Source organism: Marinobacter daepoensis DSM 16072 (assembly GCF_000421165.1).
GTDB lineage: Bacteria > Pseudomonadota > Gammaproteobacteria > Pseudomonadales > Oleiphilaceae > Marinobacter > Marinobacter daepoensis.
In genome coordinates, this window is the sequence record NZ_ATWI01000008.1 from 861,143 (window position 1) to 918,813 (window position 57,671).

Sequence of the window (57,671 nt, forward strand, 5' to 3'; positions counted from 1 at the left end):
GGTCAGGGACTTCAGGCCAAACCCCACGTTGTCAGCAATGCTCAGGTGCGGGAACAGGGCGTAGTCCTGAAACACCATCCCGATTCGTCGCTTTTCCGGTGGCAACGCACGCCCAGGCAGACTGATCGCCTGAGACTGTAGGCGGATTTCACCCTGGCTGATGGGCAAAAAACCGGCCAGTGCCCGGAGAATGGTACTTTTGCCACAGCCGCTGGGCCCCAGCAGGCATCCGATATCGCCGTGGCTCAGGGCAAAGCTTACGTTCTTGACTACGGAATCGCCGCCGTAACCACAAGACAGGTTGTTCACTTCCAGCAGCCAGTCTGCCGGGGACACCAGAGCATCGGGCATGGATCAGTCCAGGCGGTTGAGGATCAGGAATTCCAGAAGTGCTTTCTGAGCATGCAAACGATTTTCTGCCTCATGCCAGACTGCCGAGCTGGAGTGTTCCATCATCTCGGCGGAAATCTCTTCACCCCGGTGGGCCGGCAGGCAGTGCATGAACAAGGCCTCTTTATCGGCCACGTTCATTAGAGCAGGGTTGATCTGATAGTCGCGGAAAGCGCTTTCCCGGGCTTTCTGTTCATCTTCCTGACCCATGGACGCCCAGACATCGGTGACCAGCAGCTGTGCACCGCGAGCGGCTTCCTCCGGAGAGTGGGTAACAGTGACCCGGGACTCGTGTTGCCGGAGCAGTTCCGGGTCAGGCTCATAGCCTTCCGGGCAGGCAACGTTCAGGTGAAAGCCAAAGCGCTCTGCCGCGTTGATATACGAGTGGCACATGTTATTGCCGTCGCCTATCCAGGCCACGGTGGCGCCGCGAATGCTACCGCGCAGTTCCCGGAAGGTCTGCATGTCTGCCAGGAGCTGGCAGGGGTGAAACTCATCGGTGAGAGCGTTGATCACCGGTTTGCTGGAAGCAGAGGCAAAACGCTCAACGGTTTCATGAGCAAAGGTGCGGATCATGACCGCGTCGACCATGCTGGAAATGACGATGGCCGAGTCCTCAATGGGCTCGCCGCGGCCAAGCTGGGTGTCACGCGGAGACAAAAACATGGCGGTGCCGCCAAGCTGCGTCATTCCTGCTTCAAACGAAACCCTTGTGCGCGTTGAGGATTTCTCGAAGACCATGGCCAGTACCCGGTTTTTCAGGGTGTCCCGGGTCTGGCCTGCCCGCCATTCCTTGCGCAGTCTGGATGCGTGGTCCAGAAGACCTTCCAGCTCCGCAGTGGTCATGTCGTTCAGTGTCAGAAAGTGTCTTGCTGCCATGAAAGGCCCCTGTTTCAAGCAAACTGCCCGTTTGGAAAAGCCAACAAGTCTAGCCCGTCGCCCCCTCGAAAACAACGTCGTGGCAGCCAGGGTTGTTCTGTGTCAAAGCGCATGGTTTGTGGCTGGCTGAGACACCTGTGTACAATAGGCTGCAATAGCCGTTTGACGGCAAAGCTGACTCCTTTAACAGAGGTATGAGTTCATGGACATCAATGCAACCATCAAGAGCCAACTCGAAGAGAACCCGGTCATTCTGTACATGAAGGGAACGCCGCAGGCGCCGCAGTGTGGCTTTTCGTCACGCACTGTGCAGGCTCTGATGGCGTGTGGTGAGCGGTTCGCGTTTGTGAACATTCTGGACAACCAGGAGCTGCGTGAAGCGCTGAAAGTCTATTCCAGCTGGCCTACTTATCCTCAGCTCTACATCAATGGCGAGCTGGTTGGCGGTTGCGATATTGTTCTTGAAATGTCTGAAAGCGGCGAACTGGCCAAGATGGTTAAGGACGCTGCAGGTCAGGCGGAAGCCTGAGGTTCGGCTTGTTCAGGGCTGCTTTGGGGTGAATACGAGTTTCACTCCGAAGCGGTCTGAATCCTCTCCCTCCGGACTGGGGTAGGGGCTGGCAGCCAGGGCCATCCGGTACGCTGCTTCATCTATGACGTGTATCCCCGTTGATTCTGTAATCCTTGCCCGGGTCAGTGCCCCATTGGGCATGAGCCGCAGTTCTATCTCCATTGTGACCGTATTCTTAAGTTTCGATATCGCTGGTACTCGACGATGCTCAAGCTTTTCCGCCAGGTGGGTGGCGAGTTTGATCAGATAGGGGTCTTGTTCCGTTGGCGAGTTGCTGATTCGCTGAATGGGGTCCGGTGCGTTGCCTGGTGTTGAGGTGGCGAGAGAGCTGGACTGAGAAGCCTGAGCCGCCGGTGACGTCACCTTTGGGGTTTGGGGGCGGTCGCTCGCTTGTTGTCGGGGTGTTGGTGATGGTGTGTCCTGTTTAGGGGGTGCCCGATGAAGTGGGGGCCGGGTAGTCACAACAGGTTCGGTTGCTGGGGCGGTGTGCTCCGGGAGTCCTGAGCGGGGGTGGTGGCTGGCTTCAGAGCCCTCTGGGGAGGGTTCTGTTGCCGGGCTGGAGAGGGTGAAGACCAGTCGGTGAGGCAGTGGCAGGGCTTCCTCCCTCGTTGGGGAAGGGAGCCCTGCCAGTATCAGTGTGTGGGCCAGAACGGCGATTGATACGGCGAGCGCCAGCCTGTAGGTGGCTGGCATAGCAGGAGCTTGTGTTCCTGTGCCGGTCATCAATCTCAGGCAGTTTTAGTGCGCAGGTTGCCCACGACTGCGTTGAGGGCCCGGTCTATCAGCGCACCTTGCTCCAGTAAAGTCAGGCGGCCCCGGCGCATTTCATGGGCCAGCTCAACGCGCGTTTTCTCAATCACCTTGAGTCCCATCCGGTTGACGAACACAAAGCAATCCGCCTCTTCGATGATCGCGGACAGTTTGCACCGGAAGCTGGTGCCGTTAACCAGCCGGAATTCCACCCAGTTGCCGATCTCAATATTATCAAGCTTGGCAATGTACTCGGCGATGGTGGCGTCTTCCAGTTCCTGTTGCCGCTCGATCGCCGTTGGGTGGGCCGCCGGGCTGTCTTCCGCCGTGTCCGACTTCGGTTCCTGACGGGCTTCAATGGCTGCGTTGGTGCGGAAGGCTTCTGCCAGTTCGTGCTTGAGTTGCCCCATCATCTGGTCAAGGCGGGTAGCGTTGTACGACACCTCCTCAAGGCCTGCGCGCAGCGATTTCAGGAGCCCGGGCACAACCCGTACCCATTGATCGCGCTCCTCGTCTTCCTCGTGCGGGTGCAGACACCAGATCAGGTCATCAACGACTCGTGCAGTCTCGTGCCAGCGGTGCTCGGTATCGTCTTTGAGGTACGCCAGGAACATCACCCGGCTCCAGCCGTTCATCAGGATGTCGGTGATCGGTTCGGGCAGGTGGTAGCGGGCAACTTTCGCTTTCAGCAGACGGTCGACTTCTTCCTGTGCTTTCTGGGATTTGATACGGCCACGTTCTGATTCGCGGGTTCGCTGCTCGACCAGAGAGGCTTTTCGGTTTTCCCGTTCCAGAAATTGTTCGAATTCTTCGTTGAGCGTCTCAAACAGTTGGATGTCTCCGTCAAACTCGTTCAGTATCCGCTGCACCACATTGTGAATCTGGCCATACAGCTTATCCCGGGTTTTTTCATCACTGCTGCTCCAGCCAATGCCCGCACGGGCCAGCGAGTTCAGGAGCTTTCGGGCCGGGTGCGTGGCCTTGCTGAAAAAGCCCTTGTCTTTGATGACCACTTTCAGAATCGGGATCTGAAGACGGCTAATCAGCACCTGAACCGGTGCTGACAGGTTGTAGTCGTCAAGAATGAACTCAAACAGCATCGAGACCAGGTTGATCAGGTCTTCGTCTACTTCATTGAGTGCGGGTTTCCGGCCATCCTGAGCGTCGGCTTGAGCCAGCAGTTGCTGTACCACCTGACGAAGATCGACCGTAAGGGGTTCTCCGGTGCTCAGGTCGTCGGTTTCAGACCAGTTCTGCTGAATGGGGATAGCGCTGAGCATATCGGCCAATTCCCGGCCGCCGATCACCCTGAGCGACGGATCGGCGCTGCGCGGTGCCATGCCGGCGTTGGAACGCTGCATGGCCAGCATCTGCCGGATCTGGTCAAACAATGCCGTGTCTTCCGGGCGTTGATCAGATGATTGGGCCGGATCTGCTGATTCGCCACTGTCTGTTCCGGCATGAGAGGTCGGAGATGGGCTCTTCTTGCCGTGATATCGGAAATTGGGAATAACGCCAGCCTGAATCAGAATCCGGTTGGCTTCATCCAGCAACATGCCCAGGTTGGAGATGACGTAGCGATCAAACTGCTTGAGTAGAATCAGTCGCTCGCGAATCTGGATATCCAGAGCCTGAATCGCTTCGGTGAAGGCGCTGCACAGATGTTCGGGGGCGATCGGGTTAATGGGGTTTTCTTCGCTGGCGTCCGGGTAAATTTCGGTAAACCGTGCCTGTAACTGCAGCAGGGGCCCCTGAAAATGTGCCTTTGCCTTGGTTGTCATGGCATTGAACGCGACCTGCTCTTCCAGGTCGTCGTTTCCAACGAGCGAGAGAGTGTCGGCGCTGGTCGGCGGACTGGTTTCGGCGGCCTGAAGCTGGCCGGCATGGGGGGGGTGGGCAAAAAACTGAGCGACGGTATTCTGGAAATGGCGCTCTACGCCCTTGCGCTTGATTCTGATCTCGCGCATGGCTTCAAAATAACGATTCTGCTCATTATTGCTGCGGGCATTGTTTGCCAGCTCAAATAGGGAGTCGTCGACAGCGTCGAAGGCTCCCTGCAGCAAATCACCTAAACCCGCAACGACGGTGTCGCGGATGCGGGTCACCTCCGCAGGAACCGGTCGAGTGCTTGCCGCTTCCCTGTGCTCGCGGAGGTAATGTATGCCGGACTGCTTATTCATGGCCGACTCCTGTTTACGCCTCAACCGGATACATGACCGAGCTCGATTCTTGTGTCTTCTGATTATTCGGTAAATTTAGCGCATTTTGCGCCACATTAACATGAATAAACGCCAACCGGAGTGCAGAATTATAAACTTCTGGAGCGCTTTTTCCTGGTTTTAGGGTGAACGATCGCGGCTTTGACAACGTTATCCTTGATTTGCAGGACTTCGATGCGATAGCCGTTCACCTTGAGGCAGACGTTGGTGTCTGGAATATTTTCCAGGGTTTCGGTGATCAGGCCGTTCAGTGTTTTCGGTCCATCTGTTGGCAGATCCCACTCCAGCGTCTTGTTTATGGCCCGTACCGCCGCGCTGCCATCGATGATGTGCGTGCCATCCTCCTGAGGAATGATGTCGGGAGAGGTTGCAGCGTAATCCGTTGTAAACTCACCAACGATCTCTTCGAGGATATCTTCAAGGGTGGCCAGCCCCAGGACGTCGCCGTATTCATCGACCACCATGCCGAACCGGCGTTTGGCTTTCTGGAAGTTCAGCAGTTGGGTGTTCAGTGCTGTGCTTTCGGGGATGAAATAGGGTTCCTGGCACAATTGCATGATCATGGCTTTATTGATCTCGGGCTCTTGCAGCAATCGGGCCGCGCTTCGCAGGTGCAGTATTCCCTGGATGTTGTTGATGTCGCCTTTGAAAACAGGGAGGCGAGTGTGTTGGCTGTTTCGCAGTTGGCGCAGGATAGTGTCGGTGTCATCGTCCAGATCGATGCCCACAACTTCGTTCCTGGGCACCATGATGTCGGTTACGGTCACGTTCTCCAGGTCCAGAATGCTGACCAGCATGTCCTTGTGTCGGGCGGGTATCAGGGCGCCGGCTTCATTCACGACGGTTCGAAGCTCCTCGCGACTGAGGTGGTCCTCGGAAGCCTGTGCCGAAGAAATTCCCAGCAGTCGGAGGATGCCGGTTGTGAACAGATTGACGGTCCAGACCAGCGGGTAGAGCAGCTTCAGCAGAGGGCCAAGGATGTGGCTGGCGGGGAAGGCGATTTTTTCAGGAAACAACGCTGCAAGCGTTTTTGGGGTGACCTCTGCGAAAATCAGAATGACGATGGTCAGCAGCACCGTGGCGATGGCGATGCCGGCATCTCCCCAGAGTCGGATGGCGATCACGGTGGCAATGGAGGAGGCGAAAATGTTGACGAAGTTGTTGCCAATCAGGATGACGCCGATCAGTTGATCGGTGCGGTTGAGCAATCCCTGTGCCCGGCGTGCGCCCTTGTGCCCGGTTTTCGCCATGTGTTTCAGGCGGTAGCGGTTAAGGGACATCATTCCCGTTTCGGAGCTGGAGAAAAACGCAGAAAGGATGATCAGTCCGACAAGAAGGATAAACAGCGCAGCAAGCGATGTTTCGTTCAAGAGAGGGATCCTTGTGTTGATGACAAGCTGCGAAAATAGGGTTTCACTGTAATCAGTGTCAAGCCGGATTGGTCAGAAGGTGTCTGGTTCCGGCGTCAGAGACCTCGGTGGAACACGAGTTCGAGGACAAATTTGCTGCCATAAAAGGCCAGCATGAGGAGTGCGCAGCCCGCCAGGGTCCAGCGGCTGGCTGTGATGCCTCGCCAGCCTTTGGTGTATCGGCCAACCAGCAGGCCGACAAAGACCAGCAGGGACAGCAACGAGAAAATGGTTTTGTGAGCCAGATCCTGAGCAAACAGGTCCTCAATAAACAAGGCGCCGGTCACGATGGCCAGGACCAGCAGGACGACGCCAGCCCAGACCATTTCAAACAGCAGGGATTCCATGGTTTGCAGTGGCGGAAGATTTCTCACCAGCAAGCTGTTGTAGTTGCGTTTTAGCTGGCGGTTCTGCACGTACAGTAAAACAGCTTGCAGGGCGGCCAGGGAGAACAGGCTGTAGGCTGTGACTGACAGGGCGATGTGGGACAGCATACCGTAGCTTTCTTCCGGCACCAGGCGGGAAGGGGTGTGAGTGACCAGCGCCATGACGATCGTCAGAGCGGCAATCGGGTAGGCGGCAATAAACAGGCTTTGAACCGGTTTGTTCAGGTTCAGCCCCAGAAGCAGGAAAACGATCAGCCAGGAAATCAGGACGGAGCTTTTGAAAAAGCTGAAGTCAAATCCGCCATCCAGATGAACCGTCTGGGCAATCAGCAGGCCGTGCCCAATCAGGGCCAGTACGCCAATAAGCGTTGTTACGGCGAGGTTGCTCTGCACTTTGCCTCGGAAATGAAGGGCCTGAAGCGCGGTCCCAACGCTGTAGAGGAAGAGTGCGGTAACCGCGAGAATCAGCGTTCCCATGACATCCTTAATCGTGTTGCCTGATGAAGTGAAATCGGCGCGGAGTTGTTCAGAGGCTCCGTAGTCTGGGTATAATGTCGCGATTATGCAACAGGAATCAAGCAGGCGTGGCTGCCTTCTTGATCTGTGTGAACAAATTCTCCGGGGTACGGAAGAGCAACATGTTTGAGAATCTCCAGGATCGACTATCCGGTAGCTTGCGCAAGATCTCGGGTCAGGCGCGCCTGACGGACGACAATATCAAGGATACGCTCCGTGAAGTGCGTATGGCGCTGCTTGAGGCGGACGTCGCCTTGCCGGTGGTAAAGGCCTTTATTGAAGGTGTTCGTCAGCGGGCGATTGGACAGGAGGTTCAGCGCAGCCTGACTCCGGGCCAGGTGTTTGTAAAAGTGGTCCAGCAGGAGCTGGAGCGGGTGATGGGTGCGGGCAACGAGTCGTTGAACCTGGCCACTCGCCCACCTGCGGTGATCATGATGGCGGGTCTTCAGGGCGCGGGTAAGACCACAACGGTGGCCAAGCTGTCCCGTTTTCTGAAAGAGCGGGAGAAAAAGTCGGTGCTGGTGGTGAGTGCTGATATTTATCGTCCCGCAGCGATCAAGCAGCTGGAAACCCTGGCCAGCGAAGTGGGTGTCGAGTTCTTCCCGAGCACAATCGAGCAGGACCCTGTTGATATTGCGAATGGCGCGATTGAAGCGGCCCGACGCAAGCATGTAGATGTTGTCATTCTGGATACCGCCGGTCGTTTGCATGTTGATGAGCAGATGATGGGGGAGATTGGTCGCCTGCATAAGGCGGTGAACCCGGTGGAAACCCTTTTTGTGGTGGATTCCATGACGGGCCAGGACGCGGCGAATACGGCCAAGGCCTTTAATGATGCCCTGCCGCTGACCGGTGTCGTGCTGACGAAGACGGATGGTGATGCGCGCGGTGGTGCAGCGTTGTCAGTGCGCCATATTACGGGTAAGCCGATCAAGTTCCTTGGGGTTGGTGAAAAGACCGATGCTCTGGAGCCGTTCCACCCGGACCGTGTGGCCTCCCGGATTCTCGGCATGGGGGATGTGCTGTCCCTGATTGAGGAAGCTGAGCGTAAGCTGGACAAGAAGAAAGCCGAGAAGCTCACCAAAAAGATCAAAAAGGGTAAGGGGTTTGATCTGGAGGATTTCCGTGATCAGCTCCAGCAGATGAAAAATATGGGTGGGATCGGTGGTTTGCTGGACAAGCTGCCGGGCATGGGGCAGATGGCCCAGATGGCGCAGGCTCAGGTGAATGACAAGTCGGTGGGCCAGATGGAGGCGATTATCTGCTCTATGACGCCCAAAGAGCGTCGCTATCCGGATGTTATCAATAATGCCCGGAAGCGTCGCATTGCGGCAGGCTCCGGCACTCAGATCCAGGATGTGAATCGTCTGTTGAAGCAGCACAAGCAGATGCAGAAGATGATGAAGAAGTTTGGCAAAAAGGGTGGGGTGGCTAACCTGATGCGTGGCATGGGTGGTATGATGCCCCCCGGCGGTGGTGGAGGCATGCCTCCATTTGGCCGTATGTGAAAAGCCTTACACATAAAATGGGGAAACCGATGGTTTCCCTGTTTTCATTGGCGCTTTTTTGGCATAGAATAGCGCCCCTTTCGAGTATGGGTCTTCCCGTCAGATGCTAATTAGCGCGGCGGGAATCGTACAAAGTTCGTACAACAGAACAGGATATTGGTCGAAATGGTAACAATCCGTTTGGCTCGTGGCGGCTCCAAGAAGCGCCCGTTCTACCATCTGACAGTCACTGACAGCCGTAAATCCCGTGACGGTCGCTTCATTGAGCGTGTTGGTTTCTTTAACCCGATCGCCCGTGGTCAGGAAGAGCGCCTGCGCGTTAACCGTGAGCGCGTTGAGTTCTGGCTGGGCCAGGGTGCACAGACCAGCGAGCGAGTTGCCCAGCTGCTGAAGGTCGCTGAGTAATAGCATTATCTGTACCGGGGTTGTAAAGGCATGACGCAGCATTCGCAGGAAACTGTGATCGGCCGGATCACCTCGGTGTTCGGAGTTAAGGGGTGGCTTAAGGTCTTCTCTTATACGGACCCGAAAGAAGGGATACTGAACTACCGTGACTGGACGTTGCTTCTGGACGGTAAGCGTATCCCTGTAAAGCTTGAGGAGGGTCGCCGCCAAGGGCAGGGGATCGTCGTCAGGCTTAAAGGTGTTGATGATCGTGAAGTGGCTCGCACCTATGGTGGAGCAGAGATCCGGGTCCCAACCGAGCAGTTGCCTGAGCTTCCCGACGGGGAGTTTTACTGGCATCAGCTGGAAGGGCTGGATGTCTTCACGGTTGAAGATGAGTGCCTGGGCAAGGTGCATCATCTGCTGGAAACAGGCTCCAATGATGTCCTGGTGGTGCGCGCTACAGCGAGCTCCATCGATCAGCGCGAGCGGTTGGTTCCTTATCTGCCGGACCAGGTTGTCCAAAAGGTAGATCTGGACGGCGGCCGCATGGTGGTTGACTGGGATCCGGAGTTCTGACGGGTGTGGATTGGCGCAGTCAGTCTGTTCCCGGATATGTTTTCTGCGGTGACGGATTACGGGGTTACCGGTCGGGCTGTTCGTGAGGGTCTGCTGACTTTCAGGTACTGGAACCCGCGGGACTATACCCACGACCGGCATCGCACCGTTGATGACCGGCCGTACGGTGGCGGTCCTGGAATGCTGATGAAAATTCAGCCTCTCAGGGATGCTATTCAGGCGGCCAGGGCATCGGCACCCGGCAAGGCCTGCGTGGTCTATCTGTCGCCTCAGGGCGAAAGGCTGGACCAGTCGGTGGTGGAGTCCCTCGCTGCAGAAGAGCAGCTGATTCTCGTTGCCGGTCGTTATGAGGGTGTGGATGAGCGCCTGATAGCGGCGGAAGTCGACCGGGAGGTCTCCCTTGGGGATTTTGTTCTCTCGGGCGGTGAGCTGGCGGCGATGGCTGTAATTGATGCGGTAACACGCCTCATCCCCGGAGCGCTGGGTCATGCGCAGTCGGCAGAGCAGGACTCCTTTGCCGATGGGTTGCTGGATTGTCCGCACTATACCCGGCCCGAGGTTTACGAAGGTCAGGCGGTGCCGGAAGTTCTTTTGGGCGGTCACCATGAACAGATCCGGCGTTGGCGATTGAAAGAATCGTTGAGGCGAACCAGTGAGCGACGCCCCGACCTGCTTGAAAAGCGGGTGTTTACGGATGAAGAGCGTCAGTTGCTGGACGAAATTTTGAACGAACCGGGTGCCTCTGAGTGATCAGGGCATTGAAAGATTGGGTATCAGGAGCATTACGATGAGCGGCAAGAACAACATCATCAGTCAACTTGAAACAGAACAGATGACCAAGGAAATCCCTGCTTTTGCGCCGGGTGATACTGTGGTTATTCAGGTTCGCGTAACTGAAGGCAACCGTGAGCGTCTGCAGGCGTTCGAAGGCGTGGTTATTGGTAAGCGCAACCGTGGCATGAACTCTTCCTTCACCGTTCGTAAGATTTCTTACGGCGTGGGTGTGGAGCGTACCTTCCAGACTTACTCCAAGCTGATCGACAGCGTTAGCGTGAAGCGTCGTGGTGATGTGCGCCAGGCCAAGCTTTACTACCTGCGCGACCTGTCTGGTAAGGCGGCTCGTATCAAGGAAAAGCTTAACTGAGTCAGCATTTGCGTCAGTTGAAAAAAAGCAGCCTCTCGGGGCTGCTTTTTTTATGGTTTAATGCCTGCCTGAGTAGGTTGGGCAAAGAGGCGGGTGTGGGGCCGGAAGATAATCAGCTAATCGAGCGTTTCAGTGAAACTGTCTGGCTGGAGGATGGGCTGGGGGAGAAAACCCGAGAGGCCTACGCCAACGATCTCCGTCGACTGGCGGAGTGGTTGTGTCAGCAGCCGGGCTCGCCGACCCTTGCTCAGGCTCAGCGGCTGAATCTGCTTGCCTGGATGTCTCAGGGCTTATCGGATGGGTTGAAGGCCACTACGGCGGCGCGGCGATTGTCCGGGATCCGTCGTTTTTACCGTTTCCTTTTGCGGGAAGGTTTGATTGGGGCGGATCCAACCTTAAGGATTGATGGTCCTAAATTGCCCCGGCGCTTGCCGGATACGCTGACGGAGGCTGACGTTGAATCTTTATTGGCGGAGCCCGATCCGGAGGTGCCGGTGGAGCAGCGGGACCGTGCCATGCTCGAGATTCTTTATGGTTGTGGGCTGCGGGTCTCTGAGCTGACCGGGTTGATGGTTGATCAGGTGAATCTGCGTCAGGGGGTGATCCGGGTTTTTGGTAAGGGCGACAAGGAGCGCCTGGTGCCTCTGGGTGAAGAGGCCGTTGACTGGCTTTTACGGTACTTGCGCGAAGCCCGGCCTGAACTGCTGCGTGGCAGGGTTAGTGATGCGTTGTTTCCGGGAAATCGGGGCACCTGTATGACTCGGCAGGCTTTTTGGTATCGGATCAAACATTATGCTGCCCGAAGCGGCGTTACCCGGCCTTTGTCCCCGCATACCCTCCGCCATGCGTTCGCAACGCACCTCTTGAATCATGGCGCCGATTTGCGAGTTGTTCAGATGTTGCTGGGGCATTCCGATTTGTCCACAACCCAGATCTACACGCACGTTGCCCGTCAGAGATTGCAGGATCTTCATCGGGCTCATCACCCCAGAGGTTGACTCCGGGGTCGGCGGTGGCTGAACTAAATAAACATTCCGGTGTCGCAGACACTACCTAAACTGACAGGAGTAATTTTCGCTCATGAACATGAAATCCGTAGCTGTGTCCCTCGGAGTTTTGCTGTCGTTGTCCTGGGGGGCGGTGTCTCAGGCGGGCGAGGTCGAAGATCGCATTGCCAAGCGTCTGACTGATGCTGTGCCTGGCCTGAAGGTCGGTGCGGTCCGGGCGTCGGAAGCCAAAGGGCTGTACGAAGTTCAGAGCAATAATGGTGACACGATCTATACCACAGAGGATGGTACCTATCTGCTGACTGGCGACCTCCTGAAAATCACCGAGAGTGGCATTGCGAATGTCACCGAAGAATCACGGGCAGGTGGGCGCAAGGTACAGATGGATGAATTTGGAGGTAGAGGTATTATCTCCTACCCGGCGAAAGGTGAGGAAAAAGCCGTGATTGACGTGTTTACGGATATTGACTGCCCTTACTGCCGAAAGCTGCACGATGAAGTGCCTCAGTTGAATGATTACGGCATTACGGTTAACTACTATGCCTTCCCCCGTTCTGGTCCGAATACTGCGTCGTTTAACAAATATGTTTCGGTCTGGTGTGCCGAAGATCAGCAGAAAGCCATGGATGCTGCCAAGGGTGGCCGGGCGGTTGACCAGGCAAGCTGTGAGAACCCGGTAGCTGAGCAGTATCGTCTTGGGGGTATGGTGGGTGTTACCGGAACACCTGCGATCCTGCTGGAAGATGGCAACATGATCCGGGGGTATGTGCCGGCCCGCAACCTTGCTGAGGGTCTGGGGCTGCTTTAATCGCGTCTGCTTCCTTTTTCTTTGTTGGAAACCTGGTCGGTTCAGGGCTTATTCAGCGAGCCCTGAACCGGTATACTATGCCCCCTTATTGCAACCCATCAGCACCCCATCGGGATCAGAGGTGAGAGCTTGAAAGACGTCAGTGTCGGAATTTGCGGACTGGGAACCGTCGGCGGCGGTACATTCAATGTCCTGACTCGCAACGCGGCGATTATTGCGGGTCGTGCAGGCTGCAATATCCGAATTACCCGGGTGGCGAGCCGCCGCAGCCGAGATGATCTTGATCTGGGTGATGTTCCTTTCAGTACTGATGTCTACGATGTGGTGAACGATCCTGAGATTGATATCGTGGTGGAGTTGATCGGTGGCTACGATGCCGCCAAAGAGCTTGTGCTCGCCGCCATCGCGAATGGCAAGCATGTTGTAACTGCCAACAAAGCGCTGATCGCGGTGCACGGCAACGAAATATTCAGTGCTGCTGAAAAAGCCGGTGTCGTGGTTGCCTATGAGGCCGGCGTGGCTGGCGGAATTCCGGTGATCAAATCCGTTCGGGAGGGGTTGGCTGCCAACCGTATCGACACCATTGCCGGCATCATCAATGGCACCGGTAACTACATCCTGACCGAAATGCGTGCGGGGCGGGAGTTCGGAGAGGTGCTCAGGGAAGCTCAGGCTCTGGGCTACGCTGAGGCCGACCCGACGTTCGACGTGGAAGGTATTGATGCGGCTCACAAGCTGACCATTCTTGCGGCCTCCGGCTTTGGTGTTCCCCTGCAATTTGAAAAAGGCTACACCGAAGGTATCTCTGGCATTACGCCCTACGACATTACCCATGCTGAGTTGCTAGGGTATCGCGTCAAGCACCTGGGGATTGCCCGTCGCCGGGAAGAGGGTATCGAGCTTCGGGTGCATCCAACGCTGGTGCCTCAGAGTCATCTGATCGCCCAGGTTGATGGTGTGCTCAACGCGGTTCTGGTTGATGGAGATGCCGTTGGGCAGACAATGTATTACGGCCCCGGGGCTGGTGATGAAGCCACCGCCTCGGCGGTGATTGCCGATGTGGTCGATGTGGCCCGCGCGGTTGCCAGCGACAACCGCCAGCGGGTGCCTTACCTGGGCTTTACTCCGGACGCCCTTGAGGATCTTCCGGTGTTGCCGATGGAAGATGTGCAGTCCGCTTATTATCTGCGTATTCAGGCTTTTGATCATCCTGGTGTGTTGGCGAAAATTGCGGCAATTCTCAGTGAGCATGGCATCAATATTGAGTCGATCATGCAGAAAGAGTCCGAATTCAAGGATGGTCGGATTCCGGTGATCATCCTGACTCACACCGTCCAGGAGCGTCAGATGAATCTGGCCATCGAGGAGATGGAATCCCTGGCGGATGTTGATGGCAAGGTTATTCGCATTCGCGCTGAAAACTTTAACTGACAGGTGGCACACGTGAGATACATCAGTACACGGGGTGAAGCTCCCGCTCTTGGTTTCGAAGACGTTCTTTTAACCGGGCTGGCTACAGATGGCGGCCTGTATGTACCTGAATCGTTGCCACATTTCAGTCTGGAAGAGATTCGCAGTTGGCGCGGCATTTCCTATGCCGAGTTGGCCTACAAGATCATGTACCCCTTTGTTGAGGGGGCGATCCCTGCCGATGACTTCCGTAAAATGCTGGAAGAAACCTACAGCGTGTTCAGTCATCAGGCAGTGGCACCGCTGGTTCAGCTCGACACCAATGAGTGGGTCATGGAGCTGTTCCGGGGGCCGACCCTGGCGTTCAAGGATTTTGCCCTTCAGTTGCTAGGGCGCCTGCTGGACTATGTGCTGGCGAAGCGCAAACAGCATGTCGTGATCATGGGTGCGACCTCCGGTGATACCGGGTCTGCTGCGATTGAAGGTTGTCGGCGCTGCGAACACGTCGATATCTTTATCCTGCACCCGCACCAGCGGGTCTCGGAAGTTCAGCGCCGACAGATGACCACGGTTCAGGGCGACAACATCCATAACATCGCAGTCAAAGGTAACTTTGACGACTGCCAGCGCATGGTGAAGGAAAGCTTCGGTAACCAGTCCTTCCTGGGTGGCAAAACCCAACTGGCGGCGGTGAATTCCATCAACTGGGCCCGGATCATGGCTCAGATCGTCTACTACTTCCAGGCCTCGCTGGCGCTGGGTGGTCCGGATCGCAGCATGGCGTTCTCAGTACCTACCGGCAACTTCGGTGATATTTTTGCGGGTTACCTCGCGAAGAAAATGGGATTGCCGATCAGTCAGTTGGTCATAGCGACCAACCGAAACGATATCCTGCATCGTTTCATGAGTGGCAACAAATATGAGCAGCATCAGCTTGAGCACACCTTGTCGCCTAGTATGGACATTATGGTCTCAAGCAACTTCGAGCGCCTGTTGTTTGATCTGCATGGTCGTGACGGAGTCGCGGTCAGGACGCTGCTGGAAAATGCGGCCAAAGGCCCGGTGAGCATTGAGGAGTACCGCTGGAAGCACGCCCGGAAGCTGTTTGATAGCGATGCTGTGGATGATCAGACCACGTGCGACACCATTCGCGAAGTCTACGAACGGAACGAATACCTGCTCGACCCGCACACCGCCATTGGCGTTCGGGCTGCGCGTAACTGTCGCCGCGATTCCGCTGTGCCCATGATTACTCTGGGGACTGCGCACCCGGCCAAATTCCCGGATGCCATTGCAGAGTCCGGCCTGAGTGTGAAACCGGATTTGCCGGCTCACATGGCCGACCTGTTTGAGCGGGACGAGCGTTATACCGTTCTCGACAATAGCGTGTCCGACGTTCAGAACTTTATTGCCAGTCATTGGAAAAATGCCTGATCCGGCATGATTCCTAAAAAGATCCTGCGTCGTCCCCAGCCGCCTGAATTGGCGGGCTGGGGACAGAACCTGCCTCCTATCCTCCGGCGTCTGTACGCTGCCCGTGGTGTCGAATCCGACGAGCAGCTTCAGTACACGCTGAGCTGTCTGGCGTCGCCAATGCAGTTGCGCGGCATTGATCGCGCCGTTGAGTTGCTGACGGATGCCGTTGTCCGGAAACAGCGGGTGATGGTGCTCGGAGACTTCGATGCCGATGGGGCGACCAGTACCGCCGTTGCGATGCTTGGGCTATCTATGCTGGGTGTCTCTGACCTTGACTTCAGGGTGCCCAGTCGGTTCTCGGATGGTTATGGGCTCACCCCCGGCATTATTCACCGTTTGCAGGAGGAGGGTGATGTTCCCGATCTGCTGATCACGGTGGATAACGGTATTTCGGCCGTAGAGGGTGTGCGGGCTGCTCAGGCGCTGGGAATCCGGGTGGTTATAACCGACCACCACTTGGCCGGGGAGGTGTTGCCGGAGGCTGATGCCATCGTTAATCCGAACCAGCCCGGCTGCCCGTTTCTGAGTAAAAATGCGGCCGGTGTTGGTGTGATGTTCTACGTGCTTACGGCGCTGCGCAAGCATTTGCGGGATCAGCATCTGTTGCCGGGCCCGCAGCCCAATCTGGGGACGCTGCTGGACCTGGTGGCCCTGGGGACTGTCGCTGACGTTGTGCCGCTGGACCACAATAATCGGATTTTTGTCGAGCAGGGTATCCGCAGGATTCGTAAGGGCGAAGCACGCCCGGGCATTCTCGCGTTGCTTGAAGTGGCGGGCCGGGATTACACCGAGATCAGCGCCACCGATCTTGGCTTTGTGGTTGGTCCGCGCCTGAATGCAGCAGGGCGCCTGGATGATATGAGTATCGGCATTGCCTGCCTGCTGGCCGACAGCCGGGATGAGGCGCTCAGGCTGGCCCGGGATCTGGATAACTTCAACCGCGAGCGCCGCAGTATTGAAAAGGATATGAAGGCCCAGGCTCAGGACTTGCTGGCGTCCATGTCCCTGGATATTGAGGGGCTGCCCTGGGGCCTGGCTCTGTTTGATCAGGACTGGCACCAGGGGGTTATCGGCATCCTGGCTGCGAGGGTTCGTGAGCAAACTCACCGGCCCACCATTGCCTTCGCGCCCGATGATGATGGCGAGCACCTCAAGGGGTCGGCCCGTTCCATCCCGGGTTTGCACATCCGCGATGCTTTGGCGGTGGTGGATGCCAGGCATCCGGGCCTGATAAAGAAATACGGTGGTCACGCCATGGCGGCGGGTATGACCATTGCCCGGGGTGATCTGGATGTCTTCAGCAATGCCTTTGATCAGGCTGTACGCGACACGTTGAAAGCGGAAGATCTCGAAGCCGCCATCGTCACCGATGGCCCGCTCGCCCCGGCCGAACTCAATCTGGACACCGCTTATCTGCTGAAGCGCGCAGGCCCCTGGGGGCAGCACTTCCCTGAGCCGGTGTTTGATGGCGAGTTCCGGGTGGTGAGTCAGCGCATTGTGGGAGAGAACCATCTGAAACTGGTGCTGCAGCCGGTAGAGGGGGGTGGCATCATTGATGGAATTGCTTTCAATACCGGGCCTGAGGTGCCTGATTTTACCCGGAGTGGGGCGCGGGTGGTTTATAAGCCCGATGCCAATACCTTTCGGGGGCGTACGAACCTTCAGTTGTTGGTAGATTATCTGGAGCCGCTGGGCTGAGGTTTTGGCACTCAGGTGGATTTCAGGGTGTGTGCTCTACGCAAGGAACAGCTGATTTAGCGCGTAAATTCCGGTAGAATCCGCCCTCTGTTTTTATCGCATCATTTTACAACGCGAGACAAGGTTTCATGGAAATTAATCCCATAGTGACGAAGATCAAAGAGCTTCGCGAGCGCACTGAAGCGCTGAGGGGGTATCTTTGACTACGATCACCGTAGTGAGCGACTGGTTGAAGTAGAGCGGGAGCTGGAACTTCCTACCGTCTGGGACGATCCCGAGCGAGCCCAGAGTCTGGGTAAAGAACGCTCTGATCTTGAGCTGATTGTTAAGACCATCGACAACCTCACCAACGGTCTGAGCGACGCCGAGAGTCTGCTCGACATGGCCGTGGAAGAGGACGACGAGGGCACCGTCCGGGAAATTGAAACGGACCTCGAAGGTCTTGACGGTGAACTCGAAAAGCTTGAATTCCGTCGCATGTTCTCTGGAGAAATGGACGCCAACAATGCCTACCTGGATATCCAGGCCGGTTCCGGCGGTACCGAAGCTCAGGACTGGGGCAACATGCTGCTGCGGATGTATCTGCGGTGGGCCGAGCGCCGGGGCTTCAAGGCTGAAATTGTTGAGCTGCAGGAAGGGGAAGTGGCGGGCATCAAGAGTGCCACGGTCCACATTCAGGGCGACTACGCCTACGGTTGGCTGCGCACCGAGACTGGCGTTCACCGTCTGGTTCGGAAGTCGCCGTTTGATTCGGGCAATCGCCGTCATACCTCGTTTTCCTCGGTGTTTGTGTCGCCGGAAGTGGACGACAGCTTTGACATTGAAATCAACCCGGCCGATTTGCGGGTGGATGTCTATCGTGCCTCCGGTGCTGGTGGTCAGCACGTTAACCGAACGGAATCTGCCGTTCGTTTGACCCACAATCCCACCGGGATTGTGGTGGCCTGTCAGGCGGGTCGGAGTCAGCACCAGAACAAAGACCAGGCCATGAAACAACTCAAGGCCAAGCTCTTCGAGCATGAAATGCAGAAGCGCAACGAAGAGAAGCAGAAAGCCGAAGACGCCAAGTCTGATATCGGCTGGGGCAGCCAGATCCGCTCTTACGTGCTGGATGACAGCCGGATCAAAGATCTGCGCACCAAGGTGGAAACCAGCAATACCCAGTCGGTATTGGATGGTGACATCGACAAGTTTATTGAAGCCAGTCTGAAGATGGCGCTGTAAGCAGCGCCACCCAAACCACACCGGATCATTCCGACTTCTTTAGTGAGCCAAGATGACTGAACAGACTCAGAACGCCGCACAGCATGAGGACAACAAGCTGATTGCCGAGCGCCGCGCCAAACTGGCTGCGTTGCGTGAGCAGGGCAATCCGTTTCCTAACGACTTCCGCCGGGATGCCACCGCTGCCGAATTGCAGGCAGAATACGGGAATAAAACCAAGGAAGAGCTGGAGGGTCTGGGGATCAAAGTGGCCATCGCCGGCCGGATGATGCTTGACCGCAAGGCGTTCAAGGTGGTTCAGGATATGACTGGCCGCATCCAGATATACGCCTCCAAAGACGTCCAGAAAGACACCCGGCACTGGGATCTGGGTGATATCGTGGGAGTGCGAGGAACCTTGTCCAAGTCTGGCAAGGGGGATCTCTATGTGACCATGGATGAGTATGTCCTGCTCACCAAATCCCTGCGCCCACTGCCCGAGAAACACAAGGGCCTCACCGATACCGAAGCGCGCTATCGTCACCGCTATGTCGACCTGATGGTGAACGAGGACAGCCGGCGGATATTTTATGCCCGTTCCAAGATCATCAATGTGATGCGACAGTACTTCGCTGAGCGGGACTTCATGGAAGTGGAAACGCCCATGCTGCAGGTGATTCCGGGCGGGGCTACCGCACGGCCATTTGTGACCCATCACAATGCGCTGGGCATTGATATGTACCTGCGTATTGCGCCCGAGCTGTTCCTGAAGCGTTTGGTGGTAGGCGGATTTGAGCGGGTATTTGAGATCAACCGCAACTTCCGCAATGAAGGCCTGTCGACGCGTCACAACCCTGAATTCACGATGGTCGAGTTCTACCAGGCGTATGCCGATTACAATGACCTGATGGATCTGACCGAAGACATGCTGCGCACCATTACTGAAAAGGTGCTGGGCTCGACGCTGGTCACCAATACCCGCACGCTGAAGGACGGCACCGAGGAAACAGTCGAATACGATTTCGGCAAGCCCTTTGAGCGTCTGACAGTGGTGGACGCGATCCTCCGCTACAACGCGGACATCACGCGGGAGCAGCTGTTGGACGATGCGCAGGCACGGGTTGTGGCCAAAGACCTCGGGATTCAGGTAAAGGACATCTGGGGCCTGGGTAAGGTTCAGATTGAAATCTTTGAAGCGACGGCAGAGCACCGCCTGATGCAGCCTACTTTCATTACCGAGTACCCGAAAGAAGTTTCGCCTCTGGCCCGCAGTAAAGACAGCGATCCGTTTGTCACCGAGCGCTTCGAGTTCTTCGTTGGTGGTCGGGAAATTGCGAACGGGTTCTCTGAGCTCAACGATGCCGAGGATCAGGCTGAGCGCTTCCAGGCCCAGGTTGCCGAGAAGGATGCGGGTGATGACGAGGCCATGTTCTACGATGACGACTACGTCATGGCCCTGGAATACGGTCTGCCGCCGACCGCAGGGGAAGGCATTGGTATCGATCGCCTGGCCATGCTGTTGACTGACTCGCCATCTATCCGTGACGTCATTCTGTTCCCGGCCATGCGGCCTGAGCACAAAGCCGAAACAAAGCCGGACAGCGAGTAACCTTATGCACCCTGCCGAGGCACTGGCTCAACAACTGAAGCCCGGTCAAGGCTGGGGCGAGCGGCTGGCGGATGAGTTCCGCCAGCCCTATATGCAGAAGCTGGCTGAATTCCTGGCAGCTGAGGAGCAGGCTGGCAAGGTTCTTTACCCACCGAGTAGCCACTGCTTTAACGCCCTGAACAGTACTCCACTGGATCAGGTAAGCGTAGTGATCCTTGGCCAGGACCCCTATCATGGCCCGGGGCAGGCCCACGGTCTGTGTTTCTCTGTTCGGCCTCAGGTCCCCCCGCCACCGTCGCTGGTGAATATCTTCAAGGAAATCGAAACGGACCTGAATATTGCGCCGCCAGACCATGGTTGCCTGCAGCCATGGGCCGAACAAGGTGTGCTGCTGCTTAACAGCGTACTCACGGTTGAGCAATCCAGTGCGGGGGCTCATCAGGGTAAGGGTTGGGAAACGTTTACCGACAAAGTGATCGAAGTGATCAACCGGGAGCGTCACAACGTTGTGTTTCTGTTGTGGGGCAGCTACGCCAGGAAGAAGGGGCAGCGCATTGACCGGAACCGTCATCTGGTTCTTGAGGGACCTCACCCCTCGCCACTGAGTGCGTACCGTGGATTCTTCGGTTGCCGGCACTTTTCAAAGGCTAACGAGTGGTTGCAGCAGCAGGGGAGGGCTCCCGTCAATTGGGCGCTCCCTGATAAGGCTGAGTTGCTCGCCAGATACCAGAAGTGACGTCCTGATGGTCCAGGCGCTTCCTCGTGGGCGCCTGGCGGGCATGCCTGGGGAGTTCAGGGGTTACTGTAGTAACGCCATTGCCGCTTCCATCTGGGCGTTCAGGTCTTCTTCCTCGCTCATGTCGATGTTCGGGTCGAGCCCCAGTCGGTCGAACGCTGAAATCTTTGTCCAGTCGATCTCATTCCAGGGATGATCGGTACCCGCGATCAGTTGCAGGTTTGCCACCATGACCAGATCGGCGTAATCGGCTGATGGCACGTGGCGCTGGAAGTTGGCGTATTCCAGAGGTACGTTCTGCAATTCTTTCGGGAAGTCCCATTTTCTGAGGATCAGTGAGCCAATCCCCGGGTGCAGTTCGTCAATCACGTTGTCGAGCATAATGCTGCTGATCTGAATATCCTGATCTTCGACATAGCGCAGAATGGGTAGGACTCCGATCAGGTGGACCAGCCCGGCGAGGGTGGCCTGATCGGCCTTGAGTCGCGTGTAGTGTTGCGCCAGTACGTGACAGATGCCGGCCACTTCCGTGCTGGTTTGCCAGGTGGTTCGCAAGCGCTTGTCGACCATGTCAGAGGTAGCCTGAAACATCTGTTCCATGGCCAGCCCCATGGCAAGATTGCTGGTGTATGCCATGCCAAGCCGGCTAACAGCCATGTTCAGGTTTTCTATTGCGCGACTGCCCCGGAACAGGGGGCTGTTGCACACTCTGATAATCCGGGCCGACAGGGCGGTGTCGTTGCTGATGACTTTGACCAGATCGGCAATGGCTGAATCTTCGGACTCCGCGATGTCCCGAACCTGAAGCGCGACTTCCGGCAGGGTCGGAAGCACCAGCTTGTCGTTCTCGATGGCTGCTTTCAGGTCGGTTTTGATGGTTTCAACAATATTGGCCATGGTCAGTTAGGTTCCGCTTGTCTGGAGGCCCCAAGCACGGGGTAAATACCGGTATCTGTTTTAATTTATAGCAAATTTTTCCGGTATTTCCTGTCAACTTATGTATCCGCACCGGTTGGCTTTTCCCGTTCCGGTACCGGGTAGGGCAAGTCAAGTACGGTGAGCTTCAGGTTGTCGGCGCCTTCAAGCGTCAGTGGCTGGCTGGCTGAGTCGTGGCGAATGACTGCCAGCATCTCGCCCCCTTGCGGGGTGGTCAGCACCGCGTTCACTACCTCACCAACGGCTTTGTCGCCAACGATCAGCCGGGTTCCGGCGTCGGGGGCAGTACCAATGCCCGAGAAGGCGAGTCGGAACAGGCTTTTTTTGAGCTGGCCGAGAAAATGCATTCGTGCGATCACTTCCTGCCCGGTATAGCAGCCTTTTTTGTAGTGGATCCCCCGCAGGTGCTGGAGGTTGAGCATTTGCGGTACGTAGCTTTCGCGTGTCGCGGGGGTCAGGTGGGGAACCCCTGCTCGGATTTCGGAGGCCTGCCAGTCTGGCAGCGACGCCTCGGTGGCGGGCAGGCCGGTGCCGTCTGCGGTGATTTGCCAGAGTTCGTAGCGGGCTTGCTGATGAATGTCGTCCTCAAGGCGTATCAGGTAGCCAAGAGGCGTTTCTGCCTGTTGTCCTGGCTGTGTCAGATCGCGGGCTGCGGTGCCTGCGATGGCTTCGGCGGTTTCTGAACCCATCAGGCCAATGACTCTGCCCGACTCGAGGCGCTCAAGGCTGGTGCCCCGGAACAGCATCAGGTATTTGTTCAGGTGCGTAATTGTCTCCTCGGCCATCTCCTGTTCCAGAGCGATCAGAAGGTCCTCACCGTCCCGCACCAGCCGGGTAAGGCAATAGGCTCTGCCTTTCGGGGTGCTGGCAGCAGCTCGCAGAGACTGGGCGCTGGTCACTTCATCGACGTTCTGGCTGAACTGGCCCTGAACAAACTTATCTGCGCCTGGCCCACTGATTCTGGCCAGAACCCGGTCTGTCAGGTTCGCCCAGCCGTGCGGGTTGGCGTGACGTGGCGTCTCGGTGTTGGTCATCGAAAGCTCCGGATGAAATGTTGGTTCAGCGGGTGATGGCGGCAGGCCCCACCAGGAGCCACATTCTCAGCCTTCGGAAGGCCTGTTTGCAAACATTGGCTCGAAGTGGCCCGGAAGGGGCGAGCAGAATGGCTGTCATGGCAGCGGATCTGGAGCCGGTTGGCCGTATTTTCAAGGCCAGGAAGGTTGCGCCCAGGGTGCTGCAGCCATGAATGCTCGCTGGCAGCTCACGGCCGTCGGCCAGAGCGCAGTGAAGGCGGTCACCCTCGACGGTCAGGCCCGTAACGGCACCGGGGCCTGTCAGCAGGCCGCAGCGGCGGAAGTCCTGCCACCCGAGATACAAAGTGACTGGCAGAAGCGCGCAGGCCGCCGGTGTCGTTGTCAGGCCTGCTGTCAGAACAGCCGCTGACAGCCCGCCCCAGGGCAGGCAGGCCAGCAGGCCAGCTGACCAGGAGGGTGACAGGGTCAGTTCAATCCGGCTGGACACGGTTGAGGATCATGTCAACGATGTGCCGAAGATCCGGATCGTCCGGTTTGCTGCGTTGCATGAACCATTCAAACATGTCGGTGTCTTCGCAGCTCAGCAGCTTGCGGTAGCGGGCCTGGTCTTCCGGCGCGAGATCCCGGTATACCTCTTCGAGGAACGGAAGCAGAAGAACGTCCAGTTCCAGCATGCCGCGGCGGCTGTGCCACCACAGGCGGTGAAAGTCGGTGTGGTCCTGAGAAGTGTTGGATTCGGACATAGTCATTCTGCCTTTTGAATCGGAAAGATGCCCTGACTCAGGGCGTCGGGGTTCGGTAGTTGGTTGGCACCAGAAGGGTATCCTGGGCATCGTTCAGCAGCCCCGGGTAGTCCAGAGTGTAATGCAGACCCCGGCTTTCCCTGCGCTGCAGAGCCGAGCAGATGATCAGATCGGACACGGTGACCAGGTTGCGCAGTTCGATCAGGTCGTTGGAAACCCGGTAGTTGCTGTAAAACTCGCTGATTTCCCGGGACAGAAGATCCACCCGGTGTTTTGCCCGCTGGAGACGCTTGGTGGTTCTGACGATGCCGACGTAATCCCACATGAAGTGCCGTAACTCGTCCCAGTTATGGGAGATGATGACGTCTTCGTCGGAATCCCGGACCTGGCTTTCATCCCAGTCGGGCGCGGACGGTGGAGGCGGAATGTCGGCCTCCCGGCGGGCGATGTCCTGAGCGGCAGCCCGGCCATACACCAGGCACTCGAGCAAGGAGTTGCTGGCCATGCGGTTGGCGCCATGCAAGCCGGTAAAGGCCGCTTCACCAACCACGTATAACTGGTTGACGTCGGTTCGTGCCCGTTCGTCACTGACCACGCCGCCACAGGTATAGTGCGCTGCCGGGACCACAGGAATGGATTCCCGGGTGATGTCGATGCCAAACCCGAGGCATTTCTCATAAATGGTTGGGAAATGCTGTTTAATGAAATCGGCCGGTTTGTGACTGATGTCGAGGTACAGATGATCGGCGCCGAGGCGTTTCATTTCATGGTCAATCGCTCGTGCGACGATGTCTCTGGGGGCCAGTTCAGCCCGGTCATCAAACCGGTCCATAAAGCGACTGCCATCCGGTAACCGGAGTACACCGCCTTCACCCCGGACCGCTTCGGTAATAAGAAACGACTTGGCATGGGGGTGGTAGAGGCAGGTGGGGTGGAACTGGTTGAATTCCATGTTTGAGACCCGGCATCCGGCCCGCCAGGCCATTGCGATGCCATCACCAGAAGCGCCGTCGGGGTTGGTGGTGTAACGATAGGCCTTGGACGCGCCGCCGGTGGCGATGACGGTGAATCTGGCCCGGAACAGCTCCACGTGGTTGTCTTCAAGGTTCAGAATGTAGGCCCCGACACAGCGATTGCCGGGGAGGGCCAGTTTCCGGTTTGTGATGAGGTCAACGGCCACCCGGCCGGCTTTGAGGTCGATGTTGGGCCGCGCCCGTGCCTGGTCGGCCAGGGTGGTGGAGACCGCATGGCCGGTGGCGTCGGCCGCGTGGATGATCCGGCGATGGCTGTGCCCGCCTTCCCGGGTGAGATGGTAATCTTCGCCGTCGTCCTGGCGGGTAAACTTCACGCCGGAGTCAATCAACCATCGGATGCTCTCTTTACTGTGTTCAACGGTAAAGCGGACGGCGTCCTCGTGGCACAGTCCTCCGCCGGCATTCAGGGTGTCCTGGATGTGGTTCTCGACCGAGTCGGTATCGTCCAGAACGGCGGCAATGCCTCCCTGAGCCCAGAGCGTTGCTCCCGAACTGATTTCGGCTTTGCTGATGACGCAAACGCGCAGATGCTCCGGAAGGTTCAGGGCAACGGTAAGGCCGGCAGCGCCGCTGCCGATAATCAGGACATCGTATTCGTAGGACTGTGGCATTGAGTGGTAGTCGCGGGCCATAATGTGGACGTGTATTGAACTAAACTTTACGCTTGCTGTCTATTTGGGCTAACGGATAACCCTGTTCTTCCGGGCACAACGGGTATACGGGGTAGTGAACGAACGCTGGAACAGCCCAATGACACAAGCCACTCGTATCGAGGTCAGGCCACTGGCCCCAAAATCAGGACTTTCTGTTGCTTCGTCCATGACGCCTGAGAATGACTGGAAACCCGGTGAGCAGTCCGATAGCCAGACGGATCTGCAATTGGTTCGCAAGGTCCGGAACGGAGACCGTGCGGCTTTCGACCTGCTGGTAGTGAAGTATCAGTCCCGTGTTGCGTCGATTATCAGTCGCTACGTCTACGACAGTCAGGAAGTCATGGACCTGACCCAGGAAACGTTTGTCAAAGCGTTCCGGGCCGTTGATCGTTTTCGGGGAGACAGCGCCTTTTATACGTGGCTGTACCGGATAGCCGTGAATACGGCCAAGAATTATCTGGAAGCCCGGGGCCGCCGGCCTCAAGGGTCGGCCGATGTTGCCGAAGCCGAAAACTACGACGATGGCGGCAGGCTGAGGGACCCGGCATCCCCCGAGCGGTTGTTGCAGCGGGAGCAATTACAGAAAGCACTTGCGGAAGCCATTGCCGGTTTGCCGGAAGAGTTGCGTTCGGCCTTCCTGCTCAGGGAGTACGATGGCCTGAGTTATGAAGATATCGCCCGAATACTGGAGTGTCCCATCGGGACTGTCCGTTCCAGAATTTTCCGGGCGCGGGACTCGGTGGACCGCCACCTTGGGCCGTTACTTGATTAGTCAGTCACGTGAATGAGGTTGCATCCGATGGATGATCGTCTCAGAGAAACTCTGTCTTCGATGATGGATGATGAAGCTGATGAGCTGTCTGTCCGCCGGCTGTTGTCCCATGACAGCCAGAGCGACGTCAGAGCCCAGTGGCAACGATGGCAGCAGGTCAGGGATCTGATGCACGAGCAGCATGGTCCGGCCGACGGCATCGACGTCGCCAGCGCTGTCCGGGACGCACTTGACGGTCAGGCGCGATCTGAGCAGGCCTCTGCGCCGGTTGCCGCACCGAGGATCTCCGTATGGCGCTGGCCGGTGGCGGCGATGGTGTTTATGGCCTTGATTGTGGGTTTCGGGGCTGGCGCAGGCTGGGATACCCGTTCCGGTGGTCCGGTGCCCGGGCTTGCAGGCGGTGAGCCATCTGCGGCCTGGTCGGCGGCGGTCGAAGAAGTGGCGCTTCAGAGGCTGGATGAAGAGCAGTTGCGCCAGATGCGTCAGTATTTGCTTGAGCACGCCCAGCACAATAGCGTGGGTGCCGGACGTGGCTCAGTGGGATATGCCCGTCTGGTGAGTGCCAGCGGTAATTACTGAACCGGGAGCGTGAGTGTATGAATGTTCAGGTATCGAGCAGAACCGGAGTCTGGCCTGTCCTGGCCTGCCTGGCCCTGCTGTGCCTGTTGACCGGCCCGGCCAGAGCAGGTGAGCCGGGCGCCAGGGATTCGGCAGCTGCTATGGCCTGGTTGGAACGACTTGGCCCCGCTCTCAATATGACCTCCTATCGTGGAGTCTTTGTTTATGCTCGCGGAAGCCAGGTGCATTCAATGCGCATTGCTCACCGATACCGAGATGGACGGGTAGAAGAGCGCCTGGTCATGCAGGATGGCGGTAGTGGTGAGATTGTCCGTAAAGGCATGGATGTTGTCTGTGTCCTGCCTGACCAGGGGCAGGTCAGACTGGACGAAGTGATTCCGTCTGGCCCCTTTGCTGAAGCTTTTACCAGCCAGCTGATGCCCATTGGGCGCTGGTATCAGCCGGAACTCGCCGGTGAAGACCGGATTGCCGGTTATGATGTGGCGATTGTGTTACTGGGAGCCCGGGATCAGCATCGGTACAGTCATCGGCTCTGGCTGGAGAAAGAGACCGGTCTTCTGGTGAAGAGTCAGGTGCGGGATGTGAATGGCGAGGTGCTGGAGCACTTCCAGTTTACACATCTGGAAATTACCAACGAGATCGCCGATGACGAGCTTGAGGTACAGAGCCGTGGCCGGGAAGTTACCCGGACTCTGGATAATCCTCAGCGCCAGGAATCCCCTCTGGGACGCATGAATGGTTGGACGCTGTCCTGGAAGCCCGAAGGCTTTATGCCTGCTGCGGCCCCTCGGTCGGGCAACGGTAAAGCGGTGGCATTTTCGGATGGCCTGACGGCTTTTTCAGTGTTCGTTGAGCCCGTGGGTCAGCCGAAAATGCCCACAGGTGCTTCTCGGGTTGGTGCAACCACCATCTACATGCGCGAAGTAGTGATGTCTGAGCGTTCGTTTCTGGTTGCCGTGGTGGGTGAGATTCCGCCGGGCACGGCCCGAAAAGTCGCAGATTCGGTAGAGATTGACGACGACTTTATTCTGGAGCTTTCCGGGTCATGATTACCGAGTCTGGCAGGGTAGTGGCGATGGCCGGTGACCAGATCTGGGTGCAGACCATCAGCGTCAGTGCCTGTCAGAGCTGCTCTGCGCGTTCGGGGTGTGGGCAGCGTGCGTTGGCGGCCGTCTCGTCGGGGCGGGCCAATCAGGTGTTGGTGGACAATACTCTGGGTGCGCGGGTTGGTGACGAGGTGGAAGTCGGTCTGGATGAACAATCTCTGTTGAGGGCGTCAGTGGCCCTTTACGGCCTGCCGTTAGTTCTGATGCTGTTTGGTAGCCTTCTGGGGCACTCTGTGTCAGAGAGCTCGGACCTGGCCGCCATTCTCGGCGCGCTGGCTGGCCTTGGGCTGGGATTTGGGGTGGTTCGCCGCTGGCAATCCGGGGCGGGGGATCGTTATCAGCCTCACCTGGTTCGGGTCAATACGATTGCGTCCTCGACATATCAATAATCCCTACCGTTTTTTAAGTTGAAAATCCATGGTTCGATCCCAGAATAATCGGGTAAACGTAAGTTAATTCAGGGGGTTCAACATGCCGGAAAACAAGGTGGGGGTTGTCAGTTTGCCCATGGTTGCCAGTCAGGGGGCGAGATGGGGTGTTTTGTTGATGCTCGCTGCACTGGTGTCGGTTTTCTGGAGCCAGGGCATTGCGGCCAGTGGGTTGCCAGATTTCACGGAGCTGGTCGAAGAAAACTCCAGTGCGGTGGTCAATATCAGTACCACAACCGAGCCAACCAGCCGTGGCGGTGGCTTTCACGGGCTACCGTTTGACGAGCGTCAACTGGAGCAGTTGCCTCCTTTTCTGCAGGATTTCTTCCGTGGCCCTCAGTCGCCGTTTGGTGGATCACCCCGGTCGCAGCAGCCGAGTCGGAGCATGGGGTCCGGTTTTATTGTGTCATCAGACGGTTATGTCCTGACTAACAATCATGTGGTTGAAGGGGCCGACGAAGTGGTCGTCCGCTTGAACGACCGTCGTGAATTCACTGCCACCATTGTGGGTACGGACCCAAGTACGGATATGGCGGTTCTGAAAATTGAAGACGGCGAGGACCTGCCTGTCGCCAGCGTGGGTCGTTCCCGCGACCTGAAAGTGGGGGAGTGGGTCTTTGCCATTGGCTCCCCCTTCGGTTTTGATTACACCGTCACCGCGGGCATTGTCAGTGCCCTTGGTCGCTCCCTGCCATCGGAAAACTATGTGCCGTTTATCCAGACCGATGTAGCGATCAACCCCGGCAATTCCGGCGGCCCCCTCTTCAACCTTGAGGGTGAAGTGGTTGGTATCAACTCCCAGATCTATACCCGGTCCGGGGGCTTTATGGGGGTCTCTTTTGCCATTCCGATTGACGACGCCATGAACGTCTTTCGTCAGATCCGGGACAAAGGCATGGTTGCGCGCGGCTGGCTTGGCGTGCTGATTCAGGAGGTGAACCGGGATCTCGCGGAAAGCTTTGGGTTACGTCGCCCCCGCGGAGCACTGATTGCTGAAGTCATGCCGGGTTCTCCGGCAGAGAAAGGTGGCCTGAAGTCCGGTGATATCGTACTTGAGTTTGAGGGGGAGGGCGTTGAGTTGTCTTCGGATCTTCCGCCGATGGTCGGGCGCACGCCGGTTGGAGAGTCGGCACGCCTGACCGTGCTCCGGGGTGGCGAAGAAATCGAGCTGGATGTTGAAATCGGCAAGTTGCCGGATGGCAGCACGGCGTCATCCCAGCCACCCACCAGTAGTGAAGCAGACACTGCTGACACGCGTCTCGGTTTGTCGGTTGAGGCACTGACCCCTGAAATTGCGGGTTCCATGGGTGTGGACGGCGGTGTTCTGGTATCCGGGGTTGAGCGTGGTCCGGCCTTTGACGCCGGGATTCGTGCGCGGGATATCATCACCGAGATTAACCGAGAGCAGGTTCGCTCTGTCGGAGACTTCAGAGAGGTGGTCCGGGGGCTTCCGGACGACAAAGCAGTTTCGGTCCGGATTGTCCGGCAGGGGCGGGCTATTTATCTTGTCATGAAGCCCTGAGACGATTCGGATTTCTGAGGTATTTGGCCCCCTGGCGTGTCACGACACGTTCGGGGGCTTTTGCTATACTCGCCGGAATTGACAATAAACAGGGTCATGGAGCGGACCAACAATAATGATGATCAAAAGGGATCTTCCCCTCCGCCAACTGCTCAAGCTCCGCAATTCCTGGATCGCTTGGGTGATTTTCCTTGTGTCGGTGATTGCCACCATTACGCTTTGGCAGGTCTCTATTCGTTTGGTGGAAGATCGTACTGAAGCCCGTTTTCGTACACAGTCACTGCAGTTGAAAACTGCCATAGAAGAACGCCTGCTTAACTACGAGCAGGTACTCGCCGGCAGTGCGGGTTTGTTTGCGGTCACGGGGGATGTGACCCGCGAGCAGTGGAAGGAGTACGTCGACAAAGTTGATATCAATCGCTATTACCCGGGTATTGAAGGCATTGGCTACGTTGAGCGTATTGGTGTCCGGGATATGGCCGATCACATTGCTTCGGTACGTGCCGAAGGGCTCTACAAATATCTTGTCAAACCGCTGGGTACCGGTCCGTACTACTATCCCATGGTGTATCTGGAGCCGGGAACAGAGCGAAACCGCAAGGCGCTTGGTTACGATGCATTCAGTGACCCCATTCACCGCACTGCTATGGAGCATGCCCGGGACGACGCTATTCCAACGGTGACGGGCAAGGTGGTGCTGGTGCAGGAAACGGTTGCGGAGGATCAGGCCGGCTTTCTGATGTATTACCCGGTTTTTCAGGGCGGGGAGATTCCGGATATCCGGGCTGAGCGGCGGATGATGCTGGCGGGTTATGTCTTCAGCGCGTTTCGAATGAACAACCTGATTGATGGCATTGTCGGGCTTATTTCGCCGTTTCTGGACGTTCGCATCTATGACAGCGGTGTGGTTGAGCGGGAAACCCTGATGTACGGCTCCAATCTCGGGTCGCTGGACAATGAATACAGCTTTGAGATGAGCCAGAAGATTTCCCACGGTGGCCGCGAGTGGCTGTTACAGACACGCTCAACTCCGGCCTTTGATTATCTGGCCGCGGACCCAAGGCCCCCCATCGTTCTCGGGTCGGGGCTTGCTATCAGTCTTTTGCTCGGCCTGTTTGTCATGGCTATGATCCGTTCAAGACTGATTGCCCAGGTCAGTGCCGGGCGCTATCGCGCCATCACGGAAGGGGCCGCCAATGTGACCCTCGTGATGGATCGCTATGGCCACCCCATGTATGCGAGCCCCTCCAGCCGTGACATCCTTGGCTTCGATCCCGAGAAGGTGGAATCCCTGGAATTTGAAAAACTGGTGCACATTGATGACTGGTCGCACCTGCAGCGGGGGTTTGAAGAATCTAAAGCGGCGCCGGGTAAGCAGATGCCGGTCGTTCGTGCCCGGGTCCGGGATGCTGAAGGACAGTGGCGTGATATGGAAGGCACATTCACGGCCATGTTGTCGGTGCCAGGGGTCAATGGGGTGGTTCTCAGTCTTCGTGACCTGACCCAGCTCAAAGCTGCCCAGTCGGAACTGCATCGACTGGCGTTTTATGATCCGCTGACTGGGCTGGCTAACCGACAGTTGTTCCGGGATCGGTTAAACCATGTGGTGCGCCGCAGCCGGCGGAGTGGTGAGGCGGCTGCGTTGATGTTTCTGGATCTGGACGGGTTCAAGCGCATCAATGACACGCTGGGCCATGATGCCGGTGACGAGTTGTTGTGCCAGGTTGCGCAATGGCTCGAAGGGTGTGTCCGCGAAGAAGATTCCGTGGCCCGCCTCGGTGGCGATGAATTTGTGGTGCTGCTGTCCCGCATCAGTGGGTCCGAGGCGGCGGGCAAAGTGGCCGAGAACATCCTTCGGCGTTTGTGCCAGCGTATTCGACTGAATGATCACGAGGTTGGAGTAACGGTCAGTATTGGTATCACCATGATTCCGCACGACAGTGAGGATACCGGTGCTTTAATGAAATATGCCGACCTGGCAATGTACCGGGCCAAGGAACTGGGGCGGAATACCTATCAGTTTTTCACCCCGGCGATGAATATCCAGGCCGCTCGCCGGTTATTGCAGCAGGAGGAATTGGCGACCGCGCTCGATGGCGACCGGTTTGTTCTGCATTATCAGCCGAAAGTGGATCTGGCAAGCCAGCGGGTGATTGGTGTGGAAGCCTTCCTCCGTTGGCATCATCCTGAAAAAGGGCTGGTGTCAGCGCAGCAGTTCATTGCGCTGGCGGAAGAGACCGGGCTGATCATCCGGCTTGGGGAATTGGCTTTGCGCCAGGCCTGTATCCAGGTACAGGCGCTTGAGCGGGCCGGCTTCGAATCTCTCAAAATGGCAGTGAATTTTTCGGTTCGGCAGCTGACTGATTCCGGTTTTCTGGACATGATCCGTCGAGTGATTACGGAAACCGGTGTGTCTCCGGAACGGCTGGAGCTGGAAATGCCTGCGGAGCTGCTCAATGAGGACCCCAGGATGCTTCGTGAGCTGTTGGTGTCCCTGAACGATCTTGGGGTCTGCCTGATACTGGACGATTTCGGAACCGGGTCCTGTTCGCTGGTGTCTTTGCAGCAGTTGCCACTGGATGTGATCAAGATTGATCACCGGTTCATTCGTGACATACCCTACAACGTCAGTGCCACCGATGTGGCCTCGGCGGTCATCGCCCTGGCTCACAAGCTGCACCTGACGGTGGTGGCTGAAGGGGTGGAAACTCTTCAGCAGCTCGCCTTCCTGAAATCAGCTGGTTGTGCGCAGTGTCAGGGCAATCTCTTCAGTTATCCGCTGGATGAAGATGCCCTGATCGGATTCCTGATCCGACAGTACGAGAAGCCGCTTATTTCCTGAACATGGCAATGGCGGCCGGTAACCGGTAAAATCACGCCGTTCCCGGATCCCGGTAGCGGCCCCTCCGGGCTCAATCCTTCGTCTTATATGAGTAATCATTGTCTGTGACTGAACTGAGCCGAATCCGTAACTTTTCCATCATTGCCCACATCGACCACGGTAAATCCACGTTGGCGGACCGTTTTATCCAGACGTGCGGTGGTTTGACCGACCGTGAAATGGCCGAGCAGGTCCTGGATTCCATGGATCTGGAGCGGGAGCGTGGGATAACCATCAAAGCCCAGAGTGTTACGCTTAATTACACCGCGAAAGATGGTGAAACCTACAAACTGAACTTCATCGATACTCCGGGCCACGTAGATTTCTCCTATGAGGTGTCTCGCTCCCTGTATGCCTGTGAAGGCGCGTTGCTGGTGGTTGATGCCGGACAGGGGGTTGAAGCCCAGTCTGTCGCCAACTGCTATACCGCCATTGAGCAGGGGCTGGAAGTTGTGCCGGTCCTGAACAAGATGGACCTGCCCCAGGCAGAGCCAGAGCGGGTTGCGGCCGAGATTGAGGATATTATTGGTATTGAGGCAGGCGACGCGGTTCGTTGCAGCGCCAAAAGCGGCCTCGGTGTTGAGGATGTGCTGGAAGATCTTATCCGGAAAATTCCCCCGCCCAAAGGCGATCGGTCGGCACCTCTTCAGGCGTTGATCATTGACAGCTGGTTCGACAATTACCTGGGTGTTGTGTCGCTGGTACGGGTCACTGAAGGTGTGCTGCGTAAGGGCGACAAAATCGTCATCAAGTCCACCAAGAAGGCCTGGAGTGCCGATAAGGTCGGTATTTTTAACCCCAAGCCCCAAGATACCGATGTGCTGGAAGCCGGTGATGTCGGGTTTGTGGTTGCGGGCATCAAGGATATCCATGGTGCGCCGGTTGGTGACACCATCGTGCATCAGAAGTTCGCGGAAGAAACCCCGATGCTGCCGGGCTTCCAGAAAGTGAAGCCCCAGGTGTATGCCGGTTTGTTCCCGGTCAGCGCGGATGATTATGACGACTTCCGGGATGCGCTTGAAAAGCTGACCCTGAACGATGCGTCGCTGTTCTTTGAACCTGAGAACTCCGATGCGCTGGGTTTTGGTTTCCGTTGCGGCTTTCTGGGCATGCTGCACATGGAAATCATTCAGGAGCGGCTGGAGCGTGAGTACGATCTCGATCTGATAACCACCGCCCCGACGGTTATCTATGAGGTGGTCACCAAGCAGGGTGAGACGCTGTCGGTGGACAACCCGTCCCGGCTCCCGGATATTGGTTCCATTGAAGAGATGCGCGAGCCTATTGTTGAAGCCAACATCCTGGTGCCCCAGGAGCATCTGGGTAACGTGATTGCCCTGTGTGAAGAGAAGCGCGGTGTGCAGAAGAACATGCACTTCATGTCCACTCAGGTACAAGTCACCTATGAGTTGCCGATGGCAGAAGTGGTGATGGATTTCTTTGACCGTATCAAGTCGGCCAGTCGGGGTTTCGCCTCGCTGGACTACCACTTTGTTCGCTTTCAGCCTGCCAATCTGGTGCGTCTGGATGTCCTGATCAACGGTGAGCGTGTCGATGCGCTGGCGTTGATCGTTCACCGGGATGTGTCGAACCGTAAAGGGCGTCAGCTGATCGAGAAAATGAAAGAGCTGATCCCGCGCCAGATGTTCGATATTGCCATACAGGCTGCGATTGGTACCCAGGTTGTGTCCCGGGTCACGGTCAAGGCGTTGCGCAAGAACGTAACCGCCAAGTGCTACGGTGGTGATGTCAGCCGTAAGAAGAAGCTGCTTCAGAAGCAGAAGGAAGGTAAAAAACGCATGAAGCAGCTGGGTAATGTCGAGGTGCCTCAGGAAGCGTTTCTTGCTGTATTGAAAGTGGATAACTAAAAAGGCGCCCGGATGGACATTGATTTTCCACTGGTACTCGTGGTTCTGACCTTTGCGACTGGCGTGGTCTGGCTGGCAGATGTGCTGTTTCTGAAGAAACGTCGGCTTGCCGACCTTGATCAGGGCGGTGAGGTTGGCGAATCCGAATCCGAATCCGAATCGGGTTCTGGTGACAAGGAACCCTGGCTGGTGGACATCAGCCGATCTTTTTTTCCGGTACTTGCGGTTGTGCTGGTGTTGCGCTCCTTCCTGATTGAACCGTTTCAGATTCCCTCGGGCTCCATGTTGCCAACTCTGGAAGTGGGGGATTTCATTCTGGTGAATAAGTACGCCTACGGCCTCCGTCTGCCTGTCGCCGGAACCAAGATCGTCGAAATCGGCGATCCTGAGCGGGGTGACGTGATGGTGTTCCGCTATCCGGAGGACGGCTCAACCAATTACATCAAGCGAGTGATCGGGTTGCCGGGTGACCATGTGCGCTATCGGAACAAGCAGTTGTTTATCAATGATGAGCCGCTTCCCCGGGATTTTGTTGCCCGTCTGCCCCCGATGGAGCGCTGGCGGGAACAGTTGGGTGGCGTGGAACACGACCTCTATCTGACGATGGGGCGGGTGAGTGGCTCTGGCGAGGGAGAATGGGTGGTTCCGGACGGGCATTACTTCGTGATGGGAGATAATCGCGACAACAGTAATGACAGCCGTTTCTGGGGCACCGTGCCAGACGAGATGGTGGTGGGGAAAGCCTTTGCCATCTGGATGCACTGGCAATCACTGACAAGTCTGCCATCTTTTGATCGGGTGGGTGGCATTCAATAATAACGACAGTTCCGGAGTGACTGACAATGAGAAAGAATTACCCTGCAGGCCTTAACAGACAGCAAGGCGGCGCCCTGACGATGATGATCATGGCTCTGTTTTTTGGTGGTCTGCTGACAATGGCCATCAAGATAGGCCCGGCTTACCTGGATGACTTTACTATTCAGGAGGCACTGGAGAGCCTGGACGGTACTGAAGGCTTGTCCAAGATGGGGCCGGCACAGGTTCGTAGCCTGATCAATAAACGACTGAGCGTGAACAACGTCGCTGGCTTTGATCCCAAGAACATCTCGGTCGAGAAAAACGGCGAGTTGGTTGTGATCAATGTCGATTACGAGGTTCGAAATAACATTTTCCGGAACGTGGACACCGTTGTTCATTTCCAGCACGAGTATGAGTTCAAGGGCCAGTGAGTTCACAACCAGACCTAGACCAACTTCAGCGCCGCATTGGCTACCAGTTCAAAGAGCCGGAACGGCTTTTGTTGGCGCTTACCCATCGTAGTTTCGGCAATCAGAATAACGAACGCCTGGAGTTTCTGGGTGATTCCATCGTCAATATGGTGATTGCCGAGCATCTCTACCTTCATTTCGAGAAAGCCCGTGAAGGGCAGTTAAGCCGGTTGCGGGCCCGAATGGTCAAAGGCGTTACCCTGGCCGAAATTGGCCGTGAGTTCCAGTTGGGACAGTATCTCCGGCTCGGCTCCGGAGAACTGAAAAGCGGCGGATACCGGCGGGAATCCATTCTGGCCGATGCCGTGGAGTCCATCATTGGTGCCATCTATCTGGACAGTGATTTTCATACCTGTCGTGATCAGGTATTGCGCTGGTTTGATCAACGACTGGCGAATCTGGATATTCAGGATACCCAGAAGGATCCGAAGACCCGGTTGCAGGAATACCTGCAGTCCCGACAATACCCTCTGCCGCGATATGAAGTGATCTCTGTTGATGGCGAAGCGCACAATCAGACGTTTCACGTTTCCTGTGCGTTGCCGTCGCTGGATCGAAAGACCTCGGGCACAGGCAGCAGTCGGCGTATTGCTGAACAGCAGGCCGCCCGTAATGCACTCAAACAACTGGGTGTGGAGAACTCCTGATGACCGATATTACTTTGCCGGATAACCCGGACAGCCGCTGCGGTTTCGTGGCGATTGTTGGCCGGCCGAACGTGGGCAAGTCGACGTTGCTCAATCACATCCTTGGCCAGAAGCTGAGTATCACCTCACGTAAACCTCAGACTACGCGCCATCAGGTGCTCGGCATCAAAACTGATGGGGCTGTGCAGGCCATATACGTAGATACGCCAGGGATGCATGAGGATGAACCCCGGGCCCTGAACCGGTACATGAACAAGGCGGCGGCTTCAGCGCTGATCGATGTTGATGTGGTGGTGTTCGTGGTCGATCAGCTGGCCTGGACCAGTGCAGACGAGTTGGTGCTGGAGAAACTCAAGCGGGTTAAGTGCCCGGTGATTCTCGCGGTGAACAAAGTCGATAAACTGGAAAAGCGTGAGTTGTTGCTTCCGCATCTGGAGATGCTGTCGAAGAAACGGGAGTTTGCCGAGATTATTCCGTTGTCGGCGCTCCGGGAAACCAATCTTGAGCCCTTGGAAACCGCCGTCGGTCGTTATCTTCCCCAGAGTGTCCACTTTTATCCGGATGACCAGATTACGGATCGAAGTGAACGCTTCATGGCTGCCGAAATGGTGCGGGAGAAAATTACCCGTCAGCTTGGGGCTGAGCTGCCATACTCGGTGGCGGTAGAAATCGAAGAGTTCAAACTTCAGGGGAAAACCCTGCATGTGTCTGCGCTGATACTGGTGGAACGCGAAGGCCAGAAGAAAATCATCATTGGGGACAAAGGTGAGCGCATGCGGCGGATTGGTCAGGAGGCCCGCGCCGATATGGAGCGCATGTTTGACTCAAAGGTAATGTTGCGGCTCTGGGTAAAAGTGAAACGCGGCTGGGCAGACAGCGACAGAGCCCTGAAGAGCCTGGGTATGAGCGATTTCTGAGGCCGGCATGAAAGGCGCGGTGCAGCAGGAGCCCGCATATGTTGTGCACCGCCGCCCCTGGCGGGAAACGGCCTTGCTGGTGGACCTGTTCACGCTGAACCACGGGCGAATGAGTGTGGTGGCCCGTGGCGCCAATAGTGCCCGAAGCCCACTCAAGGCCCAGTTGCAGCCATTTCAGCCATTGCTGGTGGACTGGACGGGTAAGAGTGACCTGAAAACTCTGGTTCAGCTCGAAGTCCGGAATGCCTCAGCAGTCCGTCACCCGCGGGCTCTGTATAGCGGCTTCTATATCAACGAACTGGTTCAGCGCGTTCTGCCGGTTTCAGACCCTTCCCCGGCGTTATTCGCCAGCTATATTGAAACCCTGAAAGCGCTTGCAAACCTGCCTTCGAAAGGCGATGTCGAGCCGGTCCTGCGCCGTTTTGAGCGGGCCTTTGCGTCGGCTTTGGGGTACGATTTTGCCTGGGACGAAACCACCGACACCCGGGTGCCGGTGGAGGCGGGATGTGTTTACGGCTACGATCCGATGCAAGGCATTGTCTCGTCGTCATCACCCGATGTGCCGCTGCGCCATCTTCCCGGGGAAGCGCTGCTGGCACTGGGGGAGGGAAACTACTCTGGCGATGCCCCACGAAAAACAGCGAAGCGCGTTATGCGTGTGCTGGTAGATTATCTGATGCAGGGCAAGCCCCTGCATAGTCGAACCCTGTTCAGTCATTCAAATCCGTTATCTGGGAGAACACCATGAATTCCCGAGTGTTACTTGGAGTGAATATCGACCATGTGGCAACCCTGCGGCAGGCTCGGGGGACGCGCTATCCAGACCCCGTTCAGGCGGCCCTGGTGGCGGAAGAGGCCGGTGCTGACGGTATTACCATTCACCCGAGGGAGGATCGCCGGCACATACAGGACCGTGATGTTCTGCTGTTGCGGGAGGTTCTGCAAACCAAGATGAATCTGGAGATGGCGGTGACCGATGCCATGCTGGCGTTTGCCGAGCAGGTCCGGCCTGAGTGTGTCTGCCTGGTTCCGGAGAAGCGTGAAGAACTCACCACTGAGGGTGGGCTTGACGTCGATGGCCAGGAGGAGCGAGTTGCCAGGGCTTGCGAACGTCTCGCGCGGATCGGGGCGGAGGTGTCGCTGTTTATTGATCCTGACCCTGCTCAGATCGACGCGGCGGTTCGGTGTGGGGCGCCAGTGGTTGAACTTCACACGGGGGATTATGCAGAAGCCTCGGACCCGGAAAAGGCCGATGCTTCCTTTCGTGTGCTTGCCGATGCTGTCGCCTATGCCCGGAAAAAGGGGTTAATTGTGAACGCCGGGCATGGCTTGCACTACCACAATACCGAGCGGGTTGCGGCTATTCAGGGCATCAATGAATTGAACATCGGGCACGCAATCATCGCCCGCGCTGTCTTCTCGGGGCTGAAAGACGCCGTGCGGGATATGAAAGCCATTCTTGACCGGGCCCGGCGCTGATCCGGGTCAGGTGGTTTCCGGCTGGCGCTGTTGTTCTCTGAACAATTGCTGCCAGTCTGTCTGTTCACTCCAGTCCTGCAATCGCTCCATGGCCGCAAGTAACTGATCCTTTAACAGGCCTCTATCCGGAGCCTCACATTTCAGTGCCGTCTCGAACCGGTTGGCTACCGAGCGCAATTCGGGTACGCCGCAGTATCGGGTTGCACCGTGGAGCTTGTGCACACATTCCAGCAGGCTGGCCTGGTTCTCCTGCTGCCAAAGCTCCTGAACCTGTCCGAGGTCAGAATTCACCTGTTCCAGTAGCATACTGAACAGTTCTTCGGCCAGGTCTGCTTTGCCTGCCGCCAACTGAATACTCTCGTCTACGCTGACGCAGTCCTGCTGCATCCGACGGTTTGAGGGGCGAAGGGTCCGGCGAGTGTCCCGTACTTCTGACACCCGGAACCGATCGGTTGCTGTGGCGCAGTCAAACCCTGTGTATTCCCGGATCAGATCCACCAGCTGGCTGCTGCTGATGGGCTTGGGCATGTAGCCATCAAAGCCCTGCTGGGTCAGTCGGTCCTGTTCGTCCGCCATGGCATGGGCTGTGAGCGCGATGATTGGAGTCCGGTGGGAGCTGGTGTCCAGGTCCCGGATTCTGGCGGTGGTTTCCACCCCGTCCATGCCGGGCATCTGAAGGTCCATGAAGACCAGATCAAAGGCTTTCTGGCGCACTTTGGTCAGGGCCTCGAAGCCACTGGAGGCCCCTTCCGCCTCCAGTCGGCAATCATTCAACAGGGTCATGACCAGCTTCAGGTTGGCTTCGTTATCATCAACGGCGAGAATCCGGGGGGTGTTCATCGGCCCGCTTGGTTGCAGGGGCAGAGCGGTTGTGACGGGGCCCTGGTTGCCGGCATGGATGCCATGAATCAGCAGCAGGAGTTCGTCGTAGAAGGCATCCCGGCATACCGGCTTAGTCAGGTGGCCGCTGGCCAGTCCCGACAGCGGTGTGTCATGGGTTTCAAGGGTCGGCGTCAGCAGCAGGGTCCGACAGTCGCGCTCCACTTCCAGAGAGCGCACCAGGTTGCAGTACTGGCTGGAATTCAGCAGATGCCGTGTAATGCCGACAATAGCCGTGGCATAGCCTTCCTGGCGTTTCTGGGCTTCCTCAACCTGCTCCTGAAGGGCTCCGGGCGACGATACTCGCTCAACGCTTACTCCCCAGTCTCTCAGCAGGTGCTCGACCGCAAGCCCAGTGGTTTTCTGGTGTTCCAGATAAATGATCTTCTCACCCCGGAGCGCTTCTTTCGGGCTGCTGCTTTCCCCGTTGGTTGAGAGTTCGGAGGTCAGCGTGAACCAGAAGGTGGAGCCCTTGCCCAATTCACTTTCCAGGCCTATCTTGCCGCCCATTTCCTCAACCAGGCGTTTGGAGATGGCCAGCCCCAGGCCGGTGCCACCGTATTGTCGTGCAGTGGAAGCATCGGCCTGGCTGAAGGCGTTGAACAGAGATTGTTGCTGGGCCCTGGACAAGCCGACGCCGGAGTCGGTGATACTCAGACGCAGGGTCACACGATTCTGTTCGGCGTTTTCATCTTCCAGGCTGGCCCGCAGAACCACTTCGCCGGTCTGTGTGAACTTGATGGCGTTGTTCACCAGATTCGTGATCACCTGTTTGACCCGAAGCGGGTCCCCCATCAGGTTGTCCGGCACATCGCTGTAAACCAGGGGTACCAGGTCGAGGTTTTTCGTGTGCGCTGCCGGAGCCAGCATCACCATGACTTCCTCAACAATGTCCCGAAGCTGGAACGGCACCCGGTCCAGAATCAGCTTGCCGGCCTCGATTTTGGAGAAATCCAGAATGTCGTTGATGATTGTCAGCAGGATTTCCGATGATTTCCGGATGGTGTTCAGGTGATCTCTCTGCTGGCGTGGCAGAGGGCTTTTCAGCAGGAGTTCGGTGAAACCAATGATGCCGTTGAGCGGGGTCCGGATTTCGTGGGACATATTGGCCAGGAACTCTGATTTGATGCGGCTGGCTTCAAGAGCTTCCTTGCGGGCAAAATCCAGCTCGATGTTCTGGATTTCGATGGTTTCCAGTGTTTCCCGAAGGTCTTCTGTTGCCTGGTCGATGTTCTGCTGCATCTCGGCCTGGGCTTTACTCAGTTCTGAGGCCATATCGTTAAGGCCAGATTCCAGTTGCTCGAATTCGGGGCCGGCGCTGGTATAGACCCGGGTGTCCAGTTTTCCTTCCTTGAGTTTGGCCACGGCTTCATTGAGCTGAAAGACCGGGGCGGTAAAGGCGCGGCTGAGGCGAAGGGCAATGGCCAGGCTTAGCAGCACGCCGCTGATCACCAGCAACAGCGAAATCAGCAGTGCTTTATAGGTTTCCTTCTCTGTCCGGACATGGGACATCTCCACAGCAGCCCAGCCCAGCGGTGCCTCCCGTTTTGCGGCGGTCTGGCGGGCATCGGGATCGAGCATGGTTTCGATCATCAGGTCCTGAAGGTGTACCGGGGTGACAAAGCGGGTGCTGTTGTGGTGGGTTACCCGGATGGGCTGGTTCGGTTCCAGCGGTGGCATGGCCACACGGTCAGAGCTGCCCGGACCGGTGTGGAGCATGCGTTTTCCATCGCTGCCATAAAAGGTAATGGAACGAACGTCACGTTCCTCCAGCAGAGCATTGGACAGACTGCTCAGCAGGCTTCGATTGGCGGTGAACAGGCCATATTCGGAACCGGCAGCCAATTGCCTGGACAGAGACTCGCCCCGATCCTGAAGCAGGCTCTCAATCTGGTTCACCCAGCTGTAGGTAAAAAACAGCCCCAGCAACAGCGTGGTAAGGAGGGTGGGAACCAGAGTAACCACCAGTACTTTCTTGCGAATGCCCCAACGTCGCATAACGTGTTCCTGTAAATTACCCGGTCCGCCGACTGGTTGTCGTGCCGTGCGGATACGTCCTTGTCAGAATAGCTGATCAGCGACTGGTTGGCCGTGTCCCTGAAGGGCCCTGAGCCACTCTGAGTGCCAGAGGGTATCGGGGAGCTCTGAGGATTTCCGTTCAGCTCGGAAACAAACAGTTATAGCCGCAGGTCATGGATATAGCGACAAGCTGTATTGGGACAAAACGGCTATAACGCGTATGATTCGAAGCCGAAAGTGTATCACAGGGTATCCATATGATTTTCCCCACCATTGAAGATTATGTCGGCCACACACCGCTGGTGCGTCTGCAGCGTTTGCCCGGTCAAACCAGCAACGTCATCCTGGCAAAACTGGAGGGGAATAACCCGGCGGGCTCAGTCAAGGACCGGCCTGCTCTGAGCATGATTCAGGAGGCCGAGCGACGGGGTGAAATACAGCCCGGCGATACGCTGATTGAGGCTACCTCTGGAAACACCGGGATTGCCCTGGCTATGGCTGCGGCGATCAAGGGCTACCGAATGGTCCTGATCATGCCGGATAATCTGAGCGAGGAGCGTCGTGCTTCCATGAGGGCCTACGGTGCCCAGGTAGTGAACGTTACCCGGGAACAGGGGATGGAAGGCGCCAGGGATCTGGCGATCCGTATGGAGTCGGAGGGGAAGGGCAAGGTGCTGGACCAGTTCAGTAATCAGGACAACCCTGCCGCCCATTACCACACCACAGGGCCGGAAATCTGGGAGCAGACCTCGGGGCGTGTTACCCACTTTGTCAGTGCTATGGGGACGACCGGAACGATCATGGGGGTGTCCCGATACCTCAAAGAGCGCAACCCGGACATCCGGATAGTTGGTTTGCAGCCGGAGGACGGGGCATCCATTCCTGGCATCCGGCGATGGCCGGAGGCCTATCTGCCGAAGATTTTTGATGCCAGTCGCGTCGACCAGGTGCTGGATATTGGTCAGCAGGAAGCGGAAGACACCATGCGGGCACTGGCTGAAAAAGAAGGGATTTTCTGTGGCGTTTCTTCCGGCGGTGCGATTGCGGCAGCCCTGAAGCTGTCACAAGAGGTTGAAAACGCGGTGATCGTTGCCATTATCTGTGACCGCGGAGACCGTTACCTGTCCACTGGTGTGTTTCCTGGCGCCTGAGTCACCACCAATCAAGAGAATTTAATATGAGCAAGCGTCGCCGCAAGGTTCTGCCGAAGGAGCCTGTGCGTTGTGAAATCGAGACCCTGAGCCATGATGGCAGGGGCATTGCCCGTGCCGATGGTAAAACCCAGTTTGTTGACGGCGCTCTGCCTGGCGAAACCGTGATGGCCAAAATGGTCAGCACCCGCAGTCGGTTTGATGAACTCCGCACCACAGAAGTGCTGGATTCTGCCCCTGACCGGCAGAGTCCGCCCTGTGATTTTGCCGATCTGTGCGGTGGTTGCAGCCTGCAGCACATGAGTGAAGATGCCCAGATCCGGTTCAAAGAAAACACCCTCCGTGAGCATTTTGCGCATTTCGGTGGTATTGAGCCGGAGCAGTGGGTCGCTCCCATGCGTTCCCCTGAGACCCTGGGCTATCGCCGGAAAGCACGGCTTGGGGTGCGTTATGTGAAGGCCCGCGAGTCTGTGCTGGTAGGGTTCCGGGAGAAGCGGAACAGCTTTCTGACGGATATCGACCGCTGCGCAGTTCTTGATCCTCGCATTGGTGAGCGGATCCAGCCCCTTCGAACGTTGCTGCACAGCATGGCGGCGTTTGACCGCATTGCTCAGGTTGAAGTGGCCTGCGGGGATGACGTGGCGGCCATGGTCTTCCGAAATATGGACGACCTGGTGCCGGAAGACCGGGAAAAACTCATCGCGTTTGGTCAGGCCCACGACCTGCATATCTACCTGCAGCCGAAAGGACCCGATACCGTTCACCGTATCTGGCCGGAGTCCGCCGGCCGGGACGACGAGCGACTAAGCTATCGTATGGATGAGTTTGATCTCACCCTGGCTTTTCATCCGATGGACTTCACTCAGGTAAATGCAGGGATTAACCGGAGTATGGTGCACCGTGCCGTGGAATGGCTTGATGTGCAGCCCGGCGAGCGAGTGCTGGACTTGTTCTGTGGTCTGGGGAACTTCACCCTGCCGCTGGCCCGGAAAGGTGGTCAGGTGGTTGGTGTGGAGGGCGATGATGCAATGGTGGTCCGTGGCCGGGAAAATGCCCGTCTGAATCACCTGACCAATGTCGAGTTTCATGGGGCCGATCTGCACGGTGATTTTACGGGGCAGTCCTGGGCCAAAGAGGGTTTTGATAAAATTCTGATCGATCCGCCGCGCTCCGGTGCGGAGGAAATCTGCAAGTATCTGACTGCTTTTGGTGCCAATCGCATTGTCTATGTGTCCTGCAATCCGGCGACGCTGGCCAGGGACGCGGGGGTGATGGTGCGCAATGGCTATCGGCTGGTGCAGGCGGGCGTTATGGATATGTTCCCCCACACCACGCACGTTGAGTCGATCGCGCTGTTCGAACGCGACGGAGACTGACGGCTGGCCGGGCGAGCACAGGGACGGCCAGGAAGGCCGTGAGAACAACCGAAAAAAAACGGGTAAATCTCTGCCATGGTAAAAGTTCGGGAAGACTATTCGCTCAGTCACGATGGTGAGGTCGATGTCGACCGCTACGTGCAGCACATCGCTGACCAGACCCATCTTGAGGAGCCGGGCCAGTTGCGGCACGCCTGTGAGATGGCCGCGCAGATCGCGGTGGAGGCTTTCCGGGAAGACCGGTTGTGGGCGCCGGGTGCCAGTAGTTTTCGCACGGGACTTGAAATGGCGCAGGTGCTTGCTGAGCTGCACCTTGATCAGGCCAGCCTGGTCGCCGCCGTGCTCTACCGGGCGGTGCGGGAAGAGAGAATCCCGCTGGAGAGGGTTCGCAAGGAATTCGGGGATGAAGTGGCTGGCCTGATTAACGGCGTACAGCAGATGGCGGCAATTTCATCCATTCACCACCCGCTCAAGGGCAATGTTCTGGGGCAGAGTGAAGGCCAGCTGGATAATGTCCGCAAGATGCTGGTGACGATGATTGATGACGTGCGGGTGGCCCTGATCAAGCTCGCGGAGCGTACCTGTGCGATCCGGGCCGTAAAGGACGCCCCGGAAGAAAAACGCATGCGAGTGGCCCGCGAGGTGTTCGATATCTACGCCCCTCTGGCTCACCGGCTGGGCATCGGGCATATCAAGTGGGAGCTGGAAGACCTCTCTTTCCGATACCTCCATGGCTCGGCGTACAAGAAAATTGCCAGGTTGCTGGATGAGAAACGGTTGGACCGGGAAGGCTATATCCGCCGCGTTATCGATACGCTTCAGACCGAGCTGAAAGCCTCTGGTATCAAGGCGGACATTACCGGTCGCGCCAAGCACATCTACAGTATCTGGCGGAAAATGCGCCGCAAAGGAATTGATTTCTCCCAGGTGTATGACGTCCGGGCAGTGCGTCTTCTGGTGCCGGAAGTCCGTGACTGTTACGGCGCTCTCGGTATTGTGCATACGCTGTGGCGGCATATCCCCAATGAGTTTGATGACTACATTGCCAACCCGAAGGAAAATGGTTACCAGTCTTTGCACACCGCGGTGATTGGTCCGGAAGGCAAGGTGATGGAGGTGCAGATTCGTACCCATGCCATGCATGAGGAGGCAGAGCTGGGTGTGTGTGCCCACTGGCTCTACAAGGGTACCGATACCCGGAACAAGTCCTCGGGCTACGACGCCAAGATCAACTGGTTGCGTCAGGTCCTGGAGTGGCAGGAGGAACTGGGCGACATCTCCGGATTGGCAGACCACCTGAAAACCGATGTGGCGTCAGACCGGGTGTACGTGTTCACTCCCGAAGGCCATGTGGTTGACCTGCCGCAAGGTGCGACCCCGGTGGATTTTGCGTACCGGGTGCATACTGAGATCGGCCATGCCTGTCGCGGGGCCCGGGTTAACAGTCGGATAGTTCCCCTGACCTATCCGCTCAAGACGGGTGACCAGGTATTCATTCTGACTTCGAATAACCCGGCACCAAGCCGGGACTGGCTCAACCCGAGCCTTGGCTACATCCAGACGTCCCGGGCCCGGGCCAAGGTCACTCACTGGTTCAAGCAGCAAAACCGGGATCGTAACATTTCGGATGGGCGGGCAATTCTTGAGGATGAGTTCAGGCGGCTGTCGTTGTTTGACGTAGACCTTGGGGAACTGGCGTCCCGGGTGAACTACCACAGCACCGATGACATGTTTGCTGCGATCGGGGCCGGAGACTTGCGGCCTACCCACGTGGCCAACGTTGCTCAGCAACTGCTGGAACCCCAGTCTGAACAGTTGGACCTTAAACTGAGCCCGGGCCGGAAGAAACCCTACGATACCGAGTCCGACATCCAGATTCTGGGCGTTGGCAAACTGAAGACTCAGGTGGCCAAATGCTGCAAGCCGCTGCCCGGGGACCCGATCGGGGGCTACATTACGGTGGGGCGTGGGGTAACCGTTCACCGTCAGGATTGCCTGACCTTCCTGAACCTTCAGGAGTTTGAGCCGAACCGGATCATCGAGGTGAACTGGGGGGGGCAGCCCGCGGCTGTCTACCCGGTGGACATTGAGATTGAGGCTTATGACCGCTCGGGGCTGCTTCGGGACATCACGCAGGTTCTGTCGTCTTCCCGCAGCGATGTTTTGTCCCTCAATACGGTGACCAACAAGGACGAAAACACCGCGACGATGCGAGTGACTGTGGAAATTTCAAGCCTCGAGCAGTTGGCACGCTTGCTGGCCCAGATTCGTAACCTGCCAAACATCATCGACGTGAGGCGAAAGCGCGGATGAGTTATAGCATCGAAGACCTGAAGCTACTGATGGCGAGGCTCCGGAACCCGGACGATGGCTGCCCCTGGGATACCCGGCAGACGTTTGAGAGCATTGTTCCGCATACCATCGAAGAAGCTTACGAGGTTGCTGACGCGATTGAGCAGAAGGACTACCCGCACCTGAAAGATGAGTTAGGTGATCTGCTGTTTCAGGTGATTTTCTATGCGCGAATGGGGGAGGAGTCGGCCTACTTTAACTTCGACGACATTGTGGATCACCTGGTCCGCAAGCTGATCCGGCGTCATCCTCACGTTTTTCCGGAAGGTACGCTGGAGAGCCGGGTCGATCCGGATCACCGGCCCAGTGAGGCCTGGATTAAAGAAAGCTGGGAGCGAATCAAAGCCGAAGAGCGGGCCGAAAATCCCGCACCCGATGCTGACGCGAGCCGTCTGGACGGGATCGCCCGAACGTTGCCGGCGATGGCCCGGGCAGAGAAACTGCAACGGCGCGCCGCCCGACACGGATTTGACTGGCCTGATATCGGGCCGGTGTTTGACAAGCTGCACGAAGAAATTGATGAACTGAAGGAAGCCTGGCGGATGGCGGAGGCCGGGTCCGGAGACCTGGATGCTGTTGAAGATGAGCTGGGCGACCTGTTGTTTGTCTGCGTGAATCTGGCACGTTTCCTGAAGGTGAATCCGGAGCAGGCCCTGAAGAGGACGAATCACAAGTTTGATGCCCGGTTCCGTGCGATCGAACGGGTGATGGCCAAAGAAGGGCGTAATCTGGATGAGGAGCCTCTCGAAGCGCTGGATGCCGTGTGGCAGAGCGTTAAAGGGGTGGAAAGAGAGTAGCGGGTTGGCGCCGACAACCGTCGCTGATAGGTACAATCCGTTACCAACTTTCCATCACCGGTGGGTGATTCTTCGTCTACACTTCCGAGAATGGTTGCACTAAAAAAGTGCATCGTGCCATCAAACAAGATGCAGGAGTGAAGGCACCATGAAGATCAAAGATCTGGTCAAACACTGGGACAAGCATGGTCGCGGCAGGCTGACCCGGGACGCGGCTTACCTGTCGTTATCTGACCAGCATCATGAGCGTCTGCAGAAGCTTGCGGCGATGTACCCGATGAAGTCCACTCAGGATCTGATGCGTGATCTGATCTCTGCGTCCCTGGACGAGCTTGAAACCGGTTTCCCGTATGTGCAGGGGGACAAAGTGGTCGCCTACGATGAAGATGGTTTTGAAGTATACGAGGACAAGGGGCTGACGCCTCAATTTGTCGCCCTGAGCCAGAAACACATCAAGCGCCTCAAGGCCCGGCAGCTCGAATCCGTTGCCTGATTTTCCATAGTCTTCGAATTCCCAAACAGAAACGCCGGGCTTAGCCCGGCGTTTCTGTTTGGATCAGGATTTCTTCTGCTCCGCGAGACGGTCTTTCAGTGGTGCCTGACTGATCAGGTCGTCCAGAGCGGCGGCGATCATGTCGTTGAGAATGTCCGTTTCGCTGCGGTCCGGGTAGAGTTCCGCCAACGCTGCAACCCGGGCCGCATCTTCCAGCGGCAGGCGCAGGTTGTACTCATGGCTCCGCTCCTGAGCCTGTTTTTCTTTTTCCCAAAGTCCGGGCAGTTCGGTCACTTTCATATCAGCTCCTGGGCGAAGTGGTTGAATCGTCAATAGACTTCCTGCGCTGCTCCCTAGTATCGTAAGTTTAGAATGTTTCCGTCAATTCAGAAGGAACCCCACCGTGACTGAGCTGCATCCGGATCTTCGGGAAAACGTACGTTTACTGGGCGATTTACTGGGACAGAGCATACTCCGGTTTCCCGGGCAGGATTGCTATGATCGCATTGAGGAAATGCGTGCCGCCGCCAAGGCTGACCGCCGCCAGGAGAGCGGGTCGGGCCAGCGTCTGGTGAACCTGCTTGGCCAGCTCAGCGATGATGAGCTGTTGCCGGTTACCCGCGCGTTTAACCAGTTTCTCAATCTTGCCAATCTGGCGGAACAGTACCATGGCATTCGCCGGAAACAGGGGCATGCTTCCGATTTGATGGTGGAGTCTCTGGGAGATGTGTTCGAGCGCCTGAAAGCCGGAGGTGTGAATCCGGAAGAGCTGCATCGGCGGGTCGCGGACTTACGCATCGAGTTTGTCCTGACCGCGCACCCAACGGAAGTGGCGCGGCGTACGTTGATACTCAAGTACGATGAAATGTCGGATTGCCTGTCCCGTCTGGACCACGACGACTTGCTTCCCGGTGAGCGGGATGACGCAGTTGACCGGCTGTCCCGGCTCATTGCCGAAGCCTGGCACACGGATGAAATTCGCCATGAGCGCCCGACTGCGGTTGATGAAGCCAAATGGGGGTTTGCGGTGATTGAGAACAGCCTCTGGCAGGCGCTGCCGCAGTTTCTGAGGAGCCTGGATTCGTCGCTGACTGAGGCGACGGGAAAGGGCTTGCCTTTGCGGGTATCCCCCATCCGGGTAGCATCCTGGATGGGCGGCGACCGTGACGGTAACCCTAACGTCACGCACGCGGTTACCCGGGAAGTGTTTCTGCTGGGGCGCTGGATGGCGGCAGACCTGTACCTGAGGGATATTCGCGCGTTGCGTGCCGAGCTGTCTATGTGGCAAGCCAGCGACGAACTCCGGGCACAGGTCGGGGATGTCAGAGAGCCATACCGCGAGGTGCTGGCGGATGTGAGGGACCGCCTGATAAGAACCCGGGAGTGGGCCGAAGCCAGCATCAAAGGGGACGTCGCAGACAGCGCCGGTATCCTGTTTGAGAATGATGACCTGACAGCACCACTGGAGCTGTGTTACCGGTCACTGGTTGATTGTGGTCTGGAGACCATTGCCAACGGGCCGTTGCTGGATACGATTCGGCGGGCCCACACGTTCGGCTTGCCCCTGATTCGGCTGGACATCCGTCAGGAAGCCGACCGGCACGCTGGGGCTGTTGCAGAAATGGTGAGCTATCTGGGGCTGGGGGACTATTTGTCCTGGTCGGAACCGGAGCGCCAGGCGTTTCTGGTTCGTGAGCTTCAGGGACGCCGGCCGCTGGTCCCCCGAAACTGGAATCCATCCGAGTCCGTGCGCGAAGTGTTGGCCACCTGTGAGGTGGTTGCCCGTCAGACGCCGGAAGCCTTGGGGTCTTATGTAATCTCGATGGCCAGCAATCCCTCGGATGTATTGAGTGTCATTCTGTTGTTGCGGGAAGCGGGCATGACGTTCCCCATGCGGGTGGTGCCGCTGTTTGAGACGCTGGACGATCTCAAAGGGGCACCGGAGAGCATGGCCGCGTTGTACGAAGTGGACTGGTATCGGGAGTATTGCCAGGGCCGTCAGGAGGTCATGATCGGATACTCCGATTCCTCCAAAGACGCAGGGCAGTTGATGGCGGCCTGGGCTCAGTATCAGGCACAGGAAAAACTGACGGAAGTGGCGGCCCGCTACGGGGTGCACCTGACCTTGTTCCACGGTCGAGGTGGCACCGTTGGCAGGGGCGGTGGCCCGGCCAACAGGGCGATTCTGTCGCAGCCGCCGGGTTCGGTGAACGGCAGCTTCCGGATTACCGAGCAGGGCGAGATGATCCGTTTCAAGTTTGGGTTGCCGAGGCTGGCGGTCCAGAGTCTGACGCTGTACACCACGGCGGTGATCGAAGCCACACTGGCACCGCCTCCGGCACCAGAACCGTCCTGGCGTGAAGCCATGGATTGGCTGACTGAGCGGTCACTTCAGTCCTATCGGGATGTGGTTCGGGGGAATCCGGATTTTGTGCCGTATTTTCGACAGGTGACCCCGGAAACGGCCCTTGGCAAGCTTGCCCTCGGAAGCCGGCCCGCCAGGCGCAAGCCTAGTGGTGGCGTAGAAAGCCTGAGGGCTATCCCCTGGATCTTTGCCTGGACTCAGATGCGCCTGATGCTGCCAAGCTGGTTGGGGAGCGATGTGGCGCTGGAGGAGGCTGCCAGGGCCAATCGTTTGCCGGAGTTGAGGGAAATGATGCAAGGCTGGCCATTTTTCCGAACCTACGTAGACATGCTTGAAATGGTGCTGGCCAAGGCGGATCTCCGGATTGCCAGCTACTATGAGCAAACTCTGGTTGAGGATGAGAACCTGCGGGCCTTGGGGCAGAAGCTTCGCGACCGGCTATCGGGGTGTATTGAACGGGTGCTGGAGCTCAAACAGCAGCAATCCCTGCTTGAGCAGGAGCCCGTTTTTGCTCACTCCATGAAAGTACGGAACCCATACACAGACCCGTTGCATTATCTTCAGGCCGAGCTGTTAAAACGGGATCGGGAAAGTGAGGGCTCGGGAGAGGTGCCAGACAGGGTTGAGCGAGCTCTGAAAGTGACCATGGCGGGCATTTCTGCGGGTATGCGTAATACCGGTTAATATGCATAATATCGCCGGGGCGGGGCAGCCCCGGTCCCACAGAATCAAAGGAGTCATCCCGTTGGCATTGTCGGAGAGGCTATCGCGTTTTCTGGCCCGAAAGGGCATCACCTACCAGCACCTGGAAACGGAAGCCGTGGCCAACCTGGATGCGGCAGTACTGGCTTCGGGAAAACCTCAACACGACTTTATCCGTGCGACCCTGCTGATCGATATCAATGGGGTGGTCATGGCGGTCCATCGTTTCGACAGCACTCTGGATATGGACGCACTGCACCAGTTTACCGATCGTCGCTTGCAGCCACTGACGGCGCGTCAGACCTCCCGGTTGTTTGCTGATTGCGACCCTGGCTTCGTGCCTCCCGTCGGAGCAGCCTGGGACCTTCCCGTTCTGATTGATGACGATGTGATTGCGGCGGACCGTGTGATTTTCTCGGGTGGAACGGATCACAGTCTGGTCGAGATGGACGGACGTGCTTTTCGTCTGGCTCAGGCCGGTGCCCGTAAGGGGCGGCTGGTTATCCGGGGGCAGGGCAGTGACGATCGGGATGCGGTGACACTGGACGATGTGGCCAACAAACTGCAAAAGCTGTATCGGTTGCCGCCCATGCCAGCGCTGGCCCTGCGCATCCTGCGCCTGACAGCGAATACCGAAGCGACGGCGAAGGAACTGGCGGAACTGATTGAATTTGACCCCAGCATGACCGCACAGATCATGCGTTATGCCCGTTCGGCGCTGTTTAACTACCCGGGGCAGATCAACTCGGTTCAGGAAGCGGTTACCCGGGTGCTTGGCTTTGATCGGGTAGCGCACATTGCTCTGGGGATTGCGTCGGTCAAGGCGTTTGATGTGCCCCGGGCCGGGCGCCTGGGAATGGACAACTTCTGGCGTCACTCCCTGTATTGCGCGTTCCTGTGTCAGAATCTGGCCGCCTATTCTGGCCGGGACAAAGGCCTGGCCTATCTGTGCGGGTTGTTGCACAACTTCGGGTTGTTGCTGGTGGGGCATCTGTTCCCGTCGGAATTTGAAGAACTCAACACCCTGCGTGAGATCAACCCGGATGCGAGCATGCACTCACTGGAGCAGGAAGTGTTTGGTCACAGCGAGCGGCAGGATATTCTGGCGGTGGGCCATGGCGCTATCGGCGGGATTCTGCACCGCTTGTGGCAACTCCCGGAGGCAGTGATCAAAGCAGCGGGTATGCACCAGCATATCGGCTACCAGGGCGAGGATGCAGACTACGTTCAACTGGTTCAACTGGCCAATGCGCTCCTGAAAGAGCGTGGTATTGGCGACGAATTCAATCAGGATGATATTTCCGCTCTGATGGAATCCCTGGGGCTCCGCGCCGATGTGCTGGATCAGGTTCAGGCCGAGATTGATCAGGTGGCCTCAGACCTCGACCTGCTTGCCTCTTCCCTCGCTTCCTGAAGACTCCGCGAGTGTCTCTGGTCCGTGATTCAGCGCCCGGATACTGGCAGGGTTTCTGATAATGATACAGAGGTCGACTTTCTCTGCCCGGGATGAGTTCGTATAATGCGGCGTCGATTTCTGACGGGCCGGCCTGGCTGAAGGCCGTTTCCACCCGAGAGGTTTTCGCAAAGGCAGAGGTCTTTGCCATAACTTTTCAAACGATAATATAAAGCAATGGGAGCACAACGTTATGCGTATCATCATGTTAGGCGCGCCAGGCGCGGGTAAGGGCACGCAAGCCCAGTTTATTACCGAGCGTTTCGAAATTCCCCAGATTTCTACTGGGGATATGCTGCGCGCGGCCGTCAAAGCCGAGTCTGAGCTGGGGCTTCAGGTTAAAGAAGTTATGGCGTCTGGCGGGCTGGTTTCCGATGACATCATCATCGCGCTGATTGAAGAGCGTATCCAGCAACCGGATTGCAAAAACGGTTTTCTGCTGGACGGCTTCCCCCGCACTATTCCCCAGGCCGAGGCCCTGAAAGACCAGGGGATTGCTATTGATTATGTGGTCGAGATTTCGGTGGAAGACGAAGAAATCGTCAGCCGCCTGTCTGGCCGTCGCGTTCATGAAGGCAGTGGCCGCATTTACCACGTTAAGTACGATCCGCCCAAGGTGGAAGGCAAGGACGATGAAACTGGCGATGCGCTGATCCAGCGTGAGGACGACAAGGAAGAGACCGTACGCAAGCGTCTTGAAATCTACCATGAGCAGACAGCACCGCTGGTTGGTTTCTACCAGGACTGGGCGGGTAAGGCTCCGGCGGAGGCGCCCAAGTACGTGCGTGTTGAGGGTTTAGGCAGCCTCGACAGCATTCGGGACCAGATTCTCTCTCAACTCAAGTAATCGAAAACGGAGCGGCCCCGGAGGCGTAATTCTGTGAAACTTCTGGCACTGGATACTTCATCCGAAGGTTGCTCCGCCGCTCTCTGGCTGAATGGCCAGGTAACGGAACGTTTTGAACTGGCCCCCAGAGGCCATACCCGCCTTCTGATGCCCATGGTCCGTGAGTTGCTCGCGGAGCAGGGGCTGGCGCCTTCAGACTTGGATGCACTGGCCTTTGCCAGAGGGCCTGGGTCCTTCACTGGTCTGCGTATTGCAACCGGGGTGGTTCAGGGCCTGGCCTGGGGGCTGGATATTCCGGTGGTACCCGTGTCCTCGCTGGCGGCTGTGGCTCTGTCGGCCATTGAAACCCATGCCCTGAAAGACGGTGACGGCATTGCCGTAGCGTTTGATGCCCGGATGGGCGAGGTCTACTGGGGCGTATTTCGTTGCGAATCAGGGTTGCCAGTCCTGCTTGGTGATGAGCGGGTGTGTCCGCCAGAGGCCGTGTCCTTGCCTGTAAACGGCGACATGCCCTGGCATGCCGCAGGCCAGGGCTGGTCACTGAAGGCGCAGATGCCCAGCGAGCTTGTTGAACGAATGTCCGTGATTGATGACACGCTGGTGCCCTCTGCGGCGCAGGTCGTCCGTTTGGCGGAGCGGGGCATGGCAAATGGTCTTGCCGTAACCGCAGAGCAGGCCCAGCCTGTCTACATCCGGGACGAGGTTGCCTGGAAGAAATTACCCGGGCGGGCCTGAATCCGCCGGCTTTGCATTCCTCCGGAGATACTCCATAATGCCAGGAGACCCGATACTCTTACCTTGGTAGTGCCTTATGATTGGCGGCATAAGTCCTTCAAATCCATCGCTGTACCCATCTGGCGGCAACGCTCAGGCCAGGGAGCGTTCGGATGTGTCGCGAGCGCCTGCCGCGGACCCTCAGGCTCTGGCTGCCGGTGAGGTGCGCCGCCCGCTGGGTGCTCCATTTCTGGATCGTGAAACGGTACCCGCTAATCCGACGTCGACTGGCGCAGGGGGTGAGGCGGACAACCGGCGTGTTGACGCTCGCCGTGCAGCTGAAGACGCCCGTCTTGAACGCTTCCGTGCGGATGAATTACCACTGCCTACGGCACGGGCCCTGTCAGCTTTCGCCGGGGTTGCTGCAGCGGGTCAGGAATACGAAGGTAGCGCTGTTCTGACCGGGATTGATATTCTGGTCTGATGTCGTCATCTCCCTCTCATACCAAAACACATCCATGCTCTCACCTGGGCAAGAGTCTGGCCGTTGGTCACAGCCCGTTGGCGGAGCCGGGGGTGGCGCGTGCGCTGGCCAACGATCTGGGCCTTGACTGGCTAGGCGTGACCAACCCGAAACAGGTTCGGGATTATGGTCTGCTATTGTTCGTAGATGAGCGGGGTGTGGCCCTGCAGCAGACCGGCAAAGGGGCACCGGGCCCGGTCAGAGCTGAGTTTGTCAGTGGCAAGATGGGGTATCGACGTGAACACGGCGGTGGTGCCGGCCAGCTGGTTGCCCGGGCTGTCGGGTTGCACAAGACCCGGACCCCACTGCAGGTGCTGGATGCAACGGCGGGCCTGGGTCAGGACGCCTTCGTACTGGCCTCTCTGGGCTGCGAGGTGACGCTGTTCGAGCGTAACCCAGTGATACATGCCTTGCTGGCTGATGGCCTTTATCGCGCCGCCATGAACGAAGCCTGTGCGCCCATTATTGCGAGAATGACGTTGCACGCCGGAAGCTCTGTGGACTGGATGGCTCAGGCGGGCCCCGGCGCGGTGGATGTGGTCTATCTGGACCCGATGTTTCCGCACCGGGACAAATCGGCCCTGGTAAAAAAGGAAATGCAGGTGTTCCGCCAGGTGGTTGGCGACGATGACGACGCTGGCAGCCTGCTGAAGACTGCTCTGACCTGCGCCCGTTACCGGGTTGTGGTCAAGCGGCCCCGCAAAGCCCCCGCGGTCGACGGGCCAGACCCTGCGACGCGGGTTGAAGGAAAAAGCAGCCGCTACGATATTTACCCGATCCGGGCACTGCCAGCCTGAGCGGCTGGCCACCCGGTATCAGGCATCCAGCATGGTGACCTGTTGGATGGCCTGGCGCTTCTCGACGCTCAGTACCAGGCGGGCATCCTCCGCCACATCATCAAGCCCATCGCCGTAACACAGCCTGCCGTCCTCGTCGGTGCTGAGCACGCCGTCCTTCTGCATGTTAGCAATGAAGTTTCGGAACAGGGTCTTATCGAAGAACTCCGGGGCGTTCAGACCGAACAGAATCGACATCCGCTCTGCCATCAGAGTACTTTGTTCTTCCAGCTCGGCGGCCGTCAAATTCCCGGAACCGTACTTTCTGAGAATGCCCAGAGTAATGTGGTAACGCTCCAGGGTCTGGATGATGAAGCGGGACAGAATTCGTGCCCTCAGCATGGCCTCTGTGCCTTCTTCTGGTCGTCCCAGACGTTCGTCATCCAGCTCTATCAGAAGCCCCTGTGCCACCAGAACGTCAATCCAGTCGTTGATCACGGTATCGACATTTTCCTGGTCGTACTGGAGGAAAAGTTCTGATTGCAGGTAGGGGTAGGCCACACTGGTCAGGAAAACGATCTTGTCCCGGCTCAGGCTGGTTTTGTTTTCGAACAGACTGGCGATCATTGCCGGCAGGGCGAACAGGTGCTGAATGTTGTTTCGATAATAGGTCATCAGGATGGCGTTGGAGCCTTCCAGAGCAATAATGTCGCCCAGTTTCTGTGGTTGGCGTGTAACCAGCCCCATGTTCTCACAATAGGCTATCCAGTCTTTACCACTGCCATCCGGCAGGGTCATGGTATCGGCGTAGGGGTTGGCCCGGAGAAGATCTGCGTATTGGTCCAGCAGCCGGATCAGCTGGCCTTCGTCCATGGCCAGCCGCTCAGTGCCCAGAAGTACTGTGGCCGTCAGGCCGATGGGGTTCACGGCCACGGACGCGTTGATGTTGCTGGCAACGCGCTGGGCCAGGTTATCTACTGCCTGATTGAGCCAGGAAGGCCGGTATTCCGCATCGTAAGCTTCGTGGCGCCAGCTGTCGTGGACATCATCCAGTACTTGGTCCAGATGAATCGGTTTGCCAAAGTTCACTGCGACGCGCCCGAACGAATTGGTCAGTTTGCGGGCGGTCTTGGCCAGGCCAAACACACTTTCTTTCTGCTTTTTCTTGCCCCGAAGCTCGCCGAGGTAGGAGCGGCCTTCCATCACTTTCTCGTAGCCGATGTACACCGGTACAAAAACAATCGGTTTTCGGTGATCCCGCAGAAAACTGCGAACCGTCATGGCCAGCATGCCTGGCCGGGGCGGCAACATACGCCCTGTGCGTGATCGCCCGCCTTCCACGAAATACTCAACGGAATACCCCCGGGTAAACATGACATGCATGTACTCATTGAAGACCGTGGCATAGAGCGGGTTGTCGCGAAAACTCCGACGCATGAAGAAGGCGCCGCCCCGACGCAGAATGGGCCCGACCACTGGCATGTTCAGGTTAATGCCCGCGGCAATGTGAGGGGGCATCAGGCCGTTCTTGTAGAGCACATAAGACAGCAACAGATAGTCAATATGGGAGCGGTGGCAGGGCACGTAGACGACGGCGCTGTCCTGCGCGGCTTCTTTGGCAACCTGCACGTTGTTGATGGCGATGCCGTTGTAGATCCGGTTCCAGAGCCAGGCCAGAACCAGCTCCAGAACGCGGATGGTAACGATCGACATGCTGGCCGCAATCTCATCGGCGTATTTGTAAGCTTTGGCGCGCACCTTTTCTGGAGGAATGTCATCCTTGGCGGAGGTTTCGCGGATGGCCTCTTTGACGGCCTGGGTCCGCAAGAGTCCCTCAACCAGCGTCCGGCGATGGGAAAGGTCTGGTCCCAGCACGGCCTGGCGTACCCGGCGGAAGTGCGTGCGCAGAATCCGGGCCAGCTTACGGTTGGCCTTTTGTTCGTTATCCCTGTATTCGTCCACCACTTGCTTCAGTGACAGAGGCTGGTTGAACTGAACATAGGTGTTGCGACCATGGACCAGAATGATCAGAAACTTCTGGAGCCGGCCGGCAACAGACCAGGTGTCTGAGAGCAGCAGTTTGACCAGGGACTTTTCTTTATCTGGGGAACGGCCCCAGAACAGCGATACTGGTACGATCTGCACATCCTGTTCCGGATGTTCGAGACCAAAATGGACCAGATCGGTGAACTCTGTGGTCGGCACCGGCTTGTGACGGCCACCTCGGAATAACCCGCCAATGCGTTTGTAAAGGAAGAAGAACGAGTGGGACCGGCCATTTTTTACCGGCAACGTCTCGGTTGCGCCAGGCAGACGCGCGCGGATGACTTCCTGTTCCAGCACCAGACGGCTGGAGAGTGAACTGTACTGAAGGACGTAGCAGACCGGCTTCTCCGGATCCAGCCCGAGGGCTTCCAGGGTGTTGCCACTGACATCGGTCCTGACCCACAAAAACAGGATCTTTCGGAAAAGAGACAGGATCAGGCTGCGAATACCCTGATAAAGCCGCATAAATGGTTACTCCGGTCCTGGAAACAGGCGCCAAGTTTAACGGGTTGGAGCGGTAGCGGAAAGTCGTGTTCAGATTCTTGGTGCTGAATGTGATGTGTTACATTGCCCGGATAGTATCCCGGCAGCAAAAAGGCAGAACATGACCGACAACCGTGCAGGATGGG

General features: G+C 57.4%; 53 protein-coding genes (2 of these 53 running past the window's edge). 39 read left to right on the forward strand and 14 right to left on the reverse strand.

Annotated elements, in window-relative coordinates:
• Both K325_RS0104600 and argF read right to left on the reverse strand, forming a co-directional pair.
• Window positions 1-351, reverse strand: the beginning of a protein-coding gene (locus tag K325_RS0104600) for an ABC transporter ATP-binding protein (protein ID WP_029653087.1). Its footprint begins 738 nt before the window's first position; 351 of the gene's 1,089 nt are visible here — the first part of the coding sequence; its start codon is at window positions 349-351; its stop codon lies beyond the left edge, outside the window.
• A 3-nt stretch (window positions 352-354) separates the two neighbouring features.
• On the reverse strand, window positions 355-1,269 hold the full coding sequence (gene argF, locus K325_RS0104605; RefSeq protein ID WP_029653088.1) for an ornithine carbamoyltransferase: 915 nt from the start codon (window positions 1,267-1,269) through the stop codon (window positions 355-357).
• A gap of 202 nt (window positions 1,270-1,471) precedes the next feature.
• On the opposite strand from argF, the gene grxD reads away from it, so the two are divergent.
• Window positions 1,472-1,798, forward strand: a complete 327-nt coding sequence (grxD, locus tag K325_RS0104610; RefSeq protein WP_029653089.1) for a Grx4 family monothiol glutaredoxin — start codon at window positions 1,472-1,474, stop codon at window positions 1,796-1,798.
• A gap of 12 nt (window positions 1,799-1,810) precedes the next feature.
• Here grxD and K325_RS0104615 read toward each other — a convergent pair whose 3' ends face one another.
• The 4 genes from K325_RS0104615 to K325_RS0104630 form a co-directional block, all read right to left on the reverse strand.
• Window positions 1,811-2,533, reverse strand: coding sequence for a TonB family protein (locus K325_RS0104615; protein ID WP_051146554.1), 723 nt, complete (start codon window positions 2,531-2,533; stop codon window positions 1,811-1,813).
• A gap of 35 nt (window positions 2,534-2,568) precedes the next feature.
• Window positions 2,569-4,770, reverse strand: a complete 2,202-nt coding sequence (locus K325_RS0104620) for a DUF1631 domain-containing protein (protein ID WP_029653091.1) — start codon at window positions 4,768-4,770, stop codon at window positions 2,569-2,571.
• Window positions 4,771-4,898: 128 nt separating this feature from the next.
• Entirely contained in the window at window positions 4,899-6,179 is a 1,281-nt protein-coding gene (locus K325_RS0104625) for an HlyC/CorC family transporter (RefSeq protein ID WP_029653092.1), read from the reverse strand.
• Window positions 6,180-6,274: 95 nt separating this feature from the next.
• Window positions 6,275-7,081: a cytochrome C assembly family protein gene (locus K325_RS0104630; RefSeq protein ID WP_029653093.1), complete on the reverse strand. Its 807-nt coding sequence runs from the start codon at window positions 7,079-7,081 to the stop codon at window positions 6,275-6,277.
• Window positions 7,082-7,242: 161 nt separating this feature from the next.
• Between K325_RS0104630 and ffh the strand changes: the two genes are divergently transcribed.
• From ffh to ung, 13 genes are all read left to right on the forward strand, one after another.
• A complete protein-coding gene (ffh, locus tag K325_RS0104635; protein WP_029653094.1) occupies window positions 7,243-8,628 on the forward strand; it encodes a signal recognition particle protein in 1,386 nt (461 codons plus the stop codon).
• Between the two features lie 165 nt (window positions 8,629-8,793).
• A complete protein-coding gene (gene rpsP / locus K325_RS0104640) occupies window positions 8,794-9,033 on the forward strand; it encodes a 30S ribosomal protein S16 (protein ID WP_029653095.1) in 240 nt (79 codons plus the stop codon).
• A 30-nt stretch (window positions 9,034-9,063) separates the two neighbouring features.
• Window positions 9,064-9,591 carry a ribosome maturation factor RimM gene (rimM, locus tag K325_RS0104645; RefSeq protein WP_029653096.1) on the forward strand — a complete coding sequence of 176 codons (528 nt, stop codon included), beginning with the start codon at window positions 9,064-9,066 and terminating at the stop codon, window positions 9,589-9,591.
• 3 nt (window positions 9,592-9,594) lie between these two features.
• Window positions 9,595-10,341 carry a tRNA (guanosine(37)-N1)-methyltransferase TrmD gene (gene trmD / locus K325_RS0104650; protein WP_029653097.1) on the forward strand — a complete coding sequence of 249 codons (747 nt, stop codon included), beginning with the start codon at window positions 9,595-9,597 and terminating at the stop codon, window positions 10,339-10,341.
• Between the two features lie 37 nt (window positions 10,342-10,378).
• A complete protein-coding gene (gene rplS / locus K325_RS0104655; RefSeq protein ID WP_029653098.1) occupies window positions 10,379-10,735 on the forward strand; it encodes a 50S ribosomal protein L19 in 357 nt (118 codons plus the stop codon).
• A gap of 95 nt (window positions 10,736-10,830) precedes the next feature.
• Window positions 10,831-11,733 (forward strand): site-specific tyrosine recombinase XerD, encoded by a 903-nt coding sequence (gene xerD / locus K325_RS0104660; protein WP_029653099.1) that lies wholly within the window; start codon window positions 10,831-10,833, stop codon window positions 11,731-11,733.
• An 82-nt stretch (window positions 11,734-11,815) separates the two neighbouring features.
• Complete coding sequence (locus tag K325_RS0104665; protein WP_029653100.1) at window positions 11,816-12,550, forward strand: thioredoxin fold domain-containing protein; 735 nt, start codon at window positions 11,816-11,818, stop codon at window positions 12,548-12,550.
• Between the two features lie 129 nt (window positions 12,551-12,679).
• Window positions 12,680-13,981: a homoserine dehydrogenase gene (locus K325_RS0104670; RefSeq protein WP_029653101.1), complete on the forward strand. Its 1,302-nt coding sequence runs from the start codon at window positions 12,680-12,682 to the stop codon at window positions 13,979-13,981.
• Window positions 13,982-13,993: 12 nt separating this feature from the next.
• The gene (gene thrC, locus K325_RS0104675; RefSeq protein WP_029653102.1) at window positions 13,994-15,394 is read left to right on the forward strand and encodes a threonine synthase; all 1,401 of its coding nucleotides are present in this window, start codon (window positions 13,994-13,996) and stop codon (window positions 15,392-15,394) included.
• Between the two features lie 6 nt (window positions 15,395-15,400).
• On the forward strand, window positions 15,401-17,134 hold the full coding sequence (gene recJ / locus K325_RS0104680; RefSeq protein WP_029653103.1) for a single-stranded-DNA-specific exonuclease RecJ: 1,734 nt from the start codon (window positions 15,401-15,403) through the stop codon (window positions 17,132-17,134).
• Window positions 17,135-17,262: 128 nt separating this feature from the next.
• Window positions 17,263-18,358, forward strand: a protein-coding gene (gene prfB / locus K325_RS0104685) for a peptide chain release factor 2 (protein ID WP_156836564.1) whose coding sequence is annotated in 2 segments (ribosomal slippage) — window positions 17,263-17,334 and window positions 17,336-18,358 — 1,095 coding nt in all. Because the reading frame shifts where the segments join, the coding sequence is not laid out codon by codon here.
• A 52-nt stretch (window positions 18,359-18,410) separates the two neighbouring features.
• On the forward strand, window positions 18,411-19,946 hold the full coding sequence (gene lysS, locus K325_RS0104690; protein WP_029653105.1) for a lysine--tRNA ligase: 1,536 nt from the start codon (window positions 18,411-18,413) through the stop codon (window positions 19,944-19,946).
• Window positions 19,947-19,950: 4 nt separating this feature from the next.
• Window positions 19,951-20,682: a uracil-DNA glycosylase gene (gene ung / locus K325_RS0104695; RefSeq protein WP_029653106.1), complete on the forward strand. Its 732-nt coding sequence runs from the start codon at window positions 19,951-19,953 to the stop codon at window positions 20,680-20,682.
• A 63-nt stretch (window positions 20,683-20,745) separates the two neighbouring features.
• Here ung and K325_RS0104700 read toward each other — a convergent pair whose 3' ends face one another.
• The 5 genes from K325_RS0104700 to nadB form a co-directional block, all read right to left on the reverse strand.
• Entirely contained in the window at window positions 20,746-21,579 is an 834-nt protein-coding gene (locus K325_RS0104700) for an HDOD domain-containing protein (RefSeq protein WP_029653107.1), read from the reverse strand.
• Between the two features lie 98 nt (window positions 21,580-21,677).
• The gene (ygfZ, locus tag K325_RS0104705) at window positions 21,678-22,652 is read right to left on the reverse strand and encodes a CAF17-like 4Fe-4S cluster assembly/insertion protein YgfZ (protein WP_029653109.1); all 975 of its coding nucleotides are present in this window, start codon (window positions 22,650-22,652) and stop codon (window positions 21,678-21,680) included.
• Between the two features lie 25 nt (window positions 22,653-22,677).
• The gene (locus K325_RS0104710; RefSeq protein WP_029653110.1) at window positions 22,678-23,139 is read right to left on the reverse strand and encodes a hypothetical protein; all 462 of its coding nucleotides are present in this window, start codon (window positions 23,137-23,139) and stop codon (window positions 22,678-22,680) included.
• On the reverse strand, window positions 23,123-23,395 hold the full coding sequence (locus K325_RS0104715) for an FAD assembly factor SdhE (RefSeq protein WP_029653111.1): 273 nt from the start codon (window positions 23,393-23,395) through the stop codon (window positions 23,123-23,125). Before K325_RS0104715 ends, K325_RS0104710 begins: the two co-directional genes overlap by 17 nt.
• A gap of 37 nt (window positions 23,396-23,432) precedes the next feature.
• A complete protein-coding gene (nadB, locus tag K325_RS0104720; RefSeq protein WP_206558228.1) occupies window positions 23,433-25,040 on the reverse strand; it encodes an L-aspartate oxidase in 1,608 nt (535 codons plus the stop codon).
• A 208-nt stretch (window positions 25,041-25,248) separates the two neighbouring features.
• On the opposite strand from nadB, the gene rpoE reads away from it, so the two are divergent.
• The 13 genes from rpoE (at window position 25,249) to pdxJ (ending at window position 38,549) form a co-directional block, all read left to right on the forward strand.
• Window positions 25,249-25,854 carry an RNA polymerase sigma factor RpoE gene (gene rpoE, locus K325_RS0104725; RefSeq protein WP_156836569.1) on the forward strand — a complete coding sequence of 202 codons (606 nt, stop codon included), beginning with the start codon at window positions 25,249-25,251 and terminating at the stop codon, window positions 25,852-25,854.
• A 27-nt stretch (window positions 25,855-25,881) separates the two neighbouring features.
• Window positions 25,882-26,433, forward strand: a complete 552-nt coding sequence (locus tag K325_RS0104730; protein WP_029653114.1) for an RseA family anti-sigma factor — start codon at window positions 25,882-25,884, stop codon at window positions 26,431-26,433.
• Window positions 26,434-26,450: 17 nt separating this feature from the next.
• The gene (locus K325_RS0104735; RefSeq protein ID WP_029653115.1) at window positions 26,451-27,482 is read left to right on the forward strand and encodes a MucB/RseB C-terminal domain-containing protein; all 1,032 of its coding nucleotides are present in this window, start codon (window positions 26,451-26,453) and stop codon (window positions 27,480-27,482) included.
• Complete coding sequence (locus K325_RS0104740; RefSeq protein WP_029653116.1) at window positions 27,479-27,928, forward strand: SoxR reducing system RseC family protein; 450 nt, start codon at window positions 27,479-27,481, stop codon at window positions 27,926-27,928. Before K325_RS0104735 ends, K325_RS0104740 begins: the two co-directional genes overlap by 4 nt.
• Window positions 27,929-28,046: 118 nt before the next feature.
• Window positions 28,047-29,489, forward strand: coding sequence for a DegQ family serine endoprotease (locus tag K325_RS0104745; RefSeq protein WP_036193055.1), 1,443 nt, complete (start codon window positions 28,047-28,049; stop codon window positions 29,487-29,489).
• A gap of 115 nt (window positions 29,490-29,604) precedes the next feature.
• Window positions 29,605-32,331, forward strand: coding sequence for a bifunctional diguanylate cyclase/phosphodiesterase (locus K325_RS0104750; protein ID WP_029653119.1), 2,727 nt, complete (start codon window positions 29,605-29,607; stop codon window positions 32,329-32,331).
• Window positions 32,332-32,435: 104 nt separating this feature from the next.
• Window positions 32,436-34,238, forward strand: a complete 1,803-nt coding sequence (gene lepA / locus K325_RS0104755) for a translation elongation factor 4 (RefSeq protein WP_029653120.1) — start codon at window positions 32,436-32,438, stop codon at window positions 34,236-34,238.
• A gap of 12 nt (window positions 34,239-34,250) precedes the next feature.
• Window positions 34,251-35,054, forward strand: a complete 804-nt coding sequence (lepB, locus tag K325_RS0104760) for a signal peptidase I (RefSeq protein ID WP_029653121.1) — start codon at window positions 34,251-34,253, stop codon at window positions 35,052-35,054.
• 26 nt (window positions 35,055-35,080) lie between these two features.
• A complete protein-coding gene (locus K325_RS0104765; protein WP_029653122.1) occupies window positions 35,081-35,467 on the forward strand; it encodes a DUF4845 domain-containing protein in 387 nt (128 codons plus the stop codon).
• Window positions 35,464-36,153 (forward strand): ribonuclease III, encoded by a 690-nt coding sequence (gene rnc, locus K325_RS0104770; protein ID WP_029653123.1) that lies wholly within the window; start codon window positions 35,464-35,466, stop codon window positions 36,151-36,153. The genes K325_RS0104765 and rnc overlap by 4 nt, the downstream gene beginning before the upstream one ends.
• Window positions 36,153-37,070 carry a GTPase Era gene (gene era / locus K325_RS0104775; protein WP_029653124.1) on the forward strand — a complete coding sequence of 306 codons (918 nt, stop codon included), beginning with the start codon at window positions 36,153-36,155 and terminating at the stop codon, window positions 37,068-37,070. Before rnc ends, era begins: the two co-directional genes overlap by 1 nt.
• A 7-nt stretch (window positions 37,071-37,077) precedes the next feature.
• Window positions 37,078-37,818 carry a DNA repair protein RecO gene (gene recO / locus K325_RS0104780; protein ID WP_029653125.1) on the forward strand — a complete coding sequence of 247 codons (741 nt, stop codon included), beginning with the start codon at window positions 37,078-37,080 and terminating at the stop codon, window positions 37,816-37,818.
• Window positions 37,815-38,549 (forward strand): pyridoxine 5'-phosphate synthase, encoded by a 735-nt coding sequence (pdxJ, locus tag K325_RS0104785; RefSeq protein WP_029653126.1) that lies wholly within the window; start codon window positions 37,815-37,817, stop codon window positions 38,547-38,549. The genes recO and pdxJ overlap by 4 nt, the downstream gene beginning before the upstream one ends.
• Window positions 38,550-38,555: 6 nt before the next feature.
• Here pdxJ and K325_RS0104790 read toward each other — a convergent pair whose 3' ends face one another.
• Window positions 38,556-41,426 (reverse strand): ATP-binding protein, encoded by a 2,871-nt coding sequence (locus K325_RS0104790; protein WP_029653127.1) that lies wholly within the window; start codon window positions 41,424-41,426, stop codon window positions 38,556-38,558.
• A 278-nt stretch (window positions 41,427-41,704) separates the two neighbouring features.
• Between K325_RS0104790 and cysM the strand changes: the two genes are divergently transcribed.
• The 5 genes from cysM to K325_RS0104815 all read left to right on the forward strand — a co-directional run bounded on the left by cysM (window position 41,705) and on the right by K325_RS0104815 (window position 47,616).
• Window positions 41,705-42,598 carry a cysteine synthase CysM gene (gene cysM, locus K325_RS0104795; RefSeq protein ID WP_029653129.1) on the forward strand — a complete coding sequence of 298 codons (894 nt, stop codon included), beginning with the start codon at window positions 41,705-41,707 and terminating at the stop codon, window positions 42,596-42,598.
• Between the two features lie 26 nt (window positions 42,599-42,624).
• Window positions 42,625-43,974 carry a 23S rRNA (uracil(1939)-C(5))-methyltransferase RlmD gene (gene rlmD / locus K325_RS0104800; RefSeq protein ID WP_029653130.1) on the forward strand — a complete coding sequence of 450 codons (1,350 nt, stop codon included), beginning with the start codon at window positions 42,625-42,627 and terminating at the stop codon, window positions 43,972-43,974.
• A gap of 75 nt (window positions 43,975-44,049) precedes the next feature.
• Complete coding sequence (gene relA, locus K325_RS0104805) at window positions 44,050-46,287, forward strand: GTP diphosphokinase (RefSeq protein ID WP_029653131.1); 2,238 nt, start codon at window positions 44,050-44,052, stop codon at window positions 46,285-46,287.
• On the forward strand, window positions 46,284-47,123 hold the full coding sequence (gene mazG, locus K325_RS0104810; protein ID WP_029653132.1) for a nucleoside triphosphate pyrophosphohydrolase: 840 nt from the start codon (window positions 46,284-46,286) through the stop codon (window positions 47,121-47,123). The genes relA and mazG overlap by 4 nt, the downstream gene beginning before the upstream one ends.
• 148 nt (window positions 47,124-47,271) lie before the next feature.
• Window positions 47,272-47,616, forward strand: a complete 345-nt coding sequence (locus K325_RS0104815; protein ID WP_029653133.1) for a hypothetical protein — start codon at window positions 47,272-47,274, stop codon at window positions 47,614-47,616.
• Between the two features lie 63 nt (window positions 47,617-47,679).
• Here the strand turns inward: K325_RS0104815 and K325_RS0104820 are convergent, their stop codons facing one another.
• Window positions 47,680-47,916: a hypothetical protein gene (locus tag K325_RS0104820; RefSeq protein WP_029653134.1), complete on the reverse strand. Its 237-nt coding sequence runs from the start codon at window positions 47,914-47,916 to the stop codon at window positions 47,680-47,682.
• Window positions 47,917-48,019: 103 nt separating this feature from the next.
• On the opposite strand from K325_RS0104820, the gene ppc reads away from it, so the two are divergent.
• The 6 genes from ppc (at window position 48,020) to K325_RS0104850 (ending at window position 55,017) form a co-directional block, all read left to right on the forward strand.
• The gene (gene ppc, locus K325_RS0104825) at window positions 48,020-50,665 is read left to right on the forward strand and encodes a phosphoenolpyruvate carboxylase (RefSeq protein ID WP_029653135.1); all 2,646 of its coding nucleotides are present in this window, start codon (window positions 48,020-48,022) and stop codon (window positions 50,663-50,665) included.
• A 61-nt stretch (window positions 50,666-50,726) separates the two neighbouring features.
• Window positions 50,727-52,097: an HDOD domain-containing protein gene (locus tag K325_RS0104830; protein WP_029653136.1), complete on the forward strand. Its 1,371-nt coding sequence runs from the start codon at window positions 50,727-50,729 to the stop codon at window positions 52,095-52,097.
• Window positions 52,098-52,329: 232 nt separating this feature from the next.
• A complete protein-coding gene (gene adk / locus K325_RS0104835; RefSeq protein WP_029653137.1) occupies window positions 52,330-52,983 on the forward strand; it encodes an adenylate kinase in 654 nt (217 codons plus the stop codon).
• Between the two features lie 33 nt (window positions 52,984-53,016).
• Window positions 53,017-53,718, forward strand: coding sequence for a tRNA (adenosine(37)-N6)-threonylcarbamoyltransferase complex dimerization subunit type 1 TsaB (gene tsaB, locus K325_RS0104840; RefSeq protein ID WP_029653138.1), 702 nt, complete (start codon window positions 53,017-53,019; stop codon window positions 53,716-53,718).
• Between the two features lie 154 nt (window positions 53,719-53,872).
• Complete coding sequence (locus tag K325_RS0104845) at window positions 53,873-54,181, forward strand: UDP pyrophosphate phosphatase (RefSeq protein WP_228128384.1); 309 nt, start codon at window positions 53,873-53,875, stop codon at window positions 54,179-54,181.
• Window positions 54,181-55,017 carry a class I SAM-dependent methyltransferase gene (locus K325_RS0104850; protein WP_029653140.1) on the forward strand — a complete coding sequence of 279 codons (837 nt, stop codon included), beginning with the start codon at window positions 54,181-54,183 and terminating at the stop codon, window positions 55,015-55,017. The genes K325_RS0104845 and K325_RS0104850 overlap by 1 nt, the downstream gene beginning before the upstream one ends.
• An 18-nt stretch (window positions 55,018-55,035) precedes the next feature.
• Here the strand turns inward: K325_RS0104850 and plsB are convergent, their stop codons facing one another.
• A complete protein-coding gene (plsB, locus tag K325_RS0104855) occupies window positions 55,036-57,507 on the reverse strand; it encodes a glycerol-3-phosphate 1-O-acyltransferase PlsB (protein ID WP_029653141.1) in 2,472 nt (823 codons plus the stop codon).
• A 139-nt stretch (window positions 57,508-57,646) separates the two neighbouring features.
• On the opposite strand from plsB, the gene nudC reads away from it, so the two are divergent.
• Window positions 57,647-57,671, forward strand: partial view of an NAD(+) diphosphatase gene (gene nudC, locus K325_RS0104860; protein ID WP_029653142.1) — the 5' end (the start) only. It continues 812 nt past the right edge of the window; only the first 25 of its 837 coding nucleotides appear in the window; it begins with the start codon at window positions 57,647-57,649; its stop codon lies beyond the right edge, outside the window.

Bases quoted from the DNA above. Each gene is read 5' to 3' on its own strand.
- grxD (WP_029653089.1), top strand. From the start codon at position 1,472: ATGGACATCAATGCAACCATCAAGAGCCAACTCGAAGAGAACCCGGTC.
- adk (WP_029653137.1), top strand. From the start codon at position 52,330: ATGCGTATCATCATGTTAGGCGCGCCAGGCGCGGGTAAGGGCACGCAA.
- rpoE (WP_156836569.1), top strand. From the start codon at position 25,249: ATGACGCCTGAGAATGACTGGAAACCCGGTGAGCAGTCCGATAGCCAG.
- plsB (WP_029653141.1), bottom strand. From the start codon at position 57,507: ATGCGGCTTTATCAGGGTATTCGCAGCCTGATCCTGTCTCTTTTCCGA.
- rlmD (WP_029653130.1), top strand. From the start codon at position 42,625: ATGAGCAAGCGTCGCCGCAAGGTTCTGCCGAAGGAGCCTGTGCGTTGT.
- mazG (WP_029653132.1), top strand. From the start codon at position 46,284: ATGAGTTATAGCATCGAAGACCTGAAGCTACTGATGGCGAGGCTCCGG.
- K325_RS0104820 (WP_029653134.1), bottom strand. From the start codon at position 47,916: ATGAAAGTGACCGAACTGCCCGGACTTTGGGAAAAAGAAAAACAGGCT.
- lepB (WP_029653121.1), top strand. From the start codon at position 34,251: ATGGACATTGATTTTCCACTGGTACTCGTGGTTCTGACCTTTGCGACT.
- K325_RS0104630 (WP_029653093.1), bottom strand. From the start codon at position 7,081: ATGGGAACGCTGATTCTCGCGGTTACCGCACTCTTCCTCTACAGCGTT.
- K325_RS0104765 (WP_029653122.1), top strand. From the start codon at position 35,081: ATGAGAAAGAATTACCCTGCAGGCCTTAACAGACAGCAAGGCGGCGCC.
- K325_RS0104745 (WP_036193055.1), top strand. From the start codon at position 28,047: ATGGTTGCCAGTCAGGGGGCGAGATGGGGTGTTTTGTTGATGCTCGCT.
- K325_RS0104815 (WP_029653133.1), top strand. From the start codon at position 47,272: ATGAAGATCAAAGATCTGGTCAAACACTGGGACAAGCATGGTCGCGGC.
- K325_RS0104730 (WP_029653114.1), top strand. From the start codon at position 25,882: ATGGATGATCGTCTCAGAGAAACTCTGTCTTCGATGATGGATGATGAA.
- K325_RS0104735 (WP_029653115.1), top strand. From the start codon at position 26,451: ATGAATGTTCAGGTATCGAGCAGAACCGGAGTCTGGCCTGTCCTGGCC.
- K325_RS0104750 (WP_029653119.1), top strand. From the start codon at position 29,605: ATGATGATCAAAAGGGATCTTCCCCTCCGCCAACTGCTCAAGCTCCGC.
- rplS (WP_029653098.1), top strand. From the start codon at position 10,379: ATGAGCGGCAAGAACAACATCATCAGTCAACTTGAAACAGAACAGATG.
- recJ (WP_029653103.1), top strand. From the start codon at position 15,401: ATGATTCCTAAAAAGATCCTGCGTCGTCCCCAGCCGCCTGAATTGGCG.
- pdxJ (WP_029653126.1), top strand. From the start codon at position 37,815: ATGAATTCCCGAGTGTTACTTGGAGTGAATATCGACCATGTGGCAACC.
- K325_RS0104700 (WP_029653107.1), bottom strand. From the start codon at position 21,579: ATGGCCAATATTGTTGAAACCATCAAAACCGACCTGAAAGCAGCCATC.
- ygfZ (WP_029653109.1), bottom strand. From the start codon at position 22,652: ATGACCAACACCGAGACGCCACGTCACGCCAACCCGCACGGCTGGGCG.
- K325_RS0104615 (WP_051146554.1), bottom strand. From the start codon at position 2,533: ATGCCAGCCACCTACAGGCTGGCGCTCGCCGTATCAATCGCCGTTCTG.
- K325_RS0104850 (WP_029653140.1), top strand. From the start codon at position 54,181: ATGTCGTCATCTCCCTCTCATACCAAAACACATCCATGCTCTCACCTG.
- relA (WP_029653131.1), top strand. From the start codon at position 44,050: ATGGTAAAAGTTCGGGAAGACTATTCGCTCAGTCACGATGGTGAGGTC.
- K325_RS0104790 (WP_029653127.1), bottom strand. From the start codon at position 41,426: ATGCGACGTTGGGGCATTCGCAAGAAAGTACTGGTGGTTACTCTGGTT.
- ung (WP_029653106.1), top strand. From the start codon at position 19,951: ATGCACCCTGCCGAGGCACTGGCTCAACAACTGAAGCCCGGTCAAGGC.
- recO (WP_029653125.1), top strand. From the start codon at position 37,078: ATGAAAGGCGCGGTGCAGCAGGAGCCCGCATATGTTGTGCACCGCCGC.
- lysS (WP_029653105.1), top strand. From the start codon at position 18,411: ATGACTGAACAGACTCAGAACGCCGCACAGCATGAGGACAACAAGCTG.
- K325_RS0104740 (WP_029653116.1), top strand. From the start codon at position 27,479: ATGATTACCGAGTCTGGCAGGGTAGTGGCGATGGCCGGTGACCAGATC.
- K325_RS0104620 (WP_029653091.1), bottom strand. From the start codon at position 4,770: ATGAATAAGCAGTCCGGCATACATTACCTCCGCGAGCACAGGGAAGCG.
- K325_RS0104715 (WP_029653111.1), bottom strand. From the start codon at position 23,395: ATGTCCGAATCCAACACTTCTCAGGACCACACCGACTTTCACCGCCTG.
- rpsP (WP_029653095.1), top strand. From the start codon at position 8,794: ATGGTAACAATCCGTTTGGCTCGTGGCGGCTCCAAGAAGCGCCCGTTC.
- argF (WP_029653088.1), bottom strand. From the start codon at position 1,269: ATGGCAGCAAGACACTTTCTGACACTGAACGACATGACCACTGCGGAG.
- K325_RS0104665 (WP_029653100.1), top strand. From the start codon at position 11,816: ATGAACATGAAATCCGTAGCTGTGTCCCTCGGAGTTTTGCTGTCGTTG.
- ffh (WP_029653094.1), top strand. From the start codon at position 7,243: ATGTTTGAGAATCTCCAGGATCGACTATCCGGTAGCTTGCGCAAGATC.
- cysM (WP_029653129.1), top strand. From the start codon at position 41,705: ATGATTTTCCCCACCATTGAAGATTATGTCGGCCACACACCGCTGGTG.
- nadB (WP_206558228.1), bottom strand. From the start codon at position 25,040: ATGCCACAGTCCTACGAATACGATGTCCTGATTATCGGCAGCGGCGCT.
- era (WP_029653124.1), top strand. From the start codon at position 36,153: ATGACCGATATTACTTTGCCGGATAACCCGGACAGCCGCTGCGGTTTC.
- rimM (WP_029653096.1), top strand. From the start codon at position 9,064: ATGACGCAGCATTCGCAGGAAACTGTGATCGGCCGGATCACCTCGGTG.